This window comes from Acidovorax carolinensis (assembly GCF_002157145.1).
Taxonomy (GTDB): domain Bacteria; phylum Pseudomonadota; class Gammaproteobacteria; order Burkholderiales; family Burkholderiaceae_C; genus Acidovorax; species Acidovorax carolinensis.
Genome location: NZ_CP021361.1, coordinates 1,642,509 through 1,698,365 on the forward strand (window position 1 = coordinate 1,642,509; position 55,857 = coordinate 1,698,365).

A 55,857-nucleotide genomic window follows, 5' to 3' on the forward strand; every position below is an offset into this window, starting at 1 on the left:
ATTGCAGCGCCATGCGCAGGAGCGGGGCGTGACGCTGGCGCAATTTGCAACGGCCTGGGTGCTGGCCCACCCGGCGGTGAGCTCGGTGATTGCCGGGCCCCGAACGCTGGCGCAGTGGCAAGACTATGCGCCAGCACTCGGCTACGCCATGACCGGCGAGGACGAAGCGCTGGTGGACTCGCTGGTGGCGCCGGGCCATCCGTCCACGCCGGGATACACCGATCCAGCCTACCCGCTGGACGGGCGGTAGGGCGGTTTGAAACCATGCCGTGAGCGGGTGCGTTGATGAACCATTTGTGCGTAACTCGGCCGAGCGTCGGCCAGGTGTTCCGGGTAACCCACAGGCTCTGAAACCCATCCGCACAACAACCGTTTTGCCCCTGGCCGGGGTGGTGCCGCTGCCGCAGGCGGTACGATCGCCCATGAAAAAAACTTTCCAGCTCCACATTGAAGGCAAGAACAGCGACCGCGTCCTGGATGCCGTCAAGCATGAAATCCGCAAGTACATCAAGCGCGAGCGCGGCCGCCCTGTGCCTGCCGGTGCGGATTTCTGGGACTTCGATTGCAAGTTCGGCCGCAGCGCCGAAACCGCCGAAGTCGCCCACCTTGCTGCCCTGATCGGCCTGATTGACGGCGTGGCCCGCGAAGGCGGGGCGCAGTTCTATGTCGAAATTCTGGCCAAGGGCGGATACCGCCAGGCCCGTCCTGCCTCGACGGGGGGAGAGGGCGACGGCGGCGCCACCACCGACGACGGCAATGAAAGAGGCGACGGCGACGGCGACTGAGCGTCCGTCCTTAATCCTGCCCTTTTGCCGCCTGCGCTGCCGCGGCTGCCGCGCGCAGCTTGTCTTTCTTGCTGGGCCGCTTGCCTTTGATGCCGCCGGTGCTTGCGGCCGTGGCCTCTGGTGGCACTTCGGTGGGCTCGAATCCGGGGATCTGTTCGCGCGGCAAACTCAAGTGCTGGCGTTTCTCGATCAGACGGAAATGCGCTTCGGCATCGGCTGTGACAAAGCTCACGGCCACGCCGCTTTCGCCCGCGCGGCCCGTGCGGCCGATGCGGTGCACGTAATCCACCGCAGAGCGGGGCAGGTCGTAGTTCACCACCGCAGGCAGCTGGGCGATGTCGATGCCACGCGCTGCCAGGTCTGTGGTCACCACCACCTGCCAGCGGTCGTCCTTGAACTCCTGCAGCACCTGCTTGCGCGCGCCCTGGCTCAGGCCACCATGGAAGGGTGTGGCAAAGATGCCGGCCTTGTAGAGCTTTTCGGCGACATGTTCGGCCGCATATTGCGTGGCCACGAACACCAGCACGCGGCTCCATTGGTGCTCCTGCACCAGGTGGCGCAGCAACTGCGTGCGGCGGCTCGCGTCCACCGCAATGGCGCGCTGCGCGATGGACGGCTCGTTGGCCGGGGTGTCGGCCACGGCCACGCGCACGGGGTCGGTCAGCAAGCCCTCGGCCAGCGTCTGTACAGCCGCCGGAAAAGTGGCCGAAAAGAACAGGTTCTGCCGCTGCTGTGGCAGCAGCGCCAGGGTGCGCTGCAGTTCCTCGGCAAAGCCCAGGTCGAGCAGGCGGTCGGCCTCGTCCAGCACCAGCAGGTTCACGCTGGCAAGCTGCAGTGCGTTGTGCTCCACCAGATCGAGCAGGCGGCCCGGCGTGGCGACCACCACATCGGCCCCACCGCGCAGGCCCATCATCTGGGGGTTGATGGAGACGCCGCCAAACACCACGGCCACTTTCACGGGCTGGGGCAGGTGCTGGGCCAGGGTGCGCACCACTTCGCCGACCTGGGCCGCCAGTTCGCGCGTGGGCACCAGAACCAGCGCACGCACCCGCCGCGGCGTGTGGGGCGCACCGGCTTGCAGCAGCTGCAGCAGGGGCAAGGCGAATGCCGCCGTTTTGCCCGAGCCCGTCTGGGCCGAGCCCACGACATCGGCGCCGCGCAGGATGGCCGGAATGGCCGCCTCCTGGATGGGCGTGGGCGCGACAAATCCCATGGCCGTGGCGGAGTGGATGAGTGCGGGAGAAAGACCGAGGGCAGAAAATGGCATGGTGTGAGACAAAAAATTCAGGCCACCAACCCGGCGCCACTGCGCAGCAGGTCATGGCCAGCAAAGAACACTGCGCGGCAGCCGTTGCACACACGCTAACGCCGTGCCATCCATGAAAACGCCTGCCGCCGGTGCTGTGGTGGGGCCGGCAGCGCCAAGGGCGTAGTGCCAGTCGCAACGGCAACCTGTGGGCGTGCATTGTGCGCCACCGGCGCGGGTGGCGATAATCGCAGCCCGTCCGCGCCCCGCGCTGCACAGCCTTTTTGATGCCATGAACCTTGCATTTGATTCGTCCACCATCACCCACAGCATCCAGTTGTCTGTGGCCCCGGTGTTTCTGCTGACCGCCGTGGCCGGCATGATTGGCGCGGTGGCCGGGCGGCTGGCGCGCATCATCGACCGTGCCCGCGTGGTGGAAAACAGTGCCCGCCACAGCGATGACGCTGATTTTCTGCAGCGCGCGCGGCTGGAGCTTGGGTACCTGCGTACCCGCGGACGCATGGCCAATGGCTGTATCGGCCTGCTCACGCTATGCGGTTTTCTGATCGGCGTGACCATCATCTTGCTGTTTCTGGGCGAAACCACCGACTTTCGCGGCCACACCTGGGCACTGGGTAGCTTCTTGAGCGGCGTGCTCTCGTTCCTGCTGGCCCTGGTGCTCTTTTTCGTGGAAACGGTGATGGCCACGCGCATCCTCAATTTCCACATGCTGCGCCCGCCGGTGCCTGCATCGGCATTTTCCCCTGCCCCTGCAACAGCGCCCACACCCGTCAACCCGCAGACCTGAGGCCCGCACCATGAAATCCTTGCGTGATCTGGCAGGCCTGGGCGGCCTAGTCTATTCCACCGACCATGGCCGCATGTGCCCCGACTGCCGCCAGCCGCAGGCGCAGTGCGTGTGCAAGGCCGCATCAGTGCCTGCAGGCGACGGCATCGTGCGCGTGTCGCGCGAAACCAAGGGGCGCGGGGGCAAGGCCGTCACGGTTGTCAAGGGCGTGGCGCTCGATGCCGATGCGCTGGCCGGGCTGGGCAAGCAACTCAAGGCCGCATGCGGCAGTGGCGGCACGGTCAAGGAAGGCGTGATCGAGGTGCAGGGCGACCATGTGGAGCGCGTGATGGAGGCACTGAAAAAACTCGGTCATCAGGTCAAGCGCGCAGGCGGTTGATGATGGACCCCACCCAGCTGCAGCGCCTGGTCACGGTGACCATGCCGTATGGCAAGTACAAGGGCCGCGTGCTGGCCGACCTGCCCGGCAACTACCTCAACTGGTTCGCCCGCGAGGGCTTTCCGCGCAGTGACCTGGGGCGCTTGCTGGCGCTCATGCACGAGATCGACCACAACGGCCTGTCACAGCTGCTCGAGCCCCTGCGCGCCGCCGCCGGCCTGCCGCCGCGCGCGCAAGACGGCTGAGGCAAGTCCTGCGCCGGTGCGGCCGAAAAACCTGGCTGGCAGGCTTTCGCGGCATGGTTTTGAATGAAACTGGGCTCTAGCCCAATATCCATAAGCGCAAGCAGCTATCTTTTTTGAGTATTTTGGTTGACTACGCCGTCGCGGCGGGCACCAGCCTCTGGCGCGCGGCCGCCATCACGCAATGGGTCAGCCGCTCAAGGCTTGCCTGGGCAGAGCGGGCGTGCACCCAATACAGCGCCATGTCCATGCCAGTGCCGGGCAGCAACTCCACCAGGGCGCCGGCATCGAGCTGGCGCTGGATCAGCGACCTCGGGTGCATGCCCCAGCCCATGCCCGCTTCGCAACCCCGTACGAAACCGTCGTTGGACGGCAGAAAATGCTTGGGCGGATTGCGGCGCGAGGCCAGGCCCTGTTGCTGCAGCCACTGCTCCTGCAGGCGGTCCTTGCGGTCGAAGGTGATCATCGGTGCGCGGGCAATGGCCTCGGCGCTGACCCCGCCGGCGAAATGCTGCGCCACAAACGCCGGGCTGGACGCCGCCACATAACGCACCGATCCCAGCGGCCAGGTGTTGCAGCCCGCGATGCTGCCCGCGCTGGCCGTCACGGCGGCCAGCACGTCGCCCTCCTTGAGGCGCTGGGCCGTATGGTCCTGGTCGTCGATGCGGATGTCCAGCAGCTCGTTGCCGCCGGCCGTGAAGGCGGCCATGGCATCCATGAACCAGGTGGACAGCGAATCGGCATTCACCGCCAGCTTCAGCGTGGGGGGCGCGGCCTGGCCGTCGGGCATCAGGGTCGGGTTGGTGCGGCGCAGTTCGTTTTCGAGCAGCGCCACCTGCTCCACATGCAGGCACAGCCGCCGCCCGGCATCGGTGCCGGTGCAGGGCGTGCCGCGCAGCACCAGCACCTGGCCCGTGCGTTCTTCCAGCTGCTTGATGCGCTGCGACACCGCCGAGGGCGTAACGTGCAGCCGGCGCGCGGCGTGCTCGAAGCTGCCTTCGCGCACCACGGCGGCCAGCGCCTGGAGTCCGGTGTAGTCGAGCATGAAGAGTTGCTAACTTTGGTTCAGGTGAATTAATTTTACTTAATCATGCCCGCTGCCCAGAATCGGTGGCATGTGGACTGCCAATGTTTCCTCTTCGTGGCTCGCCGGTTTCACCGTCTGCCTGTCGCTCATCGTGTCGATCGGGGCCCAGAACCTGTATGTGCTGCGCCAGGCCGTCAGCGGCCAGCATGTGCGCGCCTGCGTGGCCTGGTGCGTGGCCAGCGATGCGCTGCTGATTGGCGTGGGTGTGGCCGGCATGGCGCAGTTGCTGGGCCGCTCGCCCACGCTGGCCTATTACCTGACTATGGGCGGCGCGGCCTTCCTGCTGGCCTATGGCCTGTTGGCCTGGTGGCGCGTGCTGGCTGCGCCCGATGCCAGTCTTGGCACGGCGCAGGGCGTGGCGCCGCGTGGCCTGCTCAGCGTGCTGGGCACCCTGGCGGTGATCACGCTGCTCAACCCCCATGTCTATCTGGACACCGTGGTGCTGGTGGGCACGATCGGTGCGCGCCAGGATGGCGGGCTCAAGTGGATCTTTGTGGTGGGGGCTGCCTCGGCCAGTCTCGTGTGGTTCGCCACCCTGGCGCTGGCCGGGCGGCGGCTGCAAGGCGTGTTCGCCAACCCGAAGGCGTGGCGCGTGCTCGATGCGCTCACGGGCGCGATGATGTTCGTTCTGGCGTGGTGGATGTGGAGCGGCGCCCCCGAATAGCACCGCACGGGGCCGCTCCCCGAACCAGCCTGGCCCGGCAATCAGAACGCGGGAATGATGGCGCCCTTGTACTTGTCCTGGATGAACTGCCTCACTTGCGGTGTGTGCAGCGCTTTCACCAGTTTCAGGATGCTGGGGTCGTTGGCGCGGTCCTTGCGGGCCGCGATGAAGTTGGCGTAGTGCGAACTACCGTACTCCGGGAACAGCGCGTCTGTGGTGGGATTGAGCTTGGCTTCGATCGCATAGTTGGTGTTGATGAGGGCCAGGTCCACATCGGCGTGCGGAACAGCCGAGGCGGCCATTTTGAGCACCATATCGGCGGCCTGGGCGCCCAGGGCCAGCGTGGCCAGAGCAAGTGCGGAGAGTGTTTTCTTCATCATGGCAAATGACTTTCTTGGGCAATGACAACGGTGCAACGCGACGATGAATGCCCTGCGCATCCAGGTGCTTGCAGCCGGGTGGAACGTCTAGGTGCCGGTTGGGCGCAGTCTGGATTTTTATACCCGTATAGATATAACGAATTGTGTTGTTATTCTTCATTTCCTGCCGTTGCGATTTTGTATCCGATGGGCAGTTAGCCCAATAGATACAAGCGCAAGCAGCTATCAAAAAGAGAGTCAACGAGGATGATGACCGGCGGGCACTTCAGCGCGGTTCTGCCGCCTGCTCGCGTTGGTTGTGACATTTCAAGCGCGGTCCGACATCGCACTCGGTGAAAACGAATCAAGTGCGCCATTTGCCAGCGCGTGGATCACTTATTTCTTTCGTGCTGGATGTGGCCAGCTTTGGTGCTGGCACCCGCCCATGGGGGCCGCGGCGCCATCCTGTGGTGCGCACGTCGCGCCGCCCGTGGCGGAAGGCGGGGGCGTTTGTCGGGGATACTTCCATCCCGTTGCCTGCAGTCACGGCTCCCAAGCCTGCGAGCAGGCTGCTACACACACACCGCCGCCATTTTTCTGCCATGGATCCGCGCACCTTGAAACCGCCTGTATTCACCCGCCATGCATGGTTTGTCCTGCTGGGAGGCATGCTGGCTGCCGCCTGCGCCCAGGCGGCAGACCCGGCTGCGTCGTCCACATTGGTGCCGGCGGAGGATGGCGCCTCGGTCATCGATCTGCGGGCCCGGCTGGTCTGGCCGCGCTGCGTGGAGGGATGCAATGGAACGGCAAGACCTGCACCGGTACCCCGCAGCGGCTGGACTATGCGCAGGCCGCGGCGCTGGCCAATGCACGCTGGAAGGCCGACGGCGTGCGCTGGCGGCTGCCGCGCGTCCCTGAGCTCAAGCGGCTGGTGGACAAGACCGCCCGCCCGCCAGGGCCCAACCCGGTGCTGTTTCCGGCCACTCCGCCCGACTGGCATTGGTCGGGCACCGCCAATGTGCAGACGGGCTCGGGCAATCCATACAACTATGGCAGCGTCATGGACAGCCGCGCCGCAGGGGCGATGGCGGCAAGGCTTTCCGCCAGGGCTGGGCGGTGAACATGGAAACCGGGGAGAGCCGCGGCGACGTGGGCAAGGGCACCCGGCTGCTGGTGCGGCTGGTGCGGCCCCATGAACCAGACCCGGCGCCTGCCGAAGGCGCACGGTAACAGTGGCTTGCCGTGGCGGGCGGGCCTGGGCAGCGCAGGTCAGTGGCGCATTCTGGAATATCTGGAAAATTGGCCTGTAGCGCAATCGCGGTAAGCGCCTTGCGCTATGAAACCAGGAGTTCAGTGGCCGGCTGCTGACGCTCGATCGGCGGCCCCATCGCCAAACACGGGCTGCGAGCCGAAATACCCGACGAACAGATTGCGGGCGATGCCGTGGGCAGTGACCTGCAGGTCCTGCGCTACATCGGGTGCGAAAAGCCGGTGGGTGTGCTCGCCCCACAGGCGCACCCAGGCGGCAAAGTGCGCGGGCGTCACGCCCTGCAATGCCATGTGCTTGCCGAGCACGTTGCCGCGAAAACGTTTGCTGCCCAGCGCCACGGTGCACCAGAAGTCCACCATGCGCGCCAGATGGGGCTCCCACCGGTCGCGCAGGGCTTCCTCGAACACCGGGCCCAGCAGGGCGTCCGCCCGCACGTCGGCATAAAAACCGTGCACCAGGGCGGTCAGGCTCTCCACGCTGGGCGCGCGCCGCCCGCCGGTGTCTTCACCGCTGGGCGTCGGGCGCGGCGCAGAGGGGCTCAGCTGCATGCACAGCCCGTTGAACCGCAGCCACCGGCTGCGGCAGGGGCTGCCTCGAACTGGGGAAACAGCACGTTGTTCTCCAGGTGGATGTGGTTGATCAGGTCATCGCCAAACTGCGCAATGCCCGCATACAGGGCACGCCAGGTGTTGCATGCGCCTGCCGGGGGCGTGGCGTCATGGGTCAGGGCGTTCAACTGGTCGAGGGCCGTGCCATGGTCCACATGCTCGGCCCGCATCATGCCGATGGGCTGGCCCACAAACGGGTTGCCACCCGACTTGAGCATGGGAAACAGAATGGCCTCTTCCTTTTGCATGTGCGACAGCAGCTCTTGCTCCATTTCTTCGAGCAGATCGGCCAGCCCGGCCGGTACATCGGGGTTGTCGCGGTGCACGGCTTCCACCCGTCGGGCCATGCGGATCAATTCGGGCAACTGGACGCGATGGACGTCGTGGTAGCGCGTGAGGATGTGGTCCACCAATGCGCTCGGGTCACGTATTTCGGGAGTGGCGCTGGGGCGTTGCAGGGCGGCCAGCTCGGACAGCACGGCGTTCACGTCCAGACCTTTCTCGGCAGCTGCCGTTGCCAGGGGCACCTGGCCGCCGCAGCAGAAATCCAGCTTGAGGCGGCGGAATACGGCGGTGGCGCCGGGCAGTTGCACCGCAATCTGGCCGATTTGCTGGTCGGCACTCAGGGTGGCAGTGGCGGGCGCGGTGGTTTCCAGACGGGCATTCATGGTGTGGTCCTTTAAAGATTCATGTGGTGTGAATATTTTATGGCATAAAATTCATGTCATCTATCCCTATTAATTGATCTGCGGCAATCAAATGCGTCTGACCCAATGGACCGACTACACGCTGCGCGTGCTGATGTATTGCGCAGCCAGCGAAGGGCGCGTGCAGCCCGTCACCATCACCGAGGTGGCAGAGAGCTATGGCATTTCACGCAGCCACCTCACCAAAATTGTCCAGGAGTTGTCTGCCCTGGGCCTGCTCAATACCTCGCGCGGGCGCGGCGGCGGCATACGCCTCATGAAGCCCGCGAGCGACATCAACATTGGTGCCGTGGTGCGCGCCACCGAAACCGATTTCAATCTGGTTGAATGTTTTGACCCGGAGCACAACCAGTGCCGGCTCAACAGCCACTGTTACCTCAAAGGGGTGCTTGGTCAGGCCATGCAGGCCTTCCTCACCGTGCTGGACAAGGTGACGCTGGCCGACCTGCTCACCGAGCCCCACAGCGTGGTGGCTATGCCCCAGTCGCGTCGCGTGGCTGCGGTGCAGATGGTGCCGGGGTTGCCGGATGCGGTCGCGTAGCCAGCGGCTGAAAAGCACTGCTGGCACGGGATGTGGCCTGGTGTGCCGGTCCCCGTCCATCTCCGAGCCCTTCAGGGGCGTAGCACTTCCAGAACGCGATCCAGTCCGCCCTCGTTGATGGCAATCTTGGCCTGCGCGCGCACGGCGGGCTTGGCATGGTAGGCCACCGACAGGCCTGCGGCGCCCATCATGGGCAGGTCATTGGCGCCGTCGCCCACGGCAATCGCCTGCGCGGGCGAAATGCCCATGAGCGAGGCCAGTTCGAGCAGGGTGCGGCGCTTCTCCAGCCCGTCACAGATGTCACCCCAGGACTGGTCCACCATGCGGCCCGTGAGCAGGCCGTTTTCCACTTCCAGCATGTTGGATCGGGCAAAGTCGATGCCCAGGCCCGCCCGCACGCGGTCGGCGAAGAAGGTGAAGCCGCCCGAGACCAGCAGCGTGGTCAGGCCGGCGGCCTTGGCGGCGGTGATGAGTTCCTTGGCGCCGGGGTTAAAGCGCAGGCGTTCCGAGAACACCTGCTCCATGTGGCCTACGGTCACCCCTTCAAGCAGGGCCACGCGCTGGCGCAGGCTTTCCTTGTAATCGGAGATCAGGCCCTGCATGGCGGCCTCGGTGATGGCCGCCACTTCGGCCTTGCGGCCGGCGGCATCGGCGATTTCGTCCACGCACTCGATGTTGATGAGGGTGGAGTCCATGTCAAAGGCGATGAGCTTGTAGCTCGACAGGGACAGCGGGGCGCAGATGTCTTGAACAACAAGGCCGGGGGCGAATTCGGTAGCGTGGGTCATGAAAAAAAAACGGGGCGGTGTCATGGATGGCAAGGGCGCCATGTTAGCCGCGCAGACCGGGTGCCACGCTCCTCCCGCACCCCGAGGGGCGGCCATTGATGCTCAGTGGGGGCGTTGTGGCCGGGCGCCTCGCTCTGCATTCGCGCAGGTGTGGGCTGCAGCACTCTCGTCGATCCTGCCCAGAAACAGGCGAATGAAGAAGACCATCATGCACAGCATGAAGGCAATACCGATGATGCTCATCAGGCCGTAGTCGGTGGAAAAGAGATCGGTCAGCAGTTTCATGAAACCCTCCTGATTGAATGGTTTTCCGACTATTGCGCCAACGCAGGTCGACCAGGTTGATGTGCATCAATGGGTTGTGGAGTGGGCGCCGCTGCCTACTTCGGATGCCCAAGGTAGAGCGGGTCGGACCAGGTGGCCAGCCACTGCGGCTTGAAGGCCACGAAGATGGCCGTGAGCATGCCCGTGACAAATGCATCACCCCAGGCCATCAGCCAGCGCGCCACCAGCGAGAGTTCGTCGCCCACCCCGGGCAACGGCTGACCGCTCCATTGCGACAAGGCGCCCGACGCAAAGAGGCACAGCACTGTGCCCAGAAACGCGCGGCCGAGCACATAGACGAAGAGGTGGGTTCCGAGGAAGCGCCGCACCAGCGCCCCCACAATTAGCGCCAGCGTGGCCGGTACCACGCCTTGCCAGGCGATGGCCCCCAGCGCCTCTGGCCAGCCCATCGCCGGCGATACCAGGCAGGCAATCACCCCCACCCCCACCAGTACCGGAATGGCCAGCGGCCAGCCCAGCATCAGCACCACCATGCAGGCGCCTGACCATTGCAGCTGCAGCGGCATGGCATGCAGTGTGGGCAGGGCCCACATCCACGGCAGCACCACCAGCGTGGCCAACAAGGGGGTGAGCAACGGGGAGGGCTCGCGGTCGGCCCCATTGGCCGCCATGTGGCTGCCCAGCAGGCGCCAGGGGCGCAACCCCAGCGCGGCCAGCAGGGCGATGGCCGTCAGCGCAGCTTCAAGCACCATGGCGGATCGCAAAGTGGGCGCTGCGCATGGCTCAGGCGGCAACAGGCTGCGCCAGCGGCTGGCCCAGGCTGCGCAGGATGTCCCGCACCATCTGCGCCCGGTCCTTGGGGTCCTTCAGCTCACGCTCGATGCGCAGCTTCTCGTTGCCCGCCAGCTTGATGTGCTTGTTCTTCTGGATCAGCTCGATGATGCGCATCGGGTCAATCGGTGGCTGGGGCTTGAAGGTGATGTGGATCACACCCGGTGCGGCATCCACCTTCACCACGCCATAGGGCTGGCTCAGCACGCGCAGGCGGTGCACGTCGATGAGCGTCTGGGCCTGCGGCGGCAGCTTGCCAAAGCGGTCCACGATCTCTTCGAGCAGGCCGTCGATCTGGTCGGGGTTCTTGGCCGTGGCCAGCTTTTTGTAGAACGACAGGCGCAGGTGCACGTCGCCGCAGTAGTCGTCGGGCAGCAGGGCAGGGGCGTGCAGGTTGATGTCGGTGGTCACGGACAGCGGGCTCAGCAGATCCGGCTCCTTGCCGGCCTTGAGCGCCTTGACGGCCTCGTTCAGCATCTCGTTGTAGAGCTGGAAGCCTACTTCGAGCATGTTGCCGCTCTGGTTCTCACCCAGCACCTCGCCCGCACCGCGGATCTCCAGGTCGTGCATGGCCAGGTAAAAGCCGCTGCCCAGTTCCTCCATCTGCTGGATGGCGTCAAGCCGCTGCTGCGCCTGCTTGGTCAGGCCCTCGATGTCGGGCACCATGAGGTAGGCATAGGCTTGGTGGTGGCTGCGGCCCACGCGGCCGCGCAGCTGGTGCAGCTGCGCCAGGCCGAACTTGTCGGCGCGGCTCATGATGATGGTGTTGGCCGTGGGCACGTCGATGCCGGTCTCGATGATGGTTGAGCACAAGAGGATGTTGTAGCGCTGGGCCACAAAGTCGCGCATCACGCGCTCGAGCTCGCGCTCGGGCATCTGGCCGTGGGCCACGGCGATGCGGGCCTCGGGCAATATCTCTTCGAGCTTCTGGCGGCGGTTCTCGATGGTCTCCACCTCGTTGTGCAAAAAGTAGCATTGACCGCCGCGCTTCAATTCGCGCAGCACCGCCTCGCGGATCACGCCCGTGCCCTCGTTGCGCACGAAGGTCTTGATCGCCAGGCGCCGCTGCGGCGCGGTGGCGATGACCGACAGGTCGCGCAGGCCTTCCAGCGCCATGCCCAGCGTGCGCGGGATGGGAGTGGCCGTGAGGGTGAGCACGTCCACCTCGGCGCGCAAGGCCTTCATCTGCTCCTTGTGGCGCACGCCGAAGCGGTGTTCCTCGTCGATGATGAGCAGGCCCAGGTTGTGGAACTTGGTCGATTTGGAAAGCAGCTTGTGCGTGCCCACCACGATGTCCACCGTGCCGTCGCCGATGCCCTTGATGGCGGCGGTGATCTCCTTGCCCGAGCGAAAACGCGACACCTCGGCCACCTTCACCGGCCATTTGCTGAAGCGGTCCTGCAGCGTCTGGTAGTGCTGCTCGGCCAGCAGCGTGGTGGGCGCCAGAAACGCCACCTGCTTGCCACCCGTAACGGCCACGAAGGCTGCGCGCAGGGCCACCTCGGTCTTGCCAAAGCCCACGTCGCCGCAGACCAGGCGGTCCATGGGGCGGGGGCTGATCATGTCCTGGATCACCGCGTGGATGGCGGCGTTCTGGTCGGCCGTTTCTTCGAAGCCGAAGTCGTTGGCAAAGGTCTCGTAGTCCTGCGGGCTGTAGCGGAATGCGTGGCCCTCGCGCGCGGCGCGGCGGGCGTAGATGTTGAGCAGCTCGGCCGCGCTGTCGCGCACCTGCTCTGCGGCCTTGCGCTTGGCTTTTTCCCACTGGCCGCTGCCCAGCTTGTGCAGCGGCGCCTCATCGGCGCTCACGCCGGTGTAGCGGCTGATGAGCTGCAACTGGCTCACCGGCACATACAGCACGGCCTTGTCGGCGTATTCCAGGTGCAGGAACTCCTGCATGGCAGGCGTGCCGTCGGGGTTCTTGTTGCCCACGTCCATGTTGATGAGGCCCCGGTAGCGGCCGATGCCATGCTGGCTGTGCACCACCGGGTCGCCCACGTTCAGTTCGGCCAGGTCCTTGATCAGCGCCTCGACGTCGCTCACCTGCTCCTGCTTCTTGCGCCGGCGCGTGGTGGGGCCGGCGGCGAACAGCTCGGTCTCGGTGACGAAGTCGATACCGTCCTCGATCCAGCTGAAGCCCACGGTGAGGCCGGCGGTGGCAATGCCCACCTTTTCGTCGGCATGGCCCTGGAATTCAGCCAGCGAGTCGAAGGCCGGCGGGTTCAGTTGCGAAGCGCGCAAAAAATCGAGCAGGCTCTCGCGTCGGCCATCGCTCTCGGCCAGCAGCAGCACCCGGTGCTGGGTGTTGCGGATGTGGGCGTGCAGGCGGGCCAGCGGGTCCTCGGCCCCGCGCACCACCGACAGGTCGCCCAGCTTGTGGAAGTGCGGGTTGTCATTCACGTCCTGCACACCCGGGCGCAGCGACAGTTGTGCGTGCTGGTTGGCCCGTGTGTAGAACTGGTCGGCGGAGAGGAACAGCGCTTCGGGCGGCAGCGCCGGACGCTCAGGGTCGCCCTGCACCAGGCGGAAGCGGTCTTTGGTGTCTTGCCAGAAGCGCTGGAACGCGGGCTCCAGGTCGCCATGCAGCACCACGGTGGCCTCGCCACCGAGGTAGTCGAACACGGTGGCCGTTTCGTCGAAGAACAGCGGCAGGTAGTACTCGATACCGGCCGTGGCCACGCCCGCGCCCATGTCCTTGTAGATGCGGCTCTTGGTCGGGTCACCCTCGAGCATCTCGCGCCAGCGGCTGCGGAATTTGGCCCGCGCATCGTCGTCCATGGGGAACTCGCGGCCGGGCAGCAGGCGTACCTCGGGCACGGGGTAGAGGCTGCGCTGGCTGTCGGGGTCGAAGGTGCGAATGGAGTCGATCTCGTCGTCGAACAGGTCCACGCGGAATGGCACGAGCGAACCCATGGGGAACAGGTCGATCAGCCCGCCGCGCACCGCGTATTCGCCAGGGCTCACCACCTGCGACACATGCGAGTAGCCCGCCAGGGTGAGCTGGGCCTTGAATTTGGCCTCGTCGAGCTTTTGCTTGACCTGGAAGTGGAAGGTGTAGCCCGCAAGGAAGGACGGTGGCGCCAACCGGTACAGCGCGGTGGTGGCTGGCACCAGCACTACATCGGCTTCGCCCTGCGAGATGCGCCACAGCGTGGCCAGCCGCTCGCTGATCAGGTCCTGGTGCGGCGAGAACGTGTCGTAGGGCAGTGTCTCCCAGTCGGGGAACAGCGCGCAGCGCAGGCCCGGGGCAAAGAACGCCATTTCTTCGATGAGGCGTTGCGCATCGGTCGCATCGGCCGTGACGATGGCAGTGGTGCGGCCGCCAGCCTTGTCGCGCTCTGCCAGGCGGGCCAGCAGCAGGGAATCGGCGCTGCCCACGGGGCGGGGCAGGGTGAAACGTTTTCCGGGGAGAGTTTGGGCAGTTCCATGCGGGACGGTGTCGTCTGGGGCCGCCGCATCCCCTGGGGCGCGAAACGCGCACGGGCTGGATGGGGGGCAGCGGGAGATTTTAGAATGAGCGACCCATGACTGCCCCGCTACCGCATTCACCGATCGCTCCCTTGTCCGCCCCGGGGCGCTTTTGGGCGCTGGTGCCTTGTGCAGGCATGGGCTTGCGGGCCGTGCCGCCTGCCGCCACGCCCGCCGCGGCATCGGCTGACCCGGCCTTGCCAAAGCAGTACCACCCGGTGGCGGGGCACCCCATGGTCATGCACACCCTGGCGGCCTTTGCCGGCGTGAGCCGCTTGCTGGGCACGCTGGTGGCGGTGGCGCCGGGAGACCATTTTCTGGACGCCTACGCCCATCCCACGTTCTTCACGGTGGAATGCGGTGGGCCCACGCGTGCAGATACCGTGCTGGGCGGCTTGCGCGCCCTCGTTGCGCGTGGTGCCCTTCCCGACGATTGGGTGCTGGTGCACGACGCGGCACGCTGCCTGGTGACATCCCGGCAGATCGATACGCTGATCGACACCTGCCAGCACGACGCCGTGGGTGGCCTGCTGGCGCATAAATTGGCCGACACGCTCAAGACATCGATTGATGGACCCGGTGGCGTGCGCGTGGCCTCCACCGTGGACCGCAGCGACAAGTGGCTGGCGCAGACGCCCCAGATGTTCCGCATGGGCCCTTTGAGAGCGGCCATCGAACATGTGGGCTCGGGTGCCACCGACGAAGCCAGTGCCATGGAGGCGATGGGCCTGCACCCGCGGCTGGTGCCCGGTGGGGCGCAGAATTTCAAGGTGACGTATCCGGACGACTTTGCCCTGGCGGCCGCCGTGCTGGCGCAGCGGGCGCATGGTGCGACGCTGGATCGTTTTGGTGGCGCGCGCGGGCAGGTGGCGCCGGCCTATGGCAAGAAGACCATGTTTTGAGCCCCCCCGTGGGCGAAAGTGACTCGATGAATTTCAGGATTGGTGAAGGCTGGGACGTGCACGCACTGGTACCTGGGCGCCGGCTGGTGATCGGCGGGGTGGAGATATCCCATTCCATGGGCCTGCTGGGCCATTCGGATGCGGATGTGCTGCTGCATGCGATCACCGATGCCCTGCTGGGGGCCGCTGCCCTGGGTGATATTGGCAGCCATTTTCCGGACACTGACGCGGCGTTTCGCGGCGCGGATTCGGGTGTGCTGCTGGCCGAGGCGGCGCGCCGGGTGCGCGCGGCGGGCTACGACATCGGCAACATCGACAGCACGGTGGTGGCGCAGGCGCCGCGCCTTGCACTGCATATTCCCGCCATGCGCCGGTGCATTGCAGCTGCGGTCGGTGTGGACGATGCGCAGGTGAACGTCAAGGCCAAGACCGCCGAACGTCTGGGCCCGGTGGGCCAGGGGCTGGCCATGGAGGCCCGGGCGGTGGCGTTGCTTTTCAGAGCCTGACGTGCCAGCGTGGGTGGCGCGCCGCGCGGACTGAGCGGGTCGTGCCCTGGTGTTCAAGCCCGGTCTGGAACGGCAATGATCGCCGCGTGCCGGCGGCCGGGTTGGCCAGGCACGCGGCGCGAACTCAGCCCATGTGGTCTTCGGCCCGGCGGCGGGGAAGCTGCCGCTTGACGGAGGGACGCTGCAGGCGTTGCTTGGGGTCTTCGCCCTCGGGCATGTTGGTGGCCCGCTGCAACTGGATATGGGCCACGAGCCCGCCACTGCTGGAATTGGCCAGTGCAAAGATGCCACCCATGCGCTGCACCGTCTTGTCCACGATCGACAGGCCCAGCCCGGCACCTGCGGCCGCGGTGCGCGCCGAATCGCCGCGAAAGAACGGCTTGGTCAGGTTGGACAGTTGCTCGGGCGGCACGCCGGGGCCGTGGTCGCGCACCTTGATCAGCACCCAGTTTTCGCGGCCCTTGGCGGCAATGTCCACATGGGTGACGCCGGTGTCCACGGTTTTGCCGTAGCGGCGCGCGTTTTCCAGCAGGTTGGAGATCACGCGCGCCAGCTCCACCTCGTCAGCCAGCACGTTCAGGTCTTCAGGGACCGCCATGGTGATCTGCAGCTCGCGGTGGTCCTGCACCGCATAGACACAGGACGACACCACGCCGTGCAGGTTGACGGGGGTGAGTGTGACGTGGTCGGGGCGGGCGTAGTCCAGAAACTTGTCGATGGTGGCGTCCAGCTGCACGATGTCGGCCACCATGTGTTCGCGCGCGATTTCGTCCACCACGCTCATTTCGGTTTCGAGCCGCAGGCGCGCCAGGGGCGTGCGCAGGTCGTGTGAAATGCCGGCCAGCATGACGGCGCGGTCCTGTTCCAGCTTGGCAAGCTTTTGCGCCATGCGGTTGAAGCCGATGTTCACCTCGCGGATTTCGCTGGTCACCGCCTCTTCATCCAGGCGGCTGGCGGCAAAGTCGCCATCGCGCACGCGGTTGGCGGCATAGGAAAGCTGCTTGAGCGGCTGGTTGATCAGCCGTGCAATGGCGGCGGCGCCGGCCAGGGACAGGGCGCCCGCCGTGATCAGCCAGATCAGCCAGGTGCGGCCACCGGCAGGGCTGAAGCGTGAGCGGTCCATCAGCAGCCAGTTGGGGTCGCCGTTGATGTTGAAGCCAACCCACAGGCCGTTTTCGCCGTTCACGTTCTGGGCCACGATGGTGTCCGGACCCAGGCGCTGGGTCAACTCGTCCGTGAGGCGGTTGCCCAGTGCGGTGCTGTCAAGCAGCGTGAATTTGTCGCCCGGCTCGCGCGGCAGGATGCGCACCCCCTCTTGGTCGGCCATGGTCTTGATGAGCGACACCCGCGCGATGGCGTCGGCGTGCACCAGGGCTGCGCGGCTGAGGTTGACCAGCGAGGCGATCTGCTGGGCCGTGTGCAGCGTGCGCGGCTCGAATTCCAGTGCCCGCAGCGTCTGCAGCCAGGCCAGGATGCTGCCCACCAGCAGCAGCGCCAGCAGAAAGAAGGTGCGCCAGAACAGGTTCAGCCCCACGCGTGCGCGCTGCTCGCGTGCACGGCGCAAGGATTCCAGCGGCGCGGGGCTGGTGGCGTCGGAGGGGGCGGTCACCGGCTGCCGGGGCGATGCCACCGACGGGCCTTCGGGTTTGCGCATGAACAGATCAGCTCGTTCCGTCCGGTACGAAAACATAGCCTACGCCCCACACGGTCTGGATGTAGCGCGGTGCTGCGGCGTCCACCTCCACCAGTTTGCGCAGGCGTGAAACCTGCACGTCCAGGCTGCGGTCAAAGGGCTCGAACTCGCGGCCGCGCGCCAGCAGTGCCAGTTTTTCGCGCGACAGCGGCTGGCGCGGGTGGCGTACCAGGGCCTTGAGCATGGCAAATTCGCCCGTGGTCAGTGGCAGCTCTTCACCATTGCGCTGCAGCGCGCGGGTACCCAGGTCGAAGGTGAAGGGGCCGAAGGTGACCACCTCGTTGTCGCCCGATGGGGCGCCCGGCGCTTCCTGCGCGGGGCGACGGCGCAGCACGGCGTGCACGCGCGCCAGCAACTCGCGGGGGTTGAAGGGCTTGCCCAGGTAGTCATCGGCGCCGACTTCCAGGCCAACGATGCGGTCCACGTCCTCACCCTTGGCGGTGAGCATGATGATGGGCGTGCGGTCGTTGGCGGCACGCAGGCGCCGGCAAATAGACAGGCCGTCTTCGCCGGGCATCATCAGGTCGAGCACGATGAGGTCGACCGTTTCGCGCAGCAGCAGGCGGTTCAGGGCCTTGCCGTCTTCGGCGACCATGACTTCAAAGCCTTCCTGGGTCAGGTAGCGGCGCAGCAGATCGCGGATGCGTGCATCGTCGTCCACCACCAGAATCTTGTCGGTACGGTTGGTTGCTGTAGCCATGATGATTGCGGGTCCAATTTGTAACAGAGCCAATTCTGACCAGCTTCAGCCCCGAAGTTCGGTTTTCTGGCCGGTGTTTGACCAACTGTTACAAGTTTTGCCCCGGCAAGCAAGCCGCTGACGCCCCGTTCACGCAGCCGATCTCTGCAGCGGTTACTGTGGTGGCCTGTGCGGCCCGGTGTGGGGCGGCGCGTTGACCCCAAGGATGTTTGCCGATATGAAAAATGCTATTCGATTGATAGCTGCTAGCGCTTTGTTGGTGTGCGCTGGAGCGGCTTTTTCTCAGAATTCCCAGGCCGTTGAGCCGCGCAACGTGGTGCAGCTGTCGGCTTCCGGTACGGTGGAGGTGCAGCAGGATTTGCTGGTGCTGGCGCTGTCCACCAGCAAGGAGGGCGCGGATGCGACCACCACGCAGGCCCAGCTCAAGCAGGCACTGGACGCGGCATTGACTGAGGCCAAGCGCAATGCGCAACCCGGGCAGATGGATGTGCGCACCGGCCCCTTCGGGCTTTACCCGCGCTACGGCAAGGACGGCAAGATCAACGGCTGGCAAGGCCGGGCTGAGCTGGTGTTGGAGGGCCGTGACTTTGCCCGCATCACATCCACGGCTGGGAAAATCCAGACCATGGCCATCAGCCAGGTGGGGTTTGCGTTGTCGCGCGAAGCCCGGGCCAGGGTGGAGGGCGAGGCCCAGACCCTCGCCATCGAGCAGTTCAAGGCGCGCGCCGCCGAACTGAGCCGGGGGTTTGGCTTTGCCAACTACAGCCTGCGCGAGGTGTCCGTGAACAGCAACGAGATGTCCCCCGGCCCGCGCCCGCGTGCCATGGCGATGGAGGCCAAATCGGCAGCGTTTGCCGATGCACCGGTGCCGGTCGAGGCGGGCAAGGCGCAGGTGGTCGTCAATGTGTCGGGCTCGGTGCAGATGCGCTGATGAATCTGCCGGAACGATTCGGTGGCGGCTTCTTTGGCATGAAAATAGCCTGTAGCGCTTGTATGTAAAGCGCCAGTAGCTATTGAAATAGGAGCAGTTCTGGCGATGCCAAAGGTTTGAGCGGCCTTGCCATTGGCTCCCGCCGCCGCCACGATGCCAGTTACTGGGCGGTCCAGCCGCCGTCCATGTTCCAGGCCACGCCGCGCACATTGTTGGCGGCGGGGGAGCAGAAGAACACGGCCAGGTCGCCCAGCTCATCGGGCGTGGTGAACTGCATGGAGGGCTCTTTTTCGCCCAGCAGCAGCTTGATGGCTGCGTCATTGGATATGCCGCGTTCGGCCGCCTTGGCGTCCACCTGCTTTTGCACCAGCGGCGTCAGCACCCAGCCGGGGCAGATGGCGTTGCAGGTCACGCCGGAGGCCGCATTTTCGAGCGCCGTCACCTTGGTCAGGCCCACGATGCCGTGCTTGGCTGCTACATAGGCCGACTTTTGTGCGGAGCCCACCAGCCCGTGCACCGAGGCCACATTGATGATGCGGCCCCAGTTGGCGGCCTGCATGGCGGGCAGGGCCAGGCGTGAGGTGTGAAAGGCGCTGGTCAGGTTGATGGCGATGATCGCGTCCCAGCGCTCCACAGGAAAGTCTTCGATGCTTGCCACATGCTGGATGCCGGCGTTGTTCACGAGGATGTCCACCCGCCCGAACTGCGAGGCGCTGTACTTCATCATGTCCTCGATATCGGCCGCGCGGCTCATGTCGGCGCCGTGGTAGGCCACCTGGGCGCCTGCTGCCTGGCCGGCCGCCAGCACCTCGGCACGCGGGCCGTCCACGTCGCCAAAACCATTGAGAACGATGTTGGCGCCCTGGCGGGCCAGGGCCTTTGCGATGCCGAGACCGATGCCACTGGTGGAGCCGGTAACGAGTGCGGTTTTGCCTTTGAGCATGCGAGTCTCTCCGAATGAATTACGATGCAATGCAGCCATTATCGAACGCTGCCGCCTGATCCCGCACCCATGATTGAACCTACGCTGAACTACGTACTGTGCCCTGGCGCCGCCTCTGCGGCGGGCCCCACGGGGGGGCGCTGACCCGCCCGCCAGCGCAGCACCGCATGGCGTACTGGGAATGGAACGGCACCGGCAATCCGGCCCACCCGCATGTGGTGGTGTGCGTGCATGGCCTTACGCGCCAGGGGCGTGATTTCGACACTTTGGCGCGCGCGCTGAGCCGCAACGCGCGGGTGATTTGCCCGGACGTGGTGGGCCGCGGCCAGAGCGACTGGCTGGCCGACCCCGCTGGCTACCAGATTCCCCAATATGTGGCCGACATGCTGGCCTTGCTGGGCCAGTTGCAGCAGCAGGCCCCGGTGCAGACGCTGGACTGGGTGGGGACCAGCATGGGCGGGCTGATCGGCATGGCCCTGTGTGGCCAGTTGGGGCTGGGCGTGCCCGACGAACCCAGTGGGTCCGCGGAAACCTCTGTAACTGCCGTGGGGAGCCTGTGGCCGCTGGCCGTGCCGGTGCGCCGGCTGGTGCTCAATGACGTCGGGCCGGCCATCGAATGGCTTGCCTTGCAGCGCATCGGCCAGTATCTGGGGGCGCCGGTGCGCTTTGATTCGTTGCAGCAGGCGGCCGATGCCATGTGGGTCATTTCATCGAGCTTTGGCCCGCACACCCCCGAGCAGTGGCTGGAACTGTCGCGGCCGATGGTGCGGGCCTTGCCGGATGGCGGCCTGGCGCTGCATTACGACCCCGCCATCGCGCAGGCCTTTCGGTCCATGACCCCCGAGGCCTCTGCTGCGGGTGCGTTGCAGCTGTGGCAGCTCTATGACCGCATCCGGGCGCGCACGTTGCTGCTGCGCGGTGCGCAGTCCGACCTGCTGGCGCCCGAGACCGCCGACGCGATGACGCGCCGTGGGCCGCGGGCGAAACGGGTGGAATTCGAGGGCGTGGGGCATGCCCCCACCTTGATGGCGCAAGACCAGGTGTCGGCCGTCACGAACTTTCTGCTGGCCCCGCAAGAAACGGTGCCAGCATGAAAACGCACCCACCGTCAGTCGCGGCGCATGCCCCCTCGGCCGACAACACACTCCCGCAACTTATTGCAGCTACGGCGCACACGCTGCCCGAGCAGGTCAATGCCCTGGCGCGTGCGCGCGCCTTTGCCGAGCCCCTCATTGCGGGCGAGATGCTTGATTCCGGCGAGAACACGTTGGCCCACGCCGATGCCGTGGCCGCCATCCTCAAAACCATCGGGGGATCGGATGCCATGCAGGCGGCCAGTTACCTGGTGTATGCCTGCGGGCACCTGAACAAGCCCCAGGAGGTGATTGCCAAGGCGTTTGGCGACAACTTTGCGGCCCTTGCGGTGGAGACCACCAACCTGATGCGCGTGCAGCGGCAGGCGCGTGGCGCCCAGCAGGTGGACGACCCCGCGATGCAGACCGAGAACGTGCGCAAGATGCTGCTGGCGTTTTCGCGCGACCTGCGGGTGGTCATGCTGCGCCTGGCGTCGCGGCTGCAGACGCTGCGCTTTCATGCGGCCAGCAAAACCCCGGTGTCGCCCAGCCTGGCGCGTGAATCGCTGCAGGTGTTTGCCCCGCTGGCCAACCGGCTGGGCATCTGGCAGGTGAAATGGGAGCTGGAGGACCTGTCGTTCCGTTTTCTGGAGCCCGAAACCTACAAGGAAGTGGCCCACCTGCTCGACGAAAAGCGTGGCGAGCGCGAGGTCTATATGGAGCAGCTGCGTGCGCGGCTGGAGTCCGACCTGCGCGCGCGCAGCATCAGCGCCAGCGTGCAGGGGCGGCCCAAGCATATCTACAGCATCGTCAAGAAGATGCGCGGCAAGTCGCTTAACTTCGACCAGGTGCTGGATATCCGGGCCTTGCGCGTGGTGGTGCCATCGGTCAAGGACTGCTATGCGGCCCTGAGCTGGGTGCATGAGCAGTTCACGCCCATCGTGGAGGAGTTCGATGACTACATCGCGCGCCCCAAGCCCAATGGATACCAGTCGCTGCACACCATCGTGCGAGACGCCGCCGGCAAACCCATCGAAATCCAGATTCGCACCCAGGCCATGCACGACCATGCCGAGCATGGCGTGGCGGCGCACTGGGCTTACAAAGAGGCGGGCAACAAGGGCTATGCCGGCGTGTCGGCAAGCGGCGAATACGACGCCAAGATCGCTGTGCTGCGCCAGCTGCTGGCCTGGGAGCGCGACCTGGTCGGCACGGCGCAAAACCGCGGCCTGTTTGAAGACCGCATCTACGTGCTGACCCCCGAAGCCGCCGTGGTGGAGTTGCCGCAGGGCGCCACCCCGGTGGATTTTGCTTACGCCGTGCACACCAGCGTGGGCCACCGGTGTCGCGGCGCCAAGGTGGACGGCGCCATGGTTCCGCTCAACACCCCGCTGCAGAACGGCCAGACCGTGGAAATCACCACCGTCAAGGAAGGCCGCCCCTCGCGCGACTGGCTCAATGCCGAATTGGGTTACCTCACCAGCAACCGGGCCAAGGCCAAGGTGCGCGCCTGGTTCAACGCCCAGGTCACCCACGAAACGGTGGCCCGGGGACGCGAGGCGGTTGAAAAACTGCTGCAGCGCGAAGGCAAGACGGCCATGAAGCTGGACGACTTGGCGGTGCAGCTGGGGTTCAAGTCGGCCGACGCGCTTTTTGAGGTGGTGGGCAAGGACGAGTTTTCCCTGCGCAGCATCGAAACCCTTCTGCGTCCGCCTGAGCCGGTGCTGCAGCCCGACGACTACCTGCTGCTGAAAAAGACCCGCACCAACGAATCCGCCCCCAAGGGCGGCGTGCTGGTGGTGGGGATCGACTCGCTCATGACGCAACTGGCCAAGTGCTGCAAACCCGCGCCGCCCGACGATATCCGCGGCTTTGTCACCCGGGGCAAGGGCGTGAGCGTGCACCGCGCAGACTGCAGCAATTTCCGGGAGATGGCGGCGCGCAGCGGCGAACGGGTGATTGACGTGGAATGGGGCACGCCCAAATCCGCAGTGGGTGCACCGGTGTATCCCGTGGATGTGGCGGTGGAGGCAGCCGACCGCCAGGGCTTGTTGCGCGATATCTCGGAAGTGTTCGCCCGTGAGAAGACCAACGTCGTCGGCGTGCAGACCCAGTCGGTCAAGGGCACGGCATGGATGACCTTCACCGTGGAAGTCGCCGACTCAGGGCGCCTCAACAAGGTGCTCGCGATTGTTGCCAGCGTGGCGGGCGTGCGCTCGGCGCGGCGACGCTGACCGGCCTTGCGGCCACCTGGGCTGACGATCGCGCCGATTTTCCGCGGGCGTTCAGAACGGAGATTTTTTGCTGCTATAATCGTGTTCTCGAATACAAACAGGCGCGTAGCTCAGCTGGTTAGAGCACCACCTTGACATGGTGGGGGTCGTTGGTTCGAGTCCAATCGCGCCTACCAGTTTTCTGACCAAAAACTGAATGAAATCAAGGACTTAGCTGTAATGGCTAAGTCCTTTTTCATTGGTTCGTTCGTTGAAAGAAGGCACAGAGCGGCACAGAACGGCGTCACGCTGTCATGGTGCCGCCGACAGCAAAGACCGCATCCCGCCGCGCTGAGGTGCCTGGCAAGCCAGCGCGATGGAGGTCACGCGAGGAGCTGTAGGCCATGAAAGGCGGATACCATGCGCGCGACCGCTTGCGCTATGGCGCAAACTCGGCGGAAATCACCCACTTGGGGTCATCAGGGTAATCCTTTGCAGGGAAGGGGGTTGTCACTATCTAGAATCTGCTGCACTGCAATAAATGGGCCCAAGCCCGAGGAGTCCGTAGTGCCCGACAAGAAAAATGCTCCACCCGCCAAGATGCCGCAGCGCGTGATCAAGAAATATCCGAATCGCCGCCTGTACGACACGGATACCTCCACCTACATCACGTTGGCCGAAGTGCGCGAACTCGTCATGGCGCACCACAATGTTGTGGTGCGTGATGCCAAGACGGGAGAAGACCTCACGCGCAGCATCCTGCTGCAGATCATTCTCGAAGAAGAGGCGGGCGGCGCGCCCATGTTCACCGAGGCGGTGCTGGCGAACATCATCCGCTTCTATGGCCACGCCATGCAGGGTTTCATGGGGGCTTACCTCGAGAAGAACGTGCAGGTCTTCACGGATGTGCAGGCGAAGCTCGTCGAGCAGTCGCAAAACGTCACGCCTGAAATGTGGGCGCAGTTCATGAGCCTGCAGTCGCCCATGCTCAAGGGCATGATGGGCAACTACGTGGAGCAGTCGCAGTCGATGCTCAACCAGATGCAAGAGCAGATGCAAAAGCAGACCGAGCAGATGCTGGGCGCCTTTGGTGTGAAGCGCTGAACTGGGCCAAATCCGGCCGTCCAAACCGCCTGGACGCCGGAACTGGGACAATACGGGGATATGAGCGAAGCACTCTCCCCCACCAAAACACCCAAAGTCGGATTCGTCAGCCTCGGTTGCCCCAAGGCCCTGACGGACTCTGAACTCATCCTCACGCAACTGAGCGCCGAGGGTTACGAAACCTCCAAGACCTTCCAGGGCGCGGACCTGGTCATCGTCAACACCTGCGGTTTTATTGACGATGCCGTCAAGGAAAGCCTGGACACCATTGGTGAGGCGCTGGCCGAGAACGGCAAAGTCATCGTCACCGGCTGCCTGGGCGCGCGCGCGGGCGAGGGTGGCGGCAACATGGTGCGCGAGATGCACCCCAGCGTGCTGGCCGTGACCGGCCCCCACGCCACGCAGGAGGTGATGGATGCCGTCCACCTGAACCTGCCCAAGCCGCATGACCCGTTTGTGGACCTGGTGCCCGGTGGCTTTGGCATCGCGGGCATCAAGCTCACCCCCAGGCACTATGCCTACATCAAGATCAGCGAAGGATGCAACCACCGCTGCACCTTCTGCATCATCCCCTCGATGCGTGGCGACCTGGTGTCGCGCCCCATTGGCGATGTGCTGAGCGAAGCCAAGGCCTTGTTTGAAGGTGGCGTGAAGGAGCTGCTGGTGATCAGCCAGGACACCTCGGCCTATGGCGTGGACGTGAAATACCGCACCGGCTTCTGGGACGGCAAGCCCGTCAAGACCCGCATGCTGGAACTGGTGCAGACGCTGGGCGAAATTGCCGAGCCCTACGGCGCCTGGGTGCGCCTGCACTATGTCTACCCGTATCCGAGCGTGGACGAAGTCATTCCGATCATGGCCACGGGCCGTGTATTGCCGTATCTGGATGTGCCATTTCAGCACAGCCACCCCGATGTACTCAAGCGCATGAAGCGCCCGGCCAGCGGCGAGCGCAACCTCGAGCGCATCCAGCGCTGGCGCGAGGCCTGCCCCGAGATCGTGATCCGCAGCACCTTCATCGCCGGCTTCCCCGGCGAGACCGAAGAAGAGTTTCAGCACCTGCTCGATTTTGTGCGCGAGGCGCAGATCGACCGGGCCGGCTGTTTTGCCTATAGCGACGTGACCGGCGCCGCCGCTAACGAGCTGCCCGGCATGTTGCCCCTGGAAGTGCGCGAAGAGCGCCGCGCCCGTTTCATGGCCGTGGCCGAAGAGGTCTCGATTGCCAAGCTGCAGCGCCGTGTGGGCGCCACCATGCAGGTGCTGGTGGACCACGCGCCCGCGCTGGGCCGCAAGGGCGGCGTGGGCCGCACCTATGCCGATGCACCCGAGATCGACGGCACCGTGCAGCTGCTGCCGCCCGAGAAGATCAGCAAGACCATGAAGGTCGGCGAGTTCACCAAGGCCCGCATTGTGGGTGTGCGCGGGCACGACCTTGTGGCGCAGCCTATCTGATGGGTTGATGGGGCTATTGAATTAATAGCATTCGGCGCTTTCTACACGGGCGCCAGAGTCTAAAAAGGACACAAAAAAGGCTTCCCTCGGGAAGCCTTTTTGTTGTGCGGAACACATTTACACGCGCTTGCGGTATTCGCCGGTGCGGGTGTCGATTTCGATCTTGTCGCCTTGCGACACGAACAGGGGCACGGGCACTTCAAAGCCGGTGGCGATCTTGGCAGGCTTGAGCACCTTGCCGGACGTGTCGCCCTTGACGGCGGGTTCCGTCCAGGTGATTTCGCGCTCGACGCTGGTAGGCAGTTCGACCGAGATGGCCTTGCCGTCGTAGAACACCACTTCCAGCGACATGCCGTCTTCCAGGTAGTTCAGTGCGTCGCCCATGTTTTCGGCTTCGACTTCGTACTGGTTGAACTCGGTGTCCATGCAGACGTACATGGGGTCGGCGAAGTAGGAGTAGGTGCACTCCTTCTTGTCCAGGATCACGTTGTCGATCTTGTCGTCGGCCTTGAACACGTTTTCGGTGCCGAAGTTGCCGATCAGGCTTTTGAGCTTCATGCGCACGGTGGCGGCGCCGCGGCCGCCGCGTGCGTATTCGGTCTTGAGGACGACCATGGGGTCCTTGCCGTGCATGATGACGTTGCCGGCGCGGATTTCTTGAGCGATTTTCATAGCAGGTTGCTTGGGTTGGGGCCGCTCAACGCAGGGGCTGGTGGCCTTCAGGGTCTGAAGGCGCGCCGTGCCGATGCATGTTCCGCGGCGGGAATGCGCTTGGGGCTTGCACGATGTGCCGCACCCGTTTTGCGCAAAGCCTCGAATTTTACCGTTTTTCGGCGACAAAGCCCAAAAGTTGTGCAACCAGATTGTCCTGCGTCAGAAGGCGTGCGCGGGCGGCTGCAATGCAGGCGGTCCACTCCGCCAGGGTGTGATCGTCAGGCCATTGCAGCGGCGCCGTATCCAGCCCGTTCCAGGTGGCGTGAAACTGCCGCAGCGATGCGGGGGCCTGCAGCCAGTCGAGAAAGGCCCACAACTTGTCGTGGTGGGCGTTGTCGTGCTGCGGGTAGATGTGCCAGACCAGCGCCTGCCCGGCCCACAGCGCCCGCACCAGCGAGTCCTCGCCGCGCACGGCGTTGAAGTCGCAGGCCCACAGCATTTCGTCAAACGCGGGCTGGGGGCGGTGGGGTAGGTATGAAATGAATAGCTGTTCGCGCTTGTCAGACAAGCGCTGGGGGGCGATTTGCCCCCTATTTTGATCGCCAGACTTTGCCAACGCCGCCAACACGGCACCCGTGGGGCGACCCGGAGTGACGAGCAACTGCGTGGGCTGCGCCTGGCCATGTTGCAGCAGCTCGTGCAGGGCGGGGGGCTCGTAGCAGAACAGCGACACCCAGCGTTGCCTCGGGTCGACCTCGCCCAGGCCGAACGCTGCCGCGTGTGCAGCCCGCCAGGCGGTGCGGTCAAACGCTTCGCGGCGTTCCATCAAGCCGGGCTCGCGCAGCAGCCCGCCGGTGGCGGGGGTGAAGCCCGGGTAGAAGAACCAGCGTGTCCAGCCAGCAGCAGGGCCAGACAGGATGGGCGACGGCAGCCGGTGGTTGCGCTCCACATAGCCTTCCGCCGACAGGTATTCCAGGTTGATCCAGACAGGTTTTTGGCCTCTGGCGCTTGCCTGGCAAGCGCTAAAAGCTATGAATTCAGGAGTAATCTCACAACCGAAGGCCTCCACCATCACGTCGGTCGGTGCTTCGTGCGCGGCAGGCACGGGCGCGCCCCAGGCGCGCACCTCCACACTTGGGCAGCCCTGCGGCGCCATCCACTGCAGTGCCGAGGCGTCGTCCACCCACAGGCGCACCTGCTGGCCTTGCCCCGCCAGTTGCGTGGCCAGCCGCCAGCACACGCCGATGTCGCCAAAGTTGTCGATCACGCGGCAGAAAACATCCCATTGCAGGGCGGCGATGGGTTGGGTCATGGGGTGGCGGCCGCGCCCGGCGGGTTGCGCAGGTGGTCCACCAGCAGCCGTGCGACGCTGGACAGGGATTCTTCGGCGCGCACGCACAGCACCAGCCGGCGCGGCGCCCAGGGCTCGTTCAGCGTGATGGCCCGGATTGCCAGCGTGCCGCGGTAAAGCGCGGCGCTGCCGCGCGGCATTACGCCAATGCCCAGGCCGGCGGCCACCATGAGGCACAGCGCGTCGTAGCTCGTGACCTGGATGCGCAGCTTGAGCGGCAGGTCCGCCTCGGCGGCGGCACGCATGAGCTGGTTGTTCACGGCGCTGCCGGGGTGCATGCCGACAAAGTCAAAGGGCAGGGCCTCGGCCAGGCGCACCGCCTTGCGGCGGGCTAGCCCATGGCCCGTGGGCACGATCAGCACCAGTTCGTCGCTGCGGTAAGGCAGCAGCGTGATGCGCTCGCCATACTTGCCGTCGTTCAGGATGCCCACATCGGCCGCGTTTTCGGCGACCGACTGGGCAATGGCCGTGCTGATCTGCTCCTGCAGGCGCACATCCACCTGCGGGTGCAGCGCCAAAAAGCTTTGCAGCTCGCCGGGCAGAAACTGCGTGATGGCCGAGATGTTGGCCACCACGCGCACATGGCCGCGCACGCCGGTGCCGTACTCGCGCATCTGGCTGGCAATGCCATCGAGGTCGTTGAGCACGCCGCGCGCCAGGTTCAGCAGGGCGAATGCTGCGGCCGTAGGCTCGGTGCCCCGGTTGCTGCGGGTGAACAGTTCCACCTGCAGCGCGGCCTCCAGGTCGGCCAGGCGGCGGCTCACGGCCGATGCCGCCAGGTGTTCGCGCGCGGCGGCGGCGGCGATGGTGTTTTCTTCCATCACGGCAACAAACAGGCGCAGGGAGACGGGGTCGAGTTTCATGGGGCATGGATCGTACCTTGTCACCATGCCGGTTTGCGATGGCAGCTTCGCGCATCAGCGTTTTACGGCCGGGGCGGGTGTGGGCATGATGCGGGCCAAACCCACACAGGCCACGCGCCTGCGGAGACAACGCTGCATGGAATCGTCGCAATCACTTTCGGCCCCGTCACCACCCACTTCACCCGCCGCGCTAGCGGGTGTGCGCGTGGTTGAAATGGGCCAACTCATCGCCGGGCCGTTTTGCGGCAAGACACTGGGTGAGTTCGGGGCCGATGTGATCAAGATCGAGGCCCCGCAGACCCGAGCCGACCCGGTGCGTCGGGCGGCGACCCGCTGCGCAACTGGCGCCTGATCAAGGAAGGCACTTCGGTGTGGTGGCAGGTGCAGTCGCGCAACAAGCGCTCGGTGGCGCTGGACCTGCGCCAGAAGGAGGGCCAGGATATCGCCCGCCAGCTGATTGCCGAGGCCGATGTGCTGATCGAGAACTTTCGCCCCGGCACGCTCGAAGGCTGGGGCCTGTCGCCCGAGGAGCTGCATGCACTCAACCCCGGCCTGGTCATGCTGCGCATCTCGGGCTACGGCCAGACCGGCCCCTACCGCGACCTGCCGGGCTTTGGCGCCATTGGCGAGGCCATGGGCGGCCTGCGCCACCTGACGGGCGAGCCGGGCCGCGTGCCGGTGCGCGTGGGCGTGTCGATTGGTGACACGCTGGCGGCGCTGCACGGCACCATCGGCGTGCTCACGGCGCTGTACCACCGCAAGGTCAACGGCGGCCAGGGCCAGGTGATCGACGTGGCGCTGCACGAGGCCGTGTTCAACGTGATGGAAAGCCTGATCCCCGAATACAGCGCGTTTGGTGCGGTGCGCGAGGCCGCAGGCAGCGCGCTGCCAGGCATTGCGCCGTCCAACGCCTACCCCTGCCAGGACGGCTGGGTGCTGATTGCAGGCAATGGCGACAGCATCTTCAAGCGGCTGATGGACACCATCGGCCGCCCCGACCTGGGCGCCGCGCCCGACCTGGCCGACAACGCCGGCCGCGTGGCGCGCGTGCAAGAGCTCGACGCCGCCATCGGCGCCTGGAGCGCGCAGCGCACGGTGCAGCAGGTGCTGGATGCACTTGCCACCGCTCGCGTGCCCGCCGGCAAGGTTTATACCGCCAAGGACATTGCCGAAGACCCGCACTACCGCGCACGCGACATGCTGCTCTCGCAGACCACGCGCGACGGCTACACGGTGGAGGTGCCCGGCATTGTGCCCAAGCTATCGGCCACGCCCGGCACCATCCGCAGCAGCGCGCCGCACCTCGGTGATGACACCGACGCCGTGCTGGCCGAGGCGGGCTTGTCGCGTGAACAGATTGCGCTGCTGCGCAGCAAAGGGGTGATTCAATGACTGCATCCAACACGGTTTGGCAAGGCGCGGGGCGCCGCATTCACATGCAGGAAGTGGGCACACGCGACGGCCTGCAGATGGAGCAGGCCTTTGTGTCCACCGAGGACAAGATCACGCTGGTGAATGCGCTGTCGAACGCAGGCCTGTCCAAGATCGAGGTGACCTCGTTCACTTCGCCTACGACCATCCCGGCGCTCCGGGATGCCGAAATCGTCATGCGCGAGGTCACGCGCCGCCTCGGCACCGTCTACAGCGCCCTGGTGCCCAATGTGCGGGGGGCTGAGCGCGCCATCGAGGCGCGCACGGATGAGCTCAACCTCGTCATGTCGGCCAGCGAAACGCACAACATCGCCAATCTGCGCATGACACGCGAGCAGTCATTTGCCAGCCTGGCGCAGGTGGTGGCCACGGCGCAGGCCGCGCAGGTGGCCGTGAACATTTCGCTGTCGTGCGTGTTCGGCTGCCCCATGGAGGGCGATGTGGCCCCGGCCGACGTGCTGGGCTGGGTGCAGCGCTTTACCGACCTGGGCGTGCGCGGCGTCACGCTGTGCGATACCACGGGCATGGCCTACCCCGCGCAAGTGGCGCAGCTCACGGCCGCAGCCCGGGCGCGCTGGCCGGGCGTGGATTTTACGCTGCACTTTCACAACACACGCGGCATGGGGCTGGCCAATGTGCTGGCGGCCATTGATGCGGGGGCCGACCGGTTTGATGCCTCGCTGGGCGGCCTGGGCGGCTGCCCCTACGCGCCGGGCGCGTCGGGCAATGTGTGCAGCGAGGAAATCGTGCACGCGCTGCAGCTCATGGGCTACGACACGGGGGTGGACCTGGCCCAGCTGGTTGCCGCCGCGCAGCGCCTGCCCGCCCTGATTGGCCACGATATTCCCAGCCAGATCGCCAAGGCGGGGCCGCGCCTGTCGCTGCACCCGGTGCCTGCGGACTTCGAGGCGATTCGTGCGCGGGCGCTGGCGCGCTGACCTTTGCTCGCATATTCGCGGTTGCTGCCCATTTCATCCACAAAAACCCGGAGACAAAAGCAATGCCCTTTCACCCGATTTCCCGCCGCGTCTTCACTGCTGCCGTGCTGTGTTCTGCCGCCTTTACGGCGGGCGCGCAGGACAAGTTCCCGTCCAAGCCCATCACCGTGGTGGTGCCGCAGGCCGCGGGCGGCGCCAACGATGCCATTGCCCGCGTGCTGGCGCAAAAGCTCGGCGAGCAGCTGGGCCAGAGCGTGATCGTGGAGAACCGCCCCGGCGCTGGCGGCACGCTGGCCACGGGCACCTCGGCCCGTGCGCGCAACGATGGCTACACGCTGCTGCTCACGGCCGACAGCGCGCATGTGATTGGCCCGGCGCTCTACAAGAACCCGGGCTTTCACCCGGTGAAAGATTTCACGCCCGTGGCACCCGTTGCAACGGCGGGCTATGTGCTGGTGGCGCATCCGTTATTCCCCGCCAACACCGTGGCTGAGCTGGTCACGCTGGCCAAGGCCAGCCCTGGCAAGTATTCGATTGCCTCGGCGGGCAACGGCACGCTGAACCACCTGATCGGCGAGATGCTGCAAAAGGCTGCAGGCATCCAGCTGCAGCACATTCCCTACAAGGGCTCGGCGGCCGCGGCCACCGACGTGGTGGGCGGGCAGGTGCCGCTGTCGGTGCAAAGCCTGCCCTCGGCCATTGCCTTCATCAAGGCGGGCAAGCTCAAGGTGCTGGGCGTGGTCAACGAAAAGCGCGTGGCCGCCTTGCCCGATGCGCCGACGATTGGCGAAACCATCAAGGGTTTTGGCCAGGCGCCCTGGTATGCGCTGTTTGCCCCGGCCGGCACGCCAGCGCCGATCGTGGCGCAACTGCAGGCCGAGGTGGCTCGCGCGCTGGAGCACAAGGATGTGGTCGAGAAGCTGGCCGCCGTGGGCTGCGAACCCTTCAAGGGCACCGCAGCCCAACTGGGCGCATTGGTGCAGGCCGACCTGCCCAAGTGGAGCCGCGTGGTCAAGGACACCGGCGCCACTGTGGATTGACCGGGTAGCCGGGGTTTTCCCCGGCCAACCGCCCGCTGCAACGACATTCAACAACAGAGATAACGGAGACACCGCATGAACATGCATCGCAAACAATTCACCACCCTGGCCCTTGCGGCCCTGGCCCTGGGCACCATCGGCAACGCTGGGGCGCAAGGTGCCTACCCCAGCAAGACCGTGACCATGGTGGTACCCACCGCAGCAGGCGGCACCACCGACCTCTCGGCCCGCATGCTGGCCCAGGCGCTGGCGCCGGTGCTGGGCCAGTCGGTGGTGGTGGACAACAAAGGCGGCGGCAACGGCAACATTGCGGCCAGCATCGTCAAGCGCGCCGAGGCCGATGGCTACACGCTGCTCATGCAGTACTCGGGCTACCACGTGATCTCGCCCCACCTTACCAAGGTGGCGCAGTGGGCGCAGAGCGACTTTCAGCCGGTGGCCAATGTGATATCGGCGCCGCAGATCATTGTGGTGCGCAACGACCTGCCGGTGAAATCGCTGCCCGATCTCATCGCCTACGCCAAGGCCAACCCGGGCAAGCTCAACTACGCTTCGTCGGGCAACGGTTCGCTGCAGCACGTGACCGGTGCCATGCTGGAACAGCAGGGTGCCATCAAGATGGTGCACGTGCCCTACAAGGGCACCGGCCCCGCGCTGCAGGACCTGCTGGGCGGCCAGGTGGACCTGACCTTTGGCACGGCACCGCCCTTCATGCCCCACATCGCCAGCGGCAAGCTGCGCGTGCTGGCCGTGACCGGCAAGCAGCGCCTGCCCAGCCTGCCCGATGTGCCGACCACCGCCGAGGCGGGCTACCCCAAGGTCGATGCCACGTCGTGGTTTGCCGTGTTTGCCCCCGCCGCCGTGCCCAAGGCGGTGGTGGACAGGCTCACGGCTGACATCCGCACCGTGGTGCAGAACGCCGCTTTCCAGCAAAAGGCGCAGGAGCAGGGCGCCACGGCCGACTACCAGACCCCGCGCAGCTGGGCGACAAGGTCAAGGCCGACCTGGCCAACTGGGCTTCGGTGGTGAAGACGTCAAAGATCGAAGCGGAATAAGGGTGAAAATGACCGCTGACGCTTGATAAACGCTATGGATAGGTATCAAAAAGGTAGCATCAGCCAGTCAACAAAGAGAGCGCCCCGGTGGCGCTCTTTTTGTTTGGTTTTCAGCCCGCGCAGGGTTCAGCGCAGCGGGAATCCGGCACCATGCAGCGCCTCGACCAGCCGATGGCGCCCCTTGAGGGATTCGGCATTGCGCAGGCGCTCCAGCACCACGTTGCTCCAGCCGACCTGGGGCAGACCTTCGCTGGCCTGGAAGCCGCTGAGCTGCGCGTCGTAATCGCCAATTTCGGCATCCAGGCTGTCGGGGGCGGTGTAGCGCTCGTGGTGCAGCACCGTGGTCTGGGGCAGGCGGGGCTTGATGGCGGCGGGGTGTGCCGGGTCGGGATGGCCCACGACCAGGCCAAACACCGGGAACACCCCCTGGGGCGTGCCCACCACCTCGGCCACGGCCTCGGGCTGGTTGCGCAGCGCGCCGATGTACACGGTGCCCAGGCCCAGCGCCTCCGCTGCCACCACGGCGTTCTGCGCGGCCAGGGCCGCATCGATCACGGCCATGAGGTAGGTGTCCAGGTAGGGCAGGCCGTCGGCTGGCTGCTGCTTGTATTGCGCAATGCGGGCAATGCGCGACAGGTCGGCCAGCCACACCAGCAGCAAGGGCGCCTGGCGGATATGCGCCTGGTTGCCCGCCAGCGCCGCCAGCCGGTCGCGACTGGCCTGCGACTGCACCGCCACCACGCTCCAGGTCTGCAGATTGGACAAACTGGCCGCCGACTGCGCAGCCGCCACCAGCATGGGCAGCGTGTGCCCGGGCAGTGCATCGGGCAGGAAGTTGCGCACCGAGCGGTGCGACAGCAGGTGCTCCAGCACGGTGTTTTCTGGAACGGGCAGATCTTTGGCGGCTGCGCCGTAGCGCGCGTGCAGAGAGGTTCGGGTATGGGGCATGCGGCTCCTTGGAGAAGAAATGCGGTGATGTCGGCGGTGCAATAAGAGCAGTGGCACCCACTGTAGCGATTCGCTTGCTCAAAAGCCGCATGTGGCTATGCGCCCGCGCTATATGGGCACAGGGCGGGCGCTGCACTTCTGACGCCGCCGCCGCCTGGGCTGCCATGGCTTGCCGCGACAATAGGCGCTATGTCTGATGTGCATTCCGATGAACTGCTGGCGCAGGTGGCTGCGCTGCCCGCGCTGCCCGGTGTTTACCGCTATTTCGACGCGCAGGACGCGCTGCTGTACGTGGGCAAGGCGCTCAACCTCAAGCGCCGCGTCTCCAGCTATTTCCAGAAGAACCATGGCGGCACGCGCATCGGCCACATGGTCGGCAAGATCGCGCGCATGGAGACCACGGTGGTGCGCTCCGAGGCCGAGGCGCTGCTGCTGGAAAACAACCTCATCAAGTCGCTGAACCCCAAGTTCAACATCCTGTTTCGCGACGACAAGAGCTACCCCTATCTCAAAATTACTGGCACTGCCAACGCCACGGGCGATGCCCCGGCCAGTTGTTTCCGCGCATGGCCTATTACCGCGGCGCGGTGGACAAAAAACACCGCTATTTCGGCCCCTACCCCAGCGCATGGGCGGTGAAAGAAACCATCCAGCTGCTGCAAAAGGTGTTTCGGTTGCGCACCTGCGAGGACACGGTGTTTGCCAACCGCACGCGGCCGTGCCTGCTCTATCAGATCAAGCGCTGCACGGGGCCCTGCGTAAACCTGATTTCGCCCCAGGCCTATGCAGCCGACGTGCAGAACGCAGAGGCCTTGCTGCGCGGCGAAACCCAGGAACTGCTGCAGGCTCTGGAAGCACGCATGATGGCGCATTCGGACAAGCTCGAGTTTGAACAGGCCGCCGAGGTGCGCAACCAGATCCAGGCCCTGTCGCGCGTGCTGCACCAGCAGGCCATTGAAACGGCCGACGACAAGGACGTGGACATCCTGGCCGTGCGCGTGCAGGGCGGCCGCGCGTGCGTGAACCTGGCCATGGTGCGCGGCGGGCGGCACCTGGGCGATAGGCCCTATTTCCCCGTGCATGTGGAAGACGCGGCAGGGGTTTTTGCGGAAGAGGAGGGCGAGGAGGCCCCACCAGGCACCCAGCCAGTGCGGCCCGTGGAGGTGCTGGTACTGGAAGCCTTTATCGCCCAGCACTACATCGGCGTGCCCGTGCCGCCCCTGCTGGTGACCAGCGTGCCGGTGGACAAGGCGTTGCTGGATGCGCTGACCGAGCAAAGCGGCCTGCGCGTGAGCGCCATCCACCAGCCGCGCGAGCAGCGCCGCGCGTGGCTCGACATGGCGCAAAAGAACGCCGACCTGCAGTTGGCCCGCCTGCTGGCCGAAGAGGGCTCGCAGCAGGCGCGCACCCGGGCGCTGGCCGAGGCGCTGGATTTGCCGCCCGAAGACCTGGATCGGCTCACCATCGAGTGTTTTGATATCTCGCACACGGCGGGCGAATCCACGCAGGCCTCGTGCGTGGTGTTCCATCATCACAAGATGCAGAGCAGCGAATACCGCCGCTACAAAATCGAGGGCATCACGGGCGGTGACGACTACGCCGCCATGCGCCAAGTGCTCACGCGCCGCTACAGCAAGGTGGCCGAGGCCGCGCGCGAGGCCGGGGGCATCGACTATGCCGCCAACCCCGGGCCGGAGGACGAAAAGGCTGCCAGGCCCAAGGGCGCGGCGCGCCTGCCCGACCTGGTGCTGATCGACGGCGGCAAGGGCCAGGTGGGCGTAGCACGCGAGGTGTTCACGGCGCTCGGGTTGGACCTGACGCGCATCGTGGGCGTGGAAAAAGGCGAGGGCCGCAAGGTGGGCCTGGAAGAGCTGGTGTTTGCGGACGGGCGAGAAAAGGTTTACCTGGGCAAGGATTCGGCCGCACTCATGCTGGTGGCGCAGATCCGCGACGAGGCCCACCGTTTTGCCATTACCGGCATGCGCGCAGCGCGCGCCAAGGTGCGCGTGGGCGGCGGGCAGCTGGAGGAAATTGCCGGTGTGGGCCCCAAGAAGCGTGCCCGGCTGCTGCAGCGTTTTGGCGGTGTGCGCGGCGTGGCGGCGGCCAGTGTGCAAGACCTGGTGACCGTGGACGGCATTTCACGCGAGCTGGCCGAGGAAATCTATCGCGCGCTGCGCTGATATCCGTCGGGCCAGCGTGACACAATCACGCCCATGTTTTTCACCATTCCCACCATCATGACCTGGACGCGCATCGTCGCGATACCTTTGATCGTGGGGGTGTTCTACGCGCCGCTTGACCCGGCCACGCGCAATCTCATCGCCACCGTGATGTTCGTGGTGTTTGCCGCCACCGACTGGCTCGATGGCTTTCTGGCGCGCAAGCTCAACCAGACCTCGTCGTTCGGCGCTTTTCTGGACCCGGTGGCCGACAAGTTTCTGGTGTGCGCATCGCTCTTGGTGCTGGTGCACCTGCAGCGCGCCGATGTGTTTGTGGCGCTCATCATCATTGGCCGCGAGATTGCGATCTCGGCCCTGCGCGAATGGATGGCGCAGATCGGTGCCAGCAAGAGCGTGGCCGTGCACATGATCGGCAAGCTCAAGACCGCGGTGCAGATGACGGCCATCCCGTTTCTGCTGTATGACGGGCGCCTGTTTGGCGTGATCGACACCGGGGTGTGGGGCACCTGGCTCATCTGGGTATCGGCTGTGCTCACGGTCTGGTCCATGGTGTATTACCTGCAGAAAGCCCTGCCAGAGATTCGGGCGCGTGTGAAGTAAGTTCAAAGTATTTTTGACCGCTAGCGCTTGACGGGTAAGCGCTGATAGCTATATTTTCAGGAGCGTATGAATGGCAAAGCATCGCATCGCGGTGGTGGCCGGTGACGGCATTGGGAAAGAGGTCATGCCCGAAGGCCTGCGTGTGATGGACGCCGCGGCCCGCAAGTTCGGCATTGACCTGCAATTCGACCAATTCGATTTTTCGAGCTGGGACTATTACGAGAAGCACGGCAAGATGCTGCCCGATAACTGGAAGGACCAGATCGGCGGCCACGAGGCGATTTATTTCGGCGCGGTGGGCTGGCCCGAGAAGATTGCCGACCATGTCTCGCTGTGGGGCTCGCTGCTGCTGTTTCGCCGCGAGTTCGACCAGTACATCAACCTGCGCCCCGCGCGCCTCATGCCCGGCGTGATCGCCCCCGTGGTGCGGCGGGATGGCTCGCCCCGCCTGCCGGGCGAGATCGACATGTTCATCGTGCGCGAGAACACCGAAGGCGAATATTCCAGCATCGGCGGGCGCATGTACGAAGGCACGCCGCGCGAAATCGTGATGCAGGAGACGGTGATGTCGCGCCATGGCGTGGACCGCGTGCTGAAGTTCGCCTTTGAGCTCGCGCAGTTGCGCCCCAAGAAGCACCTGACGAGCGCCACCAAATCCAACGGCATCGCCATCACCATGCCCTACTGGGACGAGCGCGTGGCCGAGATGGCCAAGGCGTATCCGGATGTGAAGGTGGACAAGTTCCATATCGACATCCTTACCGCGCATTTCGTGCAGCGCCCTGACTTCTTTGACGTGGTGGTGGCCAGCAATCTGTTTGGCGACATCCTGAGTGATCTGGGTCCAGCCTGCACCGGCACCATTGGCATCGCGCCCAGCGCCAACCTGAACCCTACACGCACCATGCCCTCGCTGTTCGAGCCTGTGCACGGCTCGGCACCTGACATTGCGGGGCAGGGCATCGCCAACCCCATCGGCCAGATCTGGTGCGGCGCGATGATGCTCGACTTCCTCGGTTACCGCGCCGCGCACGATGCCGTGCTGGCTGCCATCGAGGCCGTGCTCGATCCCCAGGGCGGAGGCCCGCGCACGCCGGATCTGGGTGGAAAAGCCCATACACAGGACGTGGGGCGCGCCATCGCCTCGGCGCTGTAGCCAGCAACACCCGCGCAGTGTCAATCAGGAATGTTGCCCATGCGGCAGCTTTGAGACAAAAACGCCTTGCAAGCCCCGTCGCGCCGTGAAATGCGACTAGAATTCAAATCAACGCTGCGTCAAACCAGCGTGTTGTATTGACACCCGGAAACTCGATGGCTTTAATCTGATGCAGCAGCGCCTGCTGCGTACGCCAGTCATTCCCCCGTCTGATGCCTGCCAGCCCGAAGGGTTGTGCTTTCGGACGTGTGAAGACCAGATATCCGCGAGAATTTCCATCAACTCTTTTCCGAGAGGCTTCTTGTGAACAAAACCGAACTGATTGAGCACATCGCTACCAACGCCGATATCTCCAAGGCCGCTGCAGCGCGCGCCCTGGAATCCACGATTGAGGCCGTCAAGAAGACCCTGAAGAAGGGCGGCACTGTTTCGCTCGTCGGTTTTGGCACCTTCGCAGTTGGCAAGCGTGCTGCCCGCACCGGCCGCAATCCCCGTACCGGCGCTGCGATTAAAATCAAAGCTGCTAAAGTTCCAAAGTTTCGTCCAGGCAAGGCTTTGAAAGACGCCTTGAATTGATGGCCAGTTAGGTTGGGGTCCTTAGCTCAGTTGGTAGAGCGGCTCCTTTACACGGAGTAGGTCGGCGGTTCGAGACCGTCAGGACCCACCACCACCGAACAAAGGCGAACGAAAGTTCGCCTTTTGTTTTTTTGTCACTGAAAGATCGACCATGTTTGAATCCATCCGCAAGCACTCCAAGATCGTGATGCTCTTGTTGTTCTTGCTGATCATTCCATCGTTTGTGCTGGTGGGCATCGACAGCAACTACTTCTCCGAAAAGAGCGCGGTCGTTGCGCGCGTTGATGGTCACGACATCAAGCAGACCGACTGGGACAACGCCCACCGGATGGAGACAGACAGAATCCGCGCCCAGTCACCCACGCTGGATGCCAAACTGCTCGACTCTCCCGAGGCGCGGTACGCAACGCTGGAGCGTATGGTGCGTGACCGGGTGTTTCAGGCAGCGGCGCAGAAGATGCATCTCGTCACCAGTGACAGCCGCCTGGCCCGCAGCCTGCAAGAGATTCCTGCCATTGCCGCCCTCAAGCGTCCCGATGGTTCGCTGGATGCCGAGGCATACCGTGCCCTGGTCGGCGCCCAGGGGTTGACGCCGGAAGGCTTTGAGGCCAACGTGCGCCGGGACATTTCCGTGAACCAGGTCGTGGGTGGTGTCATGGGCTCCGCCTTCAGCACCGATGCGCAGGTCAAGTTGTCGCTGGATGCCTTGTACCAACGCCGTGAAGTGCAGATTGCACGCTTCAACCCGGCGGATTTTTCCGGCAAGGTGACGCCAGCCGACGCAGACCTGGAGGGCTATTACAAGTCCCATACGTCCGATTTCCAGCAGGCCGAACAGGCTGCCGTGGAATTTGTAGTGCTGGATCTTGACAGCGTGCGTGCTGGCATTACCTTGAACGAAGACGACCTGCGTACCTATTACAAGGAAAACGTGGCCCGCCTTGCCGGCAAGGAAGAACGCCGCGCCAGTCATATCCTGATCAATGCGCCCAAGGATGCGCCGGCCGCCGACCGCGAGAAAGCCAAGGCCCGTGCAACGCAATTGCTGGAGCAGGTGCGCAAGGCCCCCGCCACTTTTGCGGAGGTTGCCAGGAAGTCGTCCGAGGATTCAGGGTCTGCCGGCGCCGGTGGCGATCTGAATTTCTTTGGACTGGGTGCCATGGTCAAGCCGTTCGAGGAAGCGGCTTTTGCGATGAAAAAAGGGGATATCAGCGATGTGGTGGAAACCGATTTCGGATACCACATCATCTTGTTGACGGATATCAAGACACCGCCTCAGCCGAGCTTTGAAGAACTGCGCCCGTCCATGGAAGCCGAACTCAAGCAGCAGCAAGCGCAGCGCAAGTTTGCCGAGGTGGCCGAATCGTTTGCCAATGGCGTTTACGAGCAATCCGACAGTCTCAAGCCCGTGGCTGAGAAGCTCAAGCTCAAAGTGCTGACCGCATCGGGTGTCACCCGTACGCCGGCGCCTGGCGCGACGGGCCCGCTGGCCAATGGCAAATTGCTGGAGGCGTTGTTTTCGTCGGACTCCATCGAGAACAAGCGCAACACCGAAGCTGTCGAGATCGGCCCCAGCCAGATGGCGGCCGCCCGCGTGACCACCTACACCGCTGCACGCACCCTGCCGCTGGACGAGGTGCGTTCGCGCGTACGGAGTCTTTACGTCGCCGAGAAGTCGGCCGAACTGGCCCGCAAGGAAGGCGAGGCCAAGCTGGCCGCATGGAAGGCTGCGCCGGACAAGGCTGCCGGTCTGCAGCCAGCCATCGTTGTCTCGCGTGACCAACCCCAAAATCAGCCACGGCTTGTGGTGGATGCGGTTCTGGGTGCCAGTGCGGGCACCTTGCCAGCCTGGGTCGGTGTGGACCTCGGAGCGCAGGGATATGCGGTAGCCAAGGTCAATCGACTGGTTCCGCGCGCGACACCCAACGAACAAACCGCACGCCAGGAGCGTCAGCAATACCTGCAGTGGTTGAGCAATGCCGAGGGGCTGGCCTACTATGAGTTTCTGAAAGATCGCTTCAAGGTGCAGATCAAGGCGCCACGCCCCAAGCCCACACAGGGCTGATCGGAAATTTGACAAATATTGGCGTGAAGCCCGGTTTTCTCGGGCTATAATTTATATCTACGGTGGCTGTAGCTCAGTTGGTAGAGTCCAGGATTGTGATTCCTGTTGTCGTGGGTTCGAGCCCCATCAGCCACCCCATCTAATTACTTTCCGCCTATAAGTGCCTGATTTCCTTAGGAATCAGGCACTTTTTGTTTGGGGCGACGGAAAAGTTGTCACACAAGCTGTCACACAGCACGGTGTAACAACTACCATGAATGCAGTCGACGAATTCATCTACGAGCGCGGCAAGCGCTGCACGAAGTACCTGCGTCGTCGCATACCTGCCGACCTGCGCGCCGCGTACCCATCCCAACGCACTCACATCACTCTGAGCCTTGGCACATCCGACCTACGGGAAGCCAAGGTCCGTGCCAGGGCTACGCTGATGCGCATGGATGCCGAATTTGATAACGCTCGGCAGCGCTTAGGCTCCCGCCAGACCGCTTTGGCTGCCCGACAGATATGTATAACCGACGAGGCTGAACTTTTCGGGAACGCCAAGCCTTGGACCCAGCCAACCTTGCGAGCTGGGGACAACCAGGCCCCTGCGGGGACGCTGAACGAAGTTGGCTCGACGCTCCCTGTGTCCGAGGCGGCCATGCGAGCCATTGAGGCCCTGCAGGTCGAGCTTTCAAAACTCATAGGACCGGAACCTGTTCGGTCCGTGCTTGCAGCTTTACAAGAATTCTTGAAAGCACATGGAAACGTTTGTGTATCGGACTGCGGTGATCTGAATTGCAGCAGTCAAGGGTTCACGTCTCCCGCGCCAGAGGTGGTGGAGACAGATGCCCATGATGGTTCGTCGGAGGGGGCAGACTCCCATTCTGTGGTCTGCAAGGCACCTTCCCAGGCGCCTGCGGTTCAACCAGTTGGCACGTCTGTTTCAGCTCCTATTTCCACATTGATGACGGGGGGCGGAAAGAGGCCGCCGTCATGGGATGAGGTATTTGCATGCTGGCGCGACTTTGTCTTAGATCGCCCGCGGTCGACAGCGATTGCGGCGCAAACGCCTTGGCGCGACCTACATCGCTTCATGGCCGGTAGAGTTGTATCGCCCCCATGCATGACTCCTGCCGAGGTGTCGCCACAGGATATGACGGCTTTCGCGCAGGATATGCGTTCACGCGGTTTGGCCGTCGACGGGCGTGTCCGAATTTCCGTGTGTGAGGCTCATTGAACCTTCACCGATTTCGTGAAGCTGGTTGGATATCTTACGTGCTCGGTTTCATGAATCGTTCTTCGTAGAGGATTGCAAACTGGTTCATCGCTGATTTCCAATGGTTGGCTGCTCGCCCCCAGTCCTCGGTGATGTTGCGCAGGGCCAGCCAGATCAGCTTGGTGGCCGCATCGTCGCTGGGGAAGTGTCCTCTGGTCTTGATGATCTTGCGCAGCCGCGCATTCACGCTTTCAATCGCATTGGTCGTGTAGATCACGCGTCGCACCTCGGGCGGGAAGGCGAAGAATGGGATCACCTTTGTTGGCGCCGACCGAAAACTGAGCCACTTTTGAGGGTAGTGCCGACCCAAAACTGAGCCAGGTGAACAACTTAATCTGCTGCTTTTTTGTGCAGCAGAGGACAAGGAGTGATCACCATGGACATGATTGGCAGGATCCGGCATTTGTATGCCCGCAAGAACAAATCGGAGCGCGAGATATCGCGCATGACAGGGCTATCGCGCAACACGGTGGCGAAGTGGCTGCACGGCGAGGTGGACGGCCCACCGAGGTACCGCCGCAGCGAACAGCCCAACAAACTGACGGCGTTTCATGACGCGCTCATGCTGGCCTTGAAGGCCGATGCACGGCGGCCCAAACACGAGCGGCGCACGGCCAAGGCGCTGTACGCCGAGATCAGGCAAGCGGGCTACGAAGGGGGTTACACGCGGGTGACCGACTTCATCCGGGCGTGGCGCCAGAGCGAGGGTCAGGGGGCGGCCGTCAATGCCTTCGTGCCGCTGGCCTTCGAGCTGGGAGAGGCTTTCCAGTTCGACTGGAGCGAGGAAGGCATGGTGATCGGCGGCATCTACTACCGGGTGCAGGTCTCGCATATGAAGCTGTGTGCTTCGCGGGCCTTCTGGCTGGTGGCGTACCCCAGCCAGGGTCACGAGATGCTGTTCGATGCCCACACCCGATCGTTCGCCGCGCTGGGCGGCGTGGCACGCCGGGGCATCTACGACAACATGAAGACCGCTGTAGACAAGGTCAAGAAGGGCAAGGGACGCATCGTCAACGAGCGCTTTGCCACCATGTGCGCGCACTACCTCTATGACCCGGACTTCTGCAACGTGGCCAGCGGCTGGGAGAAAGGGGTGGTGGAGAAGAACGTGCAGGACAGCCGCCGACGCATCTGGATCGACGCGGCGCAGATCAAGTTCGGCAGCTTCACCGAACTCAACGCCTGGCTGGGCCAGCGCTGCCGCGCGTTGTGGGACGAGGTACGCCACCCCGAGCACAAGCAGTTCAGCGTGTCGGAGATGCTCGAACACGAGCGGGCGCACCTCATGCCCATGCCGCTGCCCTTCGACGGCTACGTCGAGAAACCCGCGCGGGTTTCCAGCACCTGCCTGGTGTCTGTGGCGCGCAACCGGTATTCGGTGCCGTGCGAACGCGTGGGCCAGATGGTGAGCACGCGGCTGTACCCGGGCCGCGTGGTCATCGTGGCCGATGATGAGGTCATCGCCCGCCACGAACGTCTGAGCAACGCGGGCGAGACCCGGTACGACTGGCAGCACTACATCCCGCTGCTGCAGAGAAAGCCCGGGGCGCTGAGAAACGGAGCGCCCTTTGCGGACATGCCCGAGCCACTGCAGCGGCTGCGCCGCGGGCTATTGCGTAACCCGGGAGGCGACCGGGTGATGGCGCAAGTGCTGGCGATTGTGCTTGGCGCCGGTCTGGACGCGGTGCTGGTGGCCATCGAGCTGGCGCTGGAGAGCGGTGCGCCAGGCAAGGTGAGCGTGGAGCATGTGGTCAACGTGCTGAGCCGGCTCAACGCGCAGCCGGCACCTCCCACGGCGGCCACACGGCTGAAGGTGACAACGCCACCGCTGGCAAACACGGCCCGCTACGACAGCCTTCGGGCCGACACCGCGGACAGTGCCGTGGGCGCCACCACCGAAGGAGCCCGCCATGAAGACTGATGTGCTGGTCGAACTCAAGGCGCTGCGCCTGCACGGCATGGCCGGTGCCTGGGCTGATCTGGTCGAGCAAGGCGGTGGCGATGGCGGCGGCCTGGGCATCGAGACCTCGCGCTGGCTGATCGAGCACCTGCTGCAGGCCGAGGGCACGGACCGGGCGATGCGCTCGATCAGCCACCAGATGCACGCGGCGAAGTTCCCGGTGCACCGGGACATGGCGGGCTTTGACTTCTCGGTCTCGCCGGTGGACCGAAAGCTCGTCACCACGCTGGCCGGCACTGCCTTTACCGACGAGGCGCACAACGTGGTGCTGGTGGGCGGCCCGGGCACGGGCAAGACCCATCTGGCCACTGCCATCGGCGTCTCGGGCATCACCCGCCATGGCAAGCGGGTGCGGTTCTACTCCACGGTCGATCTGGTTAACGCACTGGAGCAGGAGAAGGCGCAGGGCAAGGCCGGTCGCATCGCCACCAGCTTGCTGCGCATGGACCTGATCATCCTGGACGAGCTGGGTTATCTGCCGTTCAGCCAGGCCGGCGGGGCGCTGCTGTTCCACCTGCTGAGCAAGCTGTACGAACACACCAGCGTGATGATCACGACCAACCTGGACTTCGCCGAATGGTCCAGCGTGTTCGGCGACGCGAAGATGACCACCGCGCTGCTGGACCGTCTCACGCACCACTGCCACATCGTGGAGACGGGCAACGAGTCGATCCGGTTCAGCCGCAGCACGGCCGCTGCGAAGAAGCGGATCAAGGCCCGGGAACAGGACCGAAAGAGTGCCTCAACGCAGGCTGAGCCCGACCCATTCTGAGCAGGCACCGCGCAGGGCAAGCCGCTACGGGCTACGCCCTTCGCGGCTTGCCCAGCGCCTTCAACACATCAGCAAGGAGATCAGCAAACCAGGATAGCACCTACACTTATCCACAGCCGACCCTTGAAACGTCGGCTTCCACCCCTGGCTCAATATTCAGTCGGCACGGTGGCTCAGATTTGGATCGGCGCCGACATGCTTGCGGAAACGAATCCGAACCTGAAGCCCTTCGGGTCGGAGATTTGACGCGATTTCCCTGGGGAAATTTCAGAGGGTGCGGCACCTTCCCATCGCGGTGCCGCGAGAAGCACATAAGAAGCCATAGAGCGGAGGACGCTAGCGCCAATTCTGACGCCTTGGGCGAGATGTTTGAGAGGTCCCGCGGCGCTCTTGCACATGATACTGATGTTTTGTACAGTATTGTAAAAAATGACACCGAGAAAGCCATGTACAAACCATGCCGTTACGTATTCCGTCCTGCCCGACCGGCTCCCGCATTGCTGCGCCGCATCTGGGCATGGTTCTGAGCTACCACTGCAGCGCCACCGGGGCATGCCCAGCCTACGGGAAGTCAAGGGTGTGCGGTCTGTGTCCACCACCTGAGGCTGAAGGCAGCCGCTCATCGCTAGATGGTCGTTCATCATGGATCAGCTACTGGCGTTGTACAAAGAACGTCGCCGCTATTAGCATGGCAATATGTCAAAGAATCCAGCGCAGAAACATCGGAGGAATTCAACGCCCTGTGATTCGAGTGAGGACGGCGCTTGGCTTGATGCGGCGCCTGTAGGGCGTGAGTTCGGAAGTCCGAACTATGAGAGATTGATAGCACTGGATCACGCAGCCTTCGCAGCGTTCCAATCCTGGGAAAAGGTGCGAGCTTGGCTGTCCGAACCGAACTCTCAGCTTGATGGAGCTTGCCCTGAGGACGCGACCCGAAGCCCTGCTGGATTTACCAAAGTCATGTCAATCCTGATGTCAATGGGGAGCCATGCCAGTACGGACTTCATGAGCGAGATTGACGTTTTGCCAGTCCAAGATCGAGATAGTCTCAAAGGTATATAGCTGTTTCCAGAGGAATGTATGCGGGGTTTTGAGTGGGCTGCTTCTGGCCGACAGTGCGCGTTCGATGAGGAACGGTGAATGACCGCAACCGCTGCATGGCTGTCATCCAGTCCCTAGAGATGAGCCCGTCACGATCACCCTGGGGGCAGACAAAGGCTACGACACCAAGGAGTTCATCCAGGCCCTGCAGGAGATGAACGTGCTGCCCCACGTGGCGCAAAACAAGTCAGGGCGCCAATCTGCGGTTCCTGACGCGATTGCAGACAGCGAAGGCTACGCCATCTCTCAGCAAAAGAGAATGCTGATTGAACAAGGCTTTGGCTGGGCCAAGACGGTGGGGCACATGCGCCAGGTGCTGGTGCGTGGGATCAAGAAAGTCGATCAGATGTTTGTGCTGACGATGGCAGGCTACAACCTCACGCGACTGCGCAGCCTGGAGCAAATCCGTCTGCAGGGGGCAGATGCGAGGGAAAAAGGAGCAGCAAACCGTGCTTTGCGGCTGAAAACACGCGTGTTTTACGGGCTGACTTTCAGGATGCGGAAAGCTGCTGCGCAAAATGCGTTTGCAGACACTGAGCTGGCTCGGCCGCAGGGGAGTATTTCAGCAGCCTGTTAGTTGCACTTTACAAATATCTTGGCTCGACACATTCTCTAGGCTTTTATGACTATTCTGTATTCGACCTTTGCAGCTGGTTCGGATAAACTGCATTTCATCGGACAGAAATCGAAGTGCTTGGAAGTTGTTCAAGTTTCATGATTTTTCTGAGCGCGGCTGCATAAGCCGTTTCTTATACTGAGAGGTTTCGGCCAATCAGGGAATTAGGACTCTCGGGTCATTGTTCCAACCTCGGCTGCATAAGCCGTTTCTTGTACTGAGAGGTTTCGACCAATCAGGGAATTAGGACTCTCGGGTCATTGTTCCAACCTCGGCTGCATAAGCCGTTTCTTGTACTGAGAGGTTTCGACCAATCAGGGAATTAGGACTCTCGGGTCATTGTTCCAACCTCGGCTGCATAAGTCGTTTCTTGTACTGAGAGGTTTCGATCAATCAGGGAATTAGGACTCTCGGGTCATTGTTCCAACCTCGGCTGCATAAGCCGTTTCTTGTACTGATAGGTTTCGACCAATCGGGGAATTAGGACTCTCGGGTCATTGTTCCAACCTCGGCTGCATAAGCCGTTTCTTGTACTGAGAGGTTTCGACCAATCAGGGAATTAGGACTCTCGGGTCATTGTTCCAACCTCGGCTGCATAAGCCGCTTTGTATTTGTGGGTTTAGACCAACTAAGGAATGAAGGCCTTCGGGCCTTTGTTTCGGCCACCACGCACCGTTTGTTGCAATCGCTGGTGGGAGAGGGCATGGTGGAGCAGGACGAGCGCAGCAAGCTCTACCGCCTGACCATGGACTTCTTCGTCCCGGCCGCCAAAGCAGGAAACCCCGGTGACCTGCGTAGCTTGTGCCGCCTCGCGCTGCTACGCCTGTGCGCCAGCTTAGGCGACAGCATTTTTTTGCTGGTACGCAGTGGGTTTTACGCCGTTTGCTTGGACCGTAGCGAGGGCCCGTTTCCTATCCGTTCGTTCACCGGTGACATCGGCGGACGCGTAGCCTTGGGAGTGGGGCAGGGCGCACTGGCCATCCTCGCGTTTTTGCCTGAGGCCGAGCGCGAGGAGGTTATCCGCTTCAACCTCTCGCGCGTGCGTGAATACGGCTTGTTTGACGAGGTCTATTTGCGCACCGAGATCGAGCGCGTACGCCAACTGGGCTGCGCGGGCCGCAGTACCGGCTTGCTTGAAGGTATGGCGGGTGTGGCCGTACCCATCTGCGACCGCGAGGGGCGCGCTGTAGCCGCGCTCAGTGTGGGCACCATCTCCGCGCGTCTGAACGATGACCGGATGCCCACAGTGGTGGAACTGCTCAAGCGTGAAGCGGCTGCCATTGGGCCAAAGATCAATCCGTTTGATGTGACGTTGCGGCGGCCTGCGCAGAGTTTTACGGGTGGACGCAGCGAGATGCAAAGGCAGTCTGAGTAGTAGCGTGGGAACGTCCCTAGGGTAATCGCATATCTGATTGGAGTAGGTCACATGACACTTCTCTAACTTCGGTGAGCCTGACCACCTAATTGTTGGCGCCGACCGAAAACTGAGCCACTTTTGAGGGTAGTGCCGACCCAAAACTGAGCCAGGTGAACAACTTAATCTGCTGCTTTTTTGTGCAGCAGAGGACAAGGAGTGATCACCATGGACATGATTGGCAGGATCCGGCATTTGTATGCCCGCAAGAACAAATCGGAGCGCGAGATATCGCGCATGACAGGGCTATCGCGCAACACGGTGGCGAAGTGGCTGCACGGCGAGGTGGACGGCCCACCGAGGTACCGCCGCAGCGAACAGCCCAACAAACTGACGGCGTTTCATGACGCGCTCATGCTGGCCTTGAAGGCCGATGCACGGCGGCCCAAACACGAGCGGCGCACGGCCAAGGCGCTGTACGCCGAGATCAGGCAAGCGGGCTACGAAGGGGGTTACACGCGGGTGACCGACTTCATCCGGGCGTGGCGCCAGAGCGAGGGTCAGGGGGCGGCCGTCAATGCCTTCGTGCCGCTGGCCTTCGAGCTGGGAGAGGCTTTCCAGTTCGACTGGAGCGAGGAAGGCATGGTGATCGGCGGCATCTACTACCGGGTGCAGGTCTCGCATATGAAGCTGTGTGCTTCGCGGGCCTTCTGGCTGGTGGCGTACCCCAGCCAGGGTCACGAGATGCTGTTCGATGCCCACACCCGATCGTTCGCCGCGCTGGGCGGCGTGGCACGCCGGGGCATCTACGACAACATGAAGACCGCTGTAGACAAGGTCAAGAAGGGCAAGGGACGCATCGTCAACGAGCGCTTTGCCACCATGTGCGCGCACTACCTCTATGACCCGGACTTCTGCAACGTGGCCAGCGGCTGGGAGAAAGGGGTGGTGGAGAAGAACGTGCAGGACAGCCGCCGACGCATCTGGATCGACGCGGCGCAGATCAAGTTCGGCAGCTTCACCGAACTCAACGCCTGGCTGGGCCAGCGCTGCCGCGCGTTGTGGGACGAGGTACGCCACCCCGAGCACAAGCAGTTCAGCGTGTCGGAGATGCTCGAACACGAGCGGGCGCACCTCATGCCCATGCCGCTGCCCTTCGACGGCTACGTCGAGAAACCCGCGCGGGTTTCCAGCACCTGCCTGGTGTCTGTGGCGCGCAACCGGTATTCGGTGCCGTGCGAACGCGTGGGCCAGATGGTGAGCACGCGGCTGTACCCGGGCCGCGTGGTCATCGTGGCCGATGATGAGGTCATCGCCCGCCACGAACGTCTGAGCAACGCGGGCGAGACCCGGTACGACTGGCAGCACTACATCCCGCTGCTGCAGAGAAAGCCCGGGGCGCTGAGAAACGGAGCGCCCTTTGCGGACATGCCCGAGCCACTGCAGCGGCTGCGCCGCGGGCTATTGCGTAACCCGGGAGGCGACCGGGTGATGGCGCAAGTGCTGGCGATTGTGCTTGGCGCCGGTCTGGACGCGGTGCTGGTGGCCATCGAGCTGGCGCTGGAGAGCGGTGCGCCAGGCAAGGTGAGCGTGGAGCATGTGGTCAACGTGCTGAGCCGGCTCAACGCGCAGCCGGCACCTCCCACGGCGGCCACACGGCTGAAGGTGACAACGCCACCGCTGGCAAACACGGCCCGCTACGACAGCCTTCGGGCCGACACCGCGGACAGTGCCGTGGGCGCCACCACCGAAGGAGCCCGCCATGAAGACTGATGTGCTGGTCGAACTCAAGGCGCTGCGCCTGCACGGCATGGCCGGTGCCTGGGCTGATCTGGTCGAGCAAGGCGGTGGCGATGGCGGCGGCCTGGGCATCGAGACCTCGCGCTGGCTGATCGAGCACCTGCTGCAGGCCGAGGGCACGGACCGGGCGATGCGCTCGATCAGCCACCAGATGCACGCGGCGAAGTTCCCGGTGCACCGGGACATGGCGGGCTTTGACTTCTCGGTCTCGCCGGTGGACCGAAAGCTCGTCACCACGCTGGCCGGCACTGCCTTTACCGACGAGGCGCACAACGTGGTGCTGGTGGGCGGCCCGGGCACGGGCAAGACCCATCTGGCCACTGCCATCGGCGTCTCGGGCATCACCCGCCATGGCAAGCGGGTGCGGTTCTACTCCACGGTCGATCTGGTTAACGCACTGGAGCAGGAGAAGGCGCAGGGCAAGGCCGGTCGCATCGCCACCAGCTTGCTGCGCATGGACCTGATCATCCTGGACGAGCTGGGTTATCTGCCGTTCAGCCAGGCCGGCGGGGCGCTGCTGTTCCACCTGCTGAGCAAGCTGTACGAACACACCAGCGTGATGATCACGACCAACCTGGACTTCGCCGAATGGTCCAGCGTGTTCGGCGACGCGAAGATGACCACCGCGCTGCTGGACCGTCTCACGCACCACTGCCACATCGTGGAGACGGGCAACGAGTCGATCCGGTTCAGCCGCAGCACGGCCGCTGCGAAGAAGCGGATCAAGGCCCGGGAACAGGACCGAAAGAGTGCCTCAACGCAGGCTGAGCCCGACCCATTCTGAGCAGGCACCGCGCAGGGCAAGCCGCTACGGGCTACGCCCTTCGCGGCTTGCCCAGCGCCTTCAACACATCAGCAAGGAGATCAGCAAACCAGGATAGCACCTACACTTATCCACAGCCGACCCTTGAAACGTCGGCTTCCACCCCTGGCTCAATATTCAGTCGGCACGGTGGCTCAGATTTGGATCGGCGCCGACAGATGTGTCGCTGTTCGAGACGGCCACTACCTGGGCATCGCTGTTGGCGGCGCAGGTGATGGCCAGCGGCAAGGAAGTGGAAAAACAGGGCTCGGGTGCGCCGGGTATCGCACCCTACAAAGCCTATGGCACGCAGGATGGCGAGGTGGTGATCGCCGCAGGCAGCGACGCGCTGTTCAAGGGTTTGTGCAGCGTGTTGGGCCACCCCGAGTGGGTCAGCGATGCGCGCTTCATTGACAACCCGAACCGCGTTGCCAATCAGGCCGTGCTGTACGGATTGATAGACCCGTTGGTCGCGGCCCAGCCCACGTCGCACTGGGTGGATGCGCTGGAAGCTGCTGGGGTGCCTTGCGCACCGGTCAACACCGTGGGCCAGGTGCTGGAGCACGCCCAGACTCAGGCGCTCGACTTGATACACCCCGTGCCCGGAACAAGCATGCGTTTTGTGGCTTTGCCGGTGAGCTTTGATGGCCAACGCCCGCGCGTGCGCAGCGCGCCACCGGCATTGGGTGCTCATACACAGCAGCTGTTGTTTCCCGAACTGGTCTGAGGCAGGAGCCACACCATGGAATTCTTGAATTGCGCTTACGAGACCTTGATTGTGTCGCTGGTGGGCGAGCATGTGCTGCAAGTCACGCTGAATCGCCCCGAGGCGGGTAATGCGCTGAACACCCAGATGGGCCGCGAGATGCTGCAGCTCTGGAACGCGCTGACCGAAGACGCTGGGTCTGTGCGCTGCGTGGTCCTCACAGGCGCGGGCAGCAAGATTTTTTGCGCTGGTGGTGATTTGAAAGAGCGCAACGGCATGACCAAGCGCCAATGGCAGCTGCAGCACGAACTGTTCGAGCGCATGTATTGGACGCTGACCGACCTGCCAGTACCGGTGGTGGCGGCCGTCAACGGCCACGCCTATGGCGGCGGCATGGAGATGGCCCTGGCCTGTGATTTTGTCTACGTGAGCGACATGGCGCGCTTTGCATTGCCCGAGGTAACGCTGGGCATCATGCCCGGCGCCGGTGGTACGCAAAACCTGCCCCGCGCCGTGGGCGAGCGCCGCGCCAAGGAGCTGTTGATGACGGGCAAGCCGCTGAGTGCCACGCAGGCCGTGGAATGGGGCGTCGCCAACAGCGTGCACGCAGCCGATCAGGTGCTGGCAGCCGCGCTGGAGACGGCGACCACGATTGCCGGCAACGCGCCGTTGTCCGTGCGGCAGATCAAAAAATCGGTGCGCTACGGCGGCCAGATGGAATTGCGCACGGCCTACCGCTTCGAGGTGGAGGCCTACAACCACCTGGTCGATACCGATGACCGCATGGAAGGCGTGCGTGCCTTTAACGAGAAGCGAAAACCCGTTTTTACGGGGCAGTGATTTTTGAAGCAGACCTTTTTTTCTAGGTGTGAGGACCTCCCATGACTGAAGCTGTAGTCCATATCGAAGCTGGCAATGACTTTGCCGATATCCGTGACAGCGTGCGTCGCGTTTGTGCCGATTTTCCCGGCGCTTACTGGCGCAAGCTGGAAGAAACGGGTGCCTACCCCTCGGAGTTTGTACAGGCACTGACCGATGCCGGTTTTTTGAGTGCCCTGATACCCGAGGAATATGGCGGCAGCGGTATGCCGCTGCGTGCGGCGGCGGTGATCCTGGAAGAGATTCATGCCACCGGTTGCAATGCCGGTGCGTGCCATGCCCAGATGTACACCATGGGCACTGTGCTGCGCCACGGCTCGCAGGCACAAAAGGATTTGTATCTGCCGCAAATCGCTGCGGGCACGCTGCGCTTGCAGGCCTTTGGCGTGACCGAACCCACCACCGGATCAGACACCACCAAGCTCAAAACCCGGGCGGTTCGTGAAGGTGACGAATACGTCATCAACGGTCAAAAGGTATGGACTTCACGCGCGCTTTTCTCCGACCTGATGCTTTTGCTGGCACGTACCACGCCCCTGGATGAATGCAAGAAGAAAAGCGATGGTTTGTCGGTGTTCCTGGTGGATATGCGCGAGGCCAAAGGAAATGGCATGGAGATTCGCCCACTCTCCGCCATGGTCAACCACAACACCACTGAAATCTTCTTTGAGAACCTGCGCATTCCCGCCAGCAGCTTGGTGGGCGAGGAAGGTAAGGGCCTGAAATACATCATGGACGGCATGAATGCCGAGCGTATTTTGGTGGGCGCCGAGTGCATTGGTGATGCGCGTTGGTTCACAGATACCGCCGTGAAGTACGTGAGCGAGCGCCGCGTGTTTGATCGCCCCATTGGCCAGAACCAGGGCGTGCAGTTTCCCATCGCCAAGGCCTATGCCGAAATGCGTGCGGCCGATTTGGTGCTTCGCCGTGCAAGTGCCATGTTCGCGGCCGGATTGCCGTGTGGTGATGACGCCAATATGGGCAAGCTACTAGCGTCGGAAGCTTCTTGGCATGCAGCCGAGTCCTGCATTCAAAGCCACGGCGGATTTGGCTTTGCTACCGAATACGACGTGGAGCGCAAGTGGCGTGAAACGCGCATTTACCAAGTGGCGCCCATTTCTTCCAACCTGATCTTGTCGTACGTAGGCGAGCACATTCTGGGCATGCCCCGTTCGTACTGAAGGCGTCGCATGACCAATTCTTCATCAAAGTCCGTCCCCTTGACCCAGGCTTTGGCGCAGTATGTGCTGGAGCCAACGTGGGGCGGGCAAGAACAGGCAGCCTGCGCGGTGGCGCTGACGGGCACCCTGGACACTTTTGCCACATTGCTGGCTGGGCAAAATGAGCCTGTAGTGCACATCGTGCGCCAGCATTTGGCGGCCAGTCGCAGCACGTTGGCTGAGGCACCCGCACCGTCGGCCCGTGACATGTTGGGTGCAGCCCATGCGGCTTTCGTGAACGCCGTAGCCGGGCATGCGCTGGACTATGACGATGTGGCCTTGTCGGCGCACCCCAGCACGGTGCTGGTGCCGGCAATCTGGGCCGAGGCGCATCGCTTGCGAGCCAGTGGCCCTGACATGCTCCGCGCCTACGTGGTGGGCTATGAAGTGTGGGCGGAGCTGTTCAGCCGCGAAAGCGACCAGTACCACCTCAAAGGCTGGCACCCTACGGGAGTGTTTGGCGTCGTGGGTGCCGCTGCTGCTGTGGCGTATTTAAACCGAGAGAAATTGACGCAGCTGCAGGTTGCGCATGCGCTTTCCATAGCGGCGAGTTCAGCCTCGGGCGTGGTAGCCAATTTCGGCACCATGACCAAGCCCTGGCACGCAGGACGCGCTGCGGCAGCAGCTATCGATGCCGTGCGTCTCGCAGAATTAGGACTAACAGCAGCGACTGACGCGCTGGAACATCGGGCGGGTTTTCTTGCCGCCATCTCGCCAATGGGGAACGTCGATCTGGACCGCCCAACCACCATAGGTGGTAAGCCGCGCATCCTGGAGTTGGGGCTTTCCATCAAGCGGTATCCCGTGTGCTATTTCGGCCACCGTGTGATTGATGGCGTCCTGGCGCTGAAGGCCGCGCATAACCTGAAAGCGGACGATGTGGAGAGCGTCGAGGTGACTATTGGCGCTGCGGCGGCCAGCACGCTACGCAACCATTTGCCCGTGACCGCCCTGGAAGCCAAATTCAGTATTGAGTTTGATGTGGCTAGCGCGCTTGTCGCAGGAAACGTAGGCTTGGCGCAGCTGACGGATGCCTTCACAAACCAGGCGCAGATGAAGGCGCTCATGCAAAAGGTTCGGGTCAGGATCACCGAGCGAAGCTGTCCGCTGGACCCAGCATTCTCTTACGCGGATTCCGTGCGCATTACCACCCTGGCTGGCCGTGTGCTGGAGAGCGGCGACATTCGCTTTCCCAAAGGACATGCCATGCACACACTCAGCCCGCAAGAGCTGCGTGGCAAGTTCCTCGATTGTGTGACTTACAGCGGCTTGCCCTGCGATGGCGCCGCGCTCTATGACACCTTGCTAGCACTGAGCGATATGCCCGATGTCAGTGTGCTTGCAAACCATTTTTGATGTGCTAGTTCCGGTTGCTGCGGGGCAGACCGTGCGGCTTCACAAGGGCTGTATCTATCGCTTTGCAGAGACCGCCTACAAGTGGTGGATAACCAGAAGAAACGGCTTGCAGCCGTGCGAGAAGCCTTAAACAGAACGTGCGCTACAAGCGCACCACTTTGACGGAGACCGCTATGTCCAAATTTCCTTCTACTCCTGTGGCGTTGGCCCATGCATCTGGATTGCGCCGCCGCGATTTCTTGGCGGCTGGGGCTGGCTTCGCTGCCAGCAGTCTGCTGCCCGGCTTGGCTTTCGCTCAAGGGAGTTGGCCGGATAAGCCCATCCGCATCCTTGCGGCACAGGCGCCGGGTTCTTCGAACGATGCCACTGCACGCGCGCTAGCCGACTACCTTTCCACCAAGCTTGGTGTCGCCGTAGTGGTGGAAAACAAACCTGGTGGTGTTGGAATGATTGCTGCCGAGGCGCTCGTGCGTGCGCCCGCAGACGGGTACACGCTGATGATGACCTTGCACAGCCAACCTGCGCAGGCACCGGCGTTGCTCAAGCGCTTGCCGATCAATCCTGACAAAGACATCGTACCCATCGCCGCCATTGGTGTGGGCTCTGTGCCGGCGGTGGTTCACAAGGACTTTCCGGCCAAGACCATCCAGGAAGTGATTGCCTACGCCAAAACCAAACCGGTCAACGTTGGCAATTACGCCGTGGGATCGGGTTGGCAGCTCATGCTGGACCAATTGGCCAAGGACACGGGGGCTCAGTTCAACGTGGTCAATTACAAGGGCACCGGGGCCATGCTGATGGATTTGTATGGCGGTCAAATTGACATGGGTGCAGGTTCATTGGCGGGTGTTGGCGGCGGGATAAAGCAAGGCAGCGTTCGCCCGGTGGTCATCGCGATAGGGCCTGCCTCCAGTAGGCTGCCCGGTATACCCACCTGGAAGGAAGCTGGCTTCCACGGAAGCGCGTATGAGAACTTGACCGAGTGCAATATGCTTTTTGCGAAGGCTGGAACCCCCTCGGTCATTCTGGAACGCTTGGCGCAGCTCGTGATTAGCAGTTACAAAGAATCTGATCGAATTAAAAGTGTGCGCGAAAACCTGGGAGACGAGGAGCCGGCACTCACAGGGAATGAATTGCGCGCCTACATCGACCGTACTTGGCCGGTTTACCGAAATTTGACGAAAGCCATGGGCCTGCTGGCGAATTGATTCATCATGAGTAATACGCATATCCAAGTGCGCGAGGTGGGCCTGCGTGACGGTTTGCAAAGCATCGCGCGCACGCTGGACACGCAGCACAAACTCGAGTGGCTGCGCGCTGCCTACGACGCCGGTGTACGCGAGATCGAGGTCGGCTCGTTCGTACCCGCCCGGCTGCTACCGCAACTGGCGGACACGGCCGAACTAGTGGACTATGCGCGGACCTTGCCAGGCCTCACGACATCGGTGCTGGTGCCCAACCTTAAGGGAGCGCAGGCTGCGTTGGACAGTGGTGCCCATGTGATGCTGCTGCCCCTGTCGGCCAGCCATGCGCACAGCTTGGCCAACCTGCGCAAGACGCCCGATGCCGTGGTGGAGGAGATCGGCCGCATCCG

46 protein-coding genes, 3 tRNA genes and 9 pseudogenes (2 of these 58 running past the window's edge) are annotated in these 55,857 nt (G+C 63.8%); 41 read left to right on the forward strand and 17 right to left on the reverse strand.

Features of this window, described 5'->3' with window-relative positions; genetic code table 11:
• Together CBP34_RS07740 and CBP34_RS07745 are read left to right on the forward strand one after the other, a co-directional pair.
• Positions 1 to 250 carry the end of an aldo/keto reductase gene (locus CBP34_RS07740; RefSeq protein WP_094097697.1) on the forward strand. It extends 746 nt beyond the left edge of the window, so only the last 250 of its 996 coding nucleotides appear in the window; its start codon lies beyond the left edge, outside the window; it ends in the stop codon at positions 248 to 250.
• Between the two features lie 172 nt (positions 251 to 422).
• Positions 423 to 785, forward strand: a complete 363-nt coding sequence (locus CBP34_RS07745; protein ID WP_094099104.1) for a DUF6172 family protein — start codon at positions 423 to 425, stop codon at positions 783 to 785.
• A 10-nt stretch (positions 786 to 795) separates the two neighbouring features.
• On the opposite strand, the gene CBP34_RS07750 is transcribed toward CBP34_RS07745, so the two are convergent.
• Complete coding sequence (locus tag CBP34_RS07750) at positions 796 to 2,052, reverse strand: DEAD/DEAH box helicase (protein ID WP_094097698.1); 1,257 nt, start codon at positions 2,050 to 2,052, stop codon at positions 796 to 798.
• A gap of 271 nt (positions 2,053 to 2,323) precedes the next feature.
• Between CBP34_RS07750 and CBP34_RS07755 the strand changes: the two genes are divergently transcribed.
• From CBP34_RS07755 to CBP34_RS07765, 3 genes are read left to right on the forward strand one after another with little or no spacing between them, the layout of a single operon-like run.
• Entirely contained in the window at positions 2,324 to 2,839 is a 516-nt protein-coding gene (locus CBP34_RS07755; RefSeq protein ID WP_094097699.1) for a DUF2721 domain-containing protein, read from the forward strand.
• A gap of 10 nt (positions 2,840 to 2,849) precedes the next feature.
• The gene (locus CBP34_RS07760) at positions 2,850 to 3,218 is read left to right on the forward strand and encodes a translation initiation factor Sui1 (protein WP_094097700.1); all 369 of its coding nucleotides are present in this window, start codon (positions 2,850 to 2,852) and stop codon (positions 3,216 to 3,218) included.
• Positions 3,219 to 3,220: 2 nt separating this feature from the next.
• A complete protein-coding gene (locus CBP34_RS07765) occupies positions 3,221 to 3,463 on the forward strand; it encodes a DUF3820 family protein (RefSeq protein ID WP_086914031.1) in 243 nt (80 codons plus the stop codon).
• A gap of 130 nt (positions 3,464 to 3,593) precedes the next feature.
• Here the strand turns inward: CBP34_RS07765 and CBP34_RS07770 are convergent, their stop codons facing one another.
• Positions 3,594 to 4,505: an HTH-type transcriptional regulator ArgP gene (locus CBP34_RS07770; protein WP_094097701.1), complete on the reverse strand. Its 912-nt coding sequence runs from the start codon at positions 4,503 to 4,505 to the stop codon at positions 3,594 to 3,596.
• A 70-nt stretch (positions 4,506 to 4,575) separates the two neighbouring features.
• Between CBP34_RS07770 and CBP34_RS07775 the strand changes: the two genes are divergently transcribed.
• Positions 4,576 to 5,211 carry a LysE/ArgO family amino acid transporter gene (locus CBP34_RS07775; protein ID WP_094097702.1) on the forward strand — a complete coding sequence of 212 codons (636 nt, stop codon included), beginning with the start codon at positions 4,576 to 4,578 and terminating at the stop codon, positions 5,209 to 5,211.
• Between the two features lie 41 nt (positions 5,212 to 5,252).
• Here CBP34_RS07775 and CBP34_RS07780 read toward each other — a convergent pair.
• A pseudogene (locus tag CBP34_RS07780) lies at positions 5,253 to 5,489 on the reverse strand (MetQ/NlpA family ABC transporter substrate-binding protein); the annotation flags it as partial.
• 874 nt (positions 5,490 to 6,363) lie between these two features.
• On the opposite strand from CBP34_RS07780, the gene CBP34_RS19975 reads away from it, so the two are divergent.
• On the forward strand, positions 6,364 to 6,690 hold the full coding sequence (locus CBP34_RS19975; protein ID WP_236748536.1) for an Lcl domain-containing protein: 327 nt from the start codon (positions 6,364 to 6,366) through the stop codon (positions 6,688 to 6,690).
• Between the two features lie 230 nt (positions 6,691 to 6,920).
• Here the strand turns inward: CBP34_RS19975 and CBP34_RS07790 are convergent, their stop codons facing one another.
• Positions 6,921 to 7,388 (reverse strand): group III truncated hemoglobin, encoded by a 468-nt coding sequence (locus CBP34_RS07790; RefSeq protein ID WP_236748537.1) that lies wholly within the window; start codon positions 7,386 to 7,388, stop codon positions 6,921 to 6,923.
• On the reverse strand, positions 7,379 to 8,116 hold the full coding sequence (gene ytfE / locus CBP34_RS07795; protein ID WP_094097704.1) for an iron-sulfur cluster repair protein YtfE: 738 nt from the start codon (positions 8,114 to 8,116) through the stop codon (positions 7,379 to 7,381). The genes CBP34_RS07790 and ytfE overlap by 10 nt, the downstream gene beginning before the upstream one ends.
• Before the next feature lie 91 nt (positions 8,117 to 8,207).
• Between ytfE and CBP34_RS07800 the strand changes: the two genes are divergently transcribed.
• Entirely contained in the window at positions 8,208 to 8,696 is a 489-nt protein-coding gene (locus CBP34_RS07800; RefSeq protein ID WP_094097705.1) for an RrF2 family transcriptional regulator, read from the forward strand.
• Positions 8,697 to 8,767: 71 nt separating this feature from the next.
• On the opposite strand, the gene serB is transcribed toward CBP34_RS07800, so the two are convergent.
• From serB to mfd, 4 genes and pseudogenes are all read right to left on the reverse strand, one after another.
• Positions 8,768 to 9,484 carry a phosphoserine phosphatase SerB gene (serB, locus tag CBP34_RS07805; protein ID WP_094099106.1) on the reverse strand — a complete coding sequence of 239 codons (717 nt, stop codon included), beginning with the start codon at positions 9,482 to 9,484 and terminating at the stop codon, positions 8,768 to 8,770.
• 102 nt (positions 9,485 to 9,586) lie between these two features.
• Positions 9,587 to 9,769, reverse strand: a complete 183-nt coding sequence (locus tag CBP34_RS07810) for a DUF3149 domain-containing protein (protein ID WP_086912067.1) — start codon at positions 9,767 to 9,769, stop codon at positions 9,587 to 9,589.
• Positions 9,770 to 9,864: 95 nt separating this feature from the next.
• On the reverse strand, positions 9,865 to 10,521 hold the full coding sequence (locus CBP34_RS07815; RefSeq protein ID WP_094097706.1) for a hypothetical protein: 657 nt from the start codon (positions 10,519 to 10,521) through the stop codon (positions 9,865 to 9,867).
• A gap of 31 nt (positions 10,522 to 10,552) precedes the next feature.
• Positions 10,553 to 14,025: pseudogene (mfd, locus tag CBP34_RS07820) on the reverse strand (transcription-repair coupling factor).
• Positions 14,026 to 14,121: 96 nt separating this feature from the next.
• Here mfd and CBP34_RS07825 point away from each other — a divergent pair.
• Together CBP34_RS07825 and ispF are read left to right on the forward strand one after the other, a co-directional pair.
• Positions 14,122 to 14,967, forward strand: a complete 846-nt coding sequence (locus CBP34_RS07825) for an IspD/TarI family cytidylyltransferase (protein WP_094097707.1) — start codon at positions 14,122 to 14,124, stop codon at positions 14,965 to 14,967.
• Between the two features lie 26 nt (positions 14,968 to 14,993).
• Positions 14,994 to 15,473, forward strand: coding sequence for a 2-C-methyl-D-erythritol 2,4-cyclodiphosphate synthase (ispF, locus tag CBP34_RS07830; RefSeq protein ID WP_094097708.1), 480 nt, complete (start codon positions 14,994 to 14,996; stop codon positions 15,471 to 15,473).
• 124 nt (positions 15,474 to 15,597) lie between these two features.
• Here ispF and CBP34_RS07835 read toward each other — a convergent pair whose 3' ends face one another.
• A complete protein-coding gene (locus tag CBP34_RS07835; RefSeq protein ID WP_086912072.1) occupies positions 15,598 to 17,127 on the reverse strand; it encodes a sensor histidine kinase in 1,530 nt (509 codons plus the stop codon).
• Between the two features lie 7 nt (positions 17,128 to 17,134).
• Positions 17,135 to 17,866: an osmolarity response regulator transcription factor OmpR gene (gene ompR / locus CBP34_RS07840; protein ID WP_086912073.1), complete on the reverse strand. Its 732-nt coding sequence runs from the start codon at positions 17,864 to 17,866 to the stop codon at positions 17,135 to 17,137.
• A gap of 217 nt (positions 17,867 to 18,083) precedes the next feature.
• Between ompR and CBP34_RS07845 the strand changes: the two genes are divergently transcribed.
• Complete coding sequence (locus CBP34_RS07845) at positions 18,084 to 18,797, forward strand: SIMPL domain-containing protein (RefSeq protein ID WP_094099107.1); 714 nt, start codon at positions 18,084 to 18,086, stop codon at positions 18,795 to 18,797.
• A 160-nt stretch (positions 18,798 to 18,957) separates the two neighbouring features.
• Here CBP34_RS07845 and CBP34_RS07850 read toward each other — a convergent pair whose 3' ends face one another.
• Positions 18,958 to 19,740 carry a 3-hydroxybutyrate dehydrogenase gene (locus tag CBP34_RS07850; RefSeq protein ID WP_086912075.1) on the reverse strand — a complete coding sequence of 261 codons (783 nt, stop codon included), beginning with the start codon at positions 19,738 to 19,740 and terminating at the stop codon, positions 18,958 to 18,960.
• 69 nt (positions 19,741 to 19,809) lie between these two features.
• Between CBP34_RS07850 and CBP34_RS07855 the strand changes: the two are divergent.
• The 5 genes and pseudogenes from CBP34_RS07855 to rimO all read left to right on the forward strand — a co-directional run bounded on the left by CBP34_RS07855 (position 19,810) and on the right by rimO (position 25,582).
• Positions 19,810 to 20,834 (forward strand): annotated as a pseudogene (locus CBP34_RS07855) (alpha/beta fold hydrolase).
• A complete protein-coding gene (locus CBP34_RS07860; RefSeq protein ID WP_094097709.1) occupies positions 20,831 to 23,047 on the forward strand; it encodes a RelA/SpoT family protein in 2,217 nt (738 codons plus the stop codon). Before CBP34_RS07855 ends, CBP34_RS07860 begins: the two are co-directional and overlap by 4 nt.
• A gap of 99 nt (positions 23,048 to 23,146) precedes the next feature.
• Positions 23,147 to 23,223, forward strand: a tRNA-Val gene (locus CBP34_RS07865).
• A 403-nt stretch (positions 23,224 to 23,626) separates the two neighbouring features.
• Entirely contained in the window at positions 23,627 to 24,130 is a 504-nt protein-coding gene (phaR, locus tag CBP34_RS07870; RefSeq protein ID WP_208616392.1) for a polyhydroxyalkanoate synthesis repressor PhaR, read from the forward strand.
• A gap of 60 nt (positions 24,131 to 24,190) precedes the next feature.
• A complete protein-coding gene (gene rimO / locus CBP34_RS07875) occupies positions 24,191 to 25,582 on the forward strand; it encodes a 30S ribosomal protein S12 methylthiotransferase RimO (RefSeq protein WP_094097710.1) in 1,392 nt (463 codons plus the stop codon).
• A 117-nt stretch (positions 25,583 to 25,699) separates the two neighbouring features.
• On the opposite strand, the gene efp is transcribed toward rimO, so the two are convergent.
• The 3 genes from efp to CBP34_RS07890 form a co-directional block, all read right to left on the reverse strand.
• Entirely contained in the window at positions 25,700 to 26,254 is a 555-nt protein-coding gene (gene efp, locus CBP34_RS07880) for an elongation factor P (protein WP_057223504.1), read from the reverse strand.
• A gap of 148 nt (positions 26,255 to 26,402) precedes the next feature.
• A complete protein-coding gene (gene earP, locus CBP34_RS07885) occupies positions 26,403 to 27,548 on the reverse strand; it encodes an elongation factor P maturation arginine rhamnosyltransferase EarP (RefSeq protein WP_094097711.1) in 1,146 nt (381 codons plus the stop codon).
• The gene (locus CBP34_RS07890; RefSeq protein ID WP_094097712.1) at positions 27,545 to 28,450 is read right to left on the reverse strand and encodes a LysR family transcriptional regulator; all 906 of its coding nucleotides are present in this window, start codon (positions 28,448 to 28,450) and stop codon (positions 27,545 to 27,547) included. The genes earP and CBP34_RS07890 overlap by 4 nt, the downstream gene beginning before the upstream one ends.
• 136 nt (positions 28,451 to 28,586) lie before the next feature.
• On the opposite strand from CBP34_RS07890, the pseudogene CBP34_RS07895 reads away from it, so the two are divergent.
• The 4 genes and pseudogenes from CBP34_RS07895 to CBP34_RS07910 all read left to right on the forward strand — a co-directional run bounded on the left by CBP34_RS07895 (position 28,587) and on the right by CBP34_RS07910 (position 32,914).
• Positions 28,587 to 29,842 (forward strand): annotated as a pseudogene (locus CBP34_RS07895) (CaiB/BaiF CoA transferase family protein).
• On the forward strand, positions 29,839 to 30,819 hold the full coding sequence (locus CBP34_RS07900; protein WP_094097713.1) for a hydroxymethylglutaryl-CoA lyase: 981 nt from the start codon (positions 29,839 to 29,841) through the stop codon (positions 30,817 to 30,819). Before CBP34_RS07895 ends, CBP34_RS07900 begins: the two are co-directional and overlap by 4 nt.
• Positions 30,820 to 30,881: 62 nt before the next feature.
• Positions 30,882 to 31,859 (forward strand): Bug family tripartite tricarboxylate transporter substrate binding protein, encoded by a 978-nt coding sequence (locus CBP34_RS07905; RefSeq protein WP_094097714.1) that lies wholly within the window; start codon positions 30,882 to 30,884, stop codon positions 31,857 to 31,859.
• A 75-nt stretch (positions 31,860 to 31,934) separates the two neighbouring features.
• A pseudogene (locus CBP34_RS07910) lies at positions 31,935 to 32,914 on the forward strand (Bug family tripartite tricarboxylate transporter substrate binding protein).
• 126 nt (positions 32,915 to 33,040) lie between these two features.
• Here the strand turns inward: CBP34_RS07910 and CBP34_RS07915 are convergent.
• Positions 33,041 to 33,862, reverse strand: coding sequence for an NADPH-dependent oxidoreductase (locus tag CBP34_RS07915; RefSeq protein WP_094097715.1), 822 nt, complete (start codon positions 33,860 to 33,862; stop codon positions 33,041 to 33,043).
• Between the two features lie 189 nt (positions 33,863 to 34,051).
• On the opposite strand from CBP34_RS07915, the pseudogene uvrC reads away from it, so the two are divergent.
• From uvrC to CBP34_RS20415, 8 genes and pseudogenes are all read left to right on the forward strand, one after another.
• Positions 34,052 to 36,042: pseudogene (gene uvrC, locus CBP34_RS07920) on the forward strand (excinuclease ABC subunit UvrC).
• Between the two features lie 33 nt (positions 36,043 to 36,075).
• Complete coding sequence (pgsA, locus tag CBP34_RS07925) at positions 36,076 to 36,642, forward strand: CDP-diacylglycerol--glycerol-3-phosphate 3-phosphatidyltransferase (RefSeq protein WP_086912088.1); 567 nt, start codon at positions 36,076 to 36,078, stop codon at positions 36,640 to 36,642.
• Positions 36,643 to 36,712: 70 nt separating this feature from the next.
• A complete protein-coding gene (locus tag CBP34_RS07930) occupies positions 36,713 to 37,798 on the forward strand; it encodes a tartrate dehydrogenase (RefSeq protein WP_094097716.1) in 1,086 nt (361 codons plus the stop codon).
• Positions 37,799 to 38,101: 303 nt separating this feature from the next.
• The gene (locus CBP34_RS07935) at positions 38,102 to 38,374 is read left to right on the forward strand and encodes an HU family DNA-binding protein (RefSeq protein WP_024815362.1); all 273 of its coding nucleotides are present in this window, start codon (positions 38,102 to 38,104) and stop codon (positions 38,372 to 38,374) included.
• A gap of 15 nt (positions 38,375 to 38,389) precedes the next feature.
• Positions 38,390 to 38,465 (forward strand) — tRNA-Val (locus CBP34_RS07940).
• A gap of 60 nt (positions 38,466 to 38,525) precedes the next feature.
• Complete coding sequence (locus CBP34_RS07945) at positions 38,526 to 40,439, forward strand: SurA N-terminal domain-containing protein (protein WP_094097717.1); 1,914 nt, start codon at positions 38,526 to 38,528, stop codon at positions 40,437 to 40,439.
• Positions 40,440 to 40,501: 62 nt separating this feature from the next.
• A tRNA-His gene (locus CBP34_RS07950) sits at positions 40,502 to 40,577 on the forward strand.
• A gap of 115 nt (positions 40,578 to 40,692) precedes the next feature.
• Positions 40,693 to 41,658, forward strand: a complete 966-nt coding sequence (locus CBP34_RS20415; RefSeq protein ID WP_418134709.1) for a DUF6538 domain-containing protein — start codon at positions 40,693 to 40,695, stop codon at positions 41,656 to 41,658.
• 34 nt (positions 41,659 to 41,692) lie between these two features.
• Here CBP34_RS20415 and CBP34_RS07955 read toward each other — a convergent pair.
• Positions 41,693 to 41,965 (reverse strand): annotated as a pseudogene (locus tag CBP34_RS07955) (transposase); the annotation flags it as partial.
• Between the two features lie 108 nt (positions 41,966 to 42,073).
• On the opposite strand from CBP34_RS07955, the gene istA (CBP34_RS07960) reads away from it, so the two are divergent.
• The 13 genes and pseudogenes from istA (CBP34_RS07960) to CBP34_RS08030 form a co-directional block, all read left to right on the forward strand.
• Positions 42,074 to 43,618, forward strand: coding sequence for an IS21 family transposase (gene istA / locus CBP34_RS07960; protein ID WP_087748263.1), 1,545 nt, complete (start codon positions 42,074 to 42,076; stop codon positions 43,616 to 43,618).
• Positions 43,608 to 44,429, forward strand: coding sequence for an IS21-like element helper ATPase IstB (gene istB / locus CBP34_RS07965; RefSeq protein WP_087745763.1), 822 nt, complete (start codon positions 43,608 to 43,610; stop codon positions 44,427 to 44,429). Before istA (CBP34_RS07960) ends, istB (CBP34_RS07965) begins: the two co-directional genes overlap by 11 nt.
• Positions 44,430 to 45,125: 696 nt before the next feature.
• On the forward strand, positions 45,126 to 45,491 hold the full coding sequence (locus tag CBP34_RS07975; RefSeq protein WP_236748538.1) for an antitoxin Xre/MbcA/ParS toxin-binding domain-containing protein: 366 nt from the start codon (positions 45,126 to 45,128) through the stop codon (positions 45,489 to 45,491).
• Between the two features lie 133 nt (positions 45,492 to 45,624).
• Positions 45,625 to 45,945 (forward strand): annotated as a pseudogene (locus CBP34_RS07980) (transposase); the annotation flags it as partial.
• Between the two features lie 862 nt (positions 45,946 to 46,807).
• Positions 46,808 to 47,521 (forward strand): annotated as a pseudogene (locus CBP34_RS07985) (IclR family transcriptional regulator); the annotation flags it as partial.
• 207 nt (positions 47,522 to 47,728) lie between these two features.
• A complete protein-coding gene (gene istA, locus CBP34_RS07990; protein WP_087748263.1) occupies positions 47,729 to 49,273 on the forward strand; it encodes an IS21 family transposase in 1,545 nt (514 codons plus the stop codon).
• On the forward strand, positions 49,263 to 50,084 hold the full coding sequence (gene istB / locus CBP34_RS07995) for an IS21-like element helper ATPase IstB (RefSeq protein WP_087745763.1): 822 nt from the start codon (positions 49,263 to 49,265) through the stop codon (positions 50,082 to 50,084). The genes istA (CBP34_RS07990) and istB (CBP34_RS07995) overlap by 11 nt, the downstream gene beginning before the upstream one ends.
• Positions 50,085 to 50,283: 199 nt before the next feature.
• Entirely contained in the window at positions 50,284 to 50,829 is a 546-nt protein-coding gene (locus tag CBP34_RS08005; protein ID WP_236748539.1) for a CoA transferase, read from the forward strand.
• A 15-nt stretch (positions 50,830 to 50,844) separates the two neighbouring features.
• The gene (locus tag CBP34_RS08010) at positions 50,845 to 51,648 is read left to right on the forward strand and encodes an enoyl-CoA hydratase/isomerase family protein (RefSeq protein ID WP_094097721.1); all 804 of its coding nucleotides are present in this window, start codon (positions 50,845 to 50,847) and stop codon (positions 51,646 to 51,648) included.
• Positions 51,649 to 51,689: 41 nt separating this feature from the next.
• Entirely contained in the window at positions 51,690 to 52,868 is a 1,179-nt protein-coding gene (locus CBP34_RS08015; RefSeq protein ID WP_094097722.1) for an acyl-CoA dehydrogenase family protein, read from the forward strand.
• 9 nt (positions 52,869 to 52,877) lie between these two features.
• Complete coding sequence (locus CBP34_RS08020; RefSeq protein WP_094097723.1) at positions 52,878 to 54,263, forward strand: MmgE/PrpD family protein; 1,386 nt, start codon at positions 52,878 to 52,880, stop codon at positions 54,261 to 54,263.
• A gap of 173 nt (positions 54,264 to 54,436) precedes the next feature.
• On the forward strand, positions 54,437 to 55,471 hold the full coding sequence (locus CBP34_RS08025) for a Bug family tripartite tricarboxylate transporter substrate binding protein (protein WP_094097724.1): 1,035 nt from the start codon (positions 54,437 to 54,439) through the stop codon (positions 55,469 to 55,471).
• A gap of 6 nt (positions 55,472 to 55,477) precedes the next feature.
• Positions 55,478 to 55,857, forward strand: the 5' end (the start) of a protein-coding gene (locus CBP34_RS08030) for a hydroxymethylglutaryl-CoA lyase (RefSeq protein WP_094097725.1). 562 nt of this gene lie beyond the right edge of the window; the window shows 380 of its 942 coding nt (coding positions 1-380); it begins with the start codon at positions 55,478 to 55,480; the stop codon falls past the right edge of the window.

What these genes read in the sequence shown, in the direction of transcription:
- CBP34_RS07815 (WP_094097706.1), bottom strand. Translation starts at nt 10,521, where the DNA reads ATGGTGCTTGAAGCTGCGCTGACGGCCATCGCCCTGCTGGCCGCGCTG.
- CBP34_RS07810 (WP_086912067.1), bottom strand. Translation starts at nt 9,769, where the DNA reads ATGAAACTGCTGACCGATCTCTTTTCCACCGACTACGGCCTGATGAGC.
- istA (WP_087748263.1), top strand. Translation starts at nt 47,729, where the DNA reads ATGGACATGATTGGCAGGATCCGGCATTTGTATGCCCGCAAGAACAAA.
- ytfE (WP_094097704.1), bottom strand. Translation starts at nt 8,116, where the DNA reads ATGAATGCCCGTCTGGAAACCACCGCGCCCGCCACTGCCACCCTGAGT.
- ompR (WP_086912073.1), bottom strand. Translation starts at nt 17,866, where the DNA reads ATGGCTACAGCAACCAACCGTACCGACAAGATTCTGGTGGTGGACGAC.
- rimO (WP_094097710.1), top strand. Translation starts at nt 24,191, where the DNA reads ATGAGCGAAGCACTCTCCCCCACCAAAACACCCAAAGTCGGATTCGTC.
- CBP34_RS07750 (WP_094097698.1), bottom strand. Translation starts at nt 2,052, where the DNA reads ATGCCATTTTCTGCCCTCGGTCTTTCTCCCGCACTCATCCACTCCGCC.
- CBP34_RS08020 (WP_094097723.1), top strand. Translation starts at nt 52,878, where the DNA reads ATGACCAATTCTTCATCAAAGTCCGTCCCCTTGACCCAGGCTTTGGCG.
- CBP34_RS07745 (WP_094099104.1), top strand. Translation starts at nt 423, where the DNA reads ATGAAAAAAACTTTCCAGCTCCACATTGAAGGCAAGAACAGCGACCGC.
- CBP34_RS19975 (WP_236748536.1), top strand. Translation starts at nt 6,364, where the DNA reads ATGCAATGGAACGGCAAGACCTGCACCGGTACCCCGCAGCGGCTGGAC.
- CBP34_RS07900 (WP_094097713.1), top strand. Translation starts at nt 29,839, where the DNA reads ATGACTGCATCCAACACGGTTTGGCAAGGCGCGGGGCGCCGCATTCAC.
- efp (WP_057223504.1), bottom strand. Translation starts at nt 26,254, where the DNA reads ATGAAAATCGCTCAAGAAATCCGCGCCGGCAACGTCATCATGCACGGC.
- CBP34_RS07860 (WP_094097709.1), top strand. Translation starts at nt 20,831, where the DNA reads ATGAAAACGCACCCACCGTCAGTCGCGGCGCATGCCCCCTCGGCCGAC.
- CBP34_RS07915 (WP_094097715.1), bottom strand. Translation starts at nt 33,862, where the DNA reads ATGCCCCATACCCGAACCTCTCTGCACGCGCGCTACGGCGCAGCCGCC.
- CBP34_RS07890 (WP_094097712.1), bottom strand. Translation starts at nt 28,450, where the DNA reads ATGAAACTCGACCCCGTCTCCCTGCGCCTGTTTGTTGCCGTGATGGAA.
- CBP34_RS07790 (WP_236748537.1), bottom strand. Translation starts at nt 7,388, where the DNA reads ATGCAGCTGAGCCCCTCTGCGCCGCGCCCGACGCCCAGCGGTGAAGAC.
- serB (WP_094099106.1), bottom strand. Translation starts at nt 9,484, where the DNA reads ATGACCCACGCTACCGAATTCGCCCCCGGCCTTGTTGTTCAAGACATC.
- CBP34_RS07845 (WP_094099107.1), top strand. Translation starts at nt 18,084, where the DNA reads ATGAAAAATGCTATTCGATTGATAGCTGCTAGCGCTTTGTTGGTGTGC.
- CBP34_RS07775 (WP_094097702.1), top strand. Translation starts at nt 4,576, where the DNA reads ATGTGGACTGCCAATGTTTCCTCTTCGTGGCTCGCCGGTTTCACCGTC.
- phaR (WP_208616392.1), top strand. Translation starts at nt 23,627, where the DNA reads ATGCCGCAGCGCGTGATCAAGAAATATCCGAATCGCCGCCTGTACGAC.
- CBP34_RS07800 (WP_094097705.1), top strand. Translation starts at nt 8,208, where the DNA reads ATGCGTCTGACCCAATGGACCGACTACACGCTGCGCGTGCTGATGTAT.
- pgsA (WP_086912088.1), top strand. Translation starts at nt 36,076, where the DNA reads ATGTTTTTCACCATTCCCACCATCATGACCTGGACGCGCATCGTCGCG.
- CBP34_RS07930 (WP_094097716.1), top strand. Translation starts at nt 36,713, where the DNA reads ATGGCAAAGCATCGCATCGCGGTGGTGGCCGGTGACGGCATTGGGAAA.
- istB (WP_087745763.1), top strand. Translation starts at nt 49,263, where the DNA reads ATGAAGACTGATGTGCTGGTCGAACTCAAGGCGCTGCGCCTGCACGGC.
- istB (WP_087745763.1), top strand. Translation starts at nt 43,608, where the DNA reads ATGAAGACTGATGTGCTGGTCGAACTCAAGGCGCTGCGCCTGCACGGC.
- istA (WP_087748263.1), top strand. Translation starts at nt 42,074, where the DNA reads ATGGACATGATTGGCAGGATCCGGCATTTGTATGCCCGCAAGAACAAA.
- CBP34_RS07770 (WP_094097701.1), bottom strand. Translation starts at nt 4,505, where the DNA reads ATGCTCGACTACACCGGACTCCAGGCGCTGGCCGCCGTGGTGCGCGAA.
- ispF (WP_094097708.1), top strand. Translation starts at nt 14,994, where the DNA reads ATGAATTTCAGGATTGGTGAAGGCTGGGACGTGCACGCACTGGTACCT.
- CBP34_RS20415 (WP_418134709.1), top strand. Translation starts at nt 40,693, where the DNA reads ATGAATGCAGTCGACGAATTCATCTACGAGCGCGGCAAGCGCTGCACG.
- CBP34_RS07850 (WP_086912075.1), bottom strand. Translation starts at nt 19,740, where the DNA reads ATGCTCAAAGGCAAAACCGCACTCGTTACCGGCTCCACCAGTGGCATC.
- CBP34_RS07825 (WP_094097707.1), top strand. Translation starts at nt 14,122, where the DNA reads ATGACTGCCCCGCTACCGCATTCACCGATCGCTCCCTTGTCCGCCCCG.
- earP (WP_094097711.1), bottom strand. Translation starts at nt 27,548, where the DNA reads ATGACCCAACCCATCGCCGCCCTGCAATGGGATGTTTTCTGCCGCGTG.
- CBP34_RS07760 (WP_094097700.1), top strand. Translation starts at nt 2,850, where the DNA reads ATGAAATCCTTGCGTGATCTGGCAGGCCTGGGCGGCCTAGTCTATTCC.
- CBP34_RS08025 (WP_094097724.1), top strand. Translation starts at nt 54,437, where the DNA reads ATGTCCAAATTTCCTTCTACTCCTGTGGCGTTGGCCCATGCATCTGGA.
- CBP34_RS07975 (WP_236748538.1), top strand. Translation starts at nt 45,126, where the DNA reads ATGTCAAAGAATCCAGCGCAGAAACATCGGAGGAATTCAACGCCCTGT.
- CBP34_RS07905 (WP_094097714.1), top strand. Translation starts at nt 30,882, where the DNA reads ATGCCCTTTCACCCGATTTCCCGCCGCGTCTTCACTGCTGCCGTGCTG.
- CBP34_RS07765 (WP_086914031.1), top strand. Translation starts at nt 3,221, where the DNA reads ATGGACCCCACCCAGCTGCAGCGCCTGGTCACGGTGACCATGCCGTAT.
- CBP34_RS08010 (WP_094097721.1), top strand. Translation starts at nt 50,845, where the DNA reads ATGGAATTCTTGAATTGCGCTTACGAGACCTTGATTGTGTCGCTGGTG.
- CBP34_RS07835 (WP_086912072.1), bottom strand. Translation starts at nt 17,127, where the DNA reads ATGCGCAAACCCGAAGGCCCGTCGGTGGCATCGCCCCGGCAGCCGGTG.
- CBP34_RS07755 (WP_094097699.1), top strand. Translation starts at nt 2,324, where the DNA reads ATGAACCTTGCATTTGATTCGTCCACCATCACCCACAGCATCCAGTTG.
- CBP34_RS07945 (WP_094097717.1), top strand. Translation starts at nt 38,526, where the DNA reads ATGTTTGAATCCATCCGCAAGCACTCCAAGATCGTGATGCTCTTGTTG.
- CBP34_RS08015 (WP_094097722.1), top strand. Translation starts at nt 51,690, where the DNA reads ATGACTGAAGCTGTAGTCCATATCGAAGCTGGCAATGACTTTGCCGAT.